Consider the following 57,671-nt stretch of genomic DNA (forward strand, 5'->3'; position numbering starts at 1 on the left):
AGACGGGGTCGCCCAGGCCTGTCAGGGTATCGCATTGTATCCTCTAAGAAATTTGGTTCATTCACTGGTCTGTTTGCTGAACAAAAAGCTTCTAATTTCGAAAATTGCGCAACCGATTGTGTGCCCTGCGCAATCGGTTGTGTTGAGCGAAAGTGGATTTTAACCACAAAATTCCCTGTTTTTTCACCCTGCGGCCTTCTAGCTTTGTTTGGGTTTTCCAAGTAACATCTATCGAAAATCGCATTATGGTTGCAGAAATTACTGCTTCAGCCCCCGGGCGAATCTGCCTTTTTGGGGAGCATCAAGACTACTTGGGGTTGCCGGTTATTGCGGCTGCTATTTCCCGGCGGGTCGAGGTATCCGGGCAATTACGCCCGGATCGCCAGGTAATTATCCATATGCCTGACATCAATCGTTGCGAACGATTTGAGCTGGAATCCGTGATACCGTACCAGCATTCCCGGGATTACTTCAAGAGCGCCCTGAACCTGCTGATGCGCAACGGTTGTACATTTACCAACGGCATGGAAGTGACGATCCACGGAACGATTCCCATCAACTCCGGCACATCGAGTTCGTCGGCCCTGCTGGTGGCCTGGATCAACTGGTTGCTGAATAGTAAAGGCCCTGATCATGAGGTGACCCAGTCGGAAATTGGTGAATTGGCGTACCGGGCCGAAGTGCTGGAGTTTGGCGAACCCGGCGGGATGATGGACCATTTTGCCACCGCTGTGGGCGAAGTGATGTACCTGGAATCGCAGCCAATGATCAAATTACAAACGTTTCAGCCGAGCCTTGGAACATTCGTGCTGGGCGATTCGCTGGAGCCCAAAGACACCATCGGTATTTTGAAACACGTCAAGTACGGGATGCTGGAAGCCATCCGAAAAATTCAGGTGCGCGATCCGGATTTTTCGCTGCACACCATACCGCAGGAGGCTGCCCGGATGTACGCAGGCTTATTGAACAAGGCGGAATACAGTCTGCTGCAAAGCAACCTGTCGGATCGGGATGTGTTGCGCGAAGCCCTGCAACTATTCCGGAAAACGGCCATTGATCACCGGCGTTTGGGGGCGCTTTTGACCATTCACCAGGCGAATCTACGCGATCATAAACGGGTTTCAACGCCCAAAATCAACCGAATGATTGACGAGGCCCTGAAAGCCGGAGCCTACGGGGCTAAAATCAACGGTTCCGGGGGCGGAGGTTGCATGTTTGCCTATGCACCAGAGCAGCCCGAAGCGGTGGCCGAAGCCATTGAACGAGCCGGTGGAAAACCGTACATCATCCAGGTCGATACCGGTACGCAAGCCACTGTAAAAATACAACCTATATCCGTTAACGTATGAAAAAGAGACTATTGATTCTGGCCGGTGGCATGTCGTCCCGCATGAAAAAAGACGCTGAGAACCTATCCATTGACGACAAACTGGTGGAACAGGCCAATACGCTGACCAAAGGCATGATTAGCGTAGGATACGCTGGCAAATCCCTGCTGGACTACCAGATTGTCAACGCGCAGGAAGCAGGCATTGAGGAAGTTATGCTGCTGTTGCACCCAACCGATGCCGTAACGCAGCCCTATTACGAAAACCGTCAGGCGCAGGGTGACTTAGGGGCTTTAACGGTTTTGTTCGCCCGTCAACACATTGCCCCCGACCGCACCCGACCGGCGGGCACGGCCGACGCGGTCTTGCAGTCGCTTCAGCAACATCCCGACTGGCAGCGGGGACGGTTTATGGTCTGCAACAGCGATAACCTATACTCCGTCCGGGCCTTGACCCAACTCTGGAACTGCGATGATACGCACGCCCTGATCAGCTACGACCGCGACGCGCTTGGCTTTCCGGAGGAGCGGATCAAAGCCTTTGCCCTGATGAAAACTGATCCGGCCGGGTATCTGCTGGAGATTGTTGAAAAACCGTCGGACGTGGAAACGGCGGCTATTCTGGCATCGCAGGGGCGGCTGGGCGTCAGTATGAATTGCTTTGTTTTTGAAGCAGAACCGTTGATTCCGTACCTGGAAAAAACACCGTTCCATCCTCTTCGGAACGAGAAAGAATTACCCACCACCGTCAGCCTGTTGGCGCAGCAACAACCCAGGAGTGTCGGAACCGTGCCGTTGGCAGAGGTGGTCCCTGATCTGACCAGTAAACACGACATTGTCATTGTACAGGCTTATTTAGCCAACAGTTTCCAGTTTTAATGAACCTTAACTAAATCTGTCAGTTCTGGGCGACCCCGTCTTACTGGCAAGTTTACTGCCTCTCATATGATTTCAGAATTGACCCAGCAGGCTGATCAACGGCCCGAAATCCTGTCGTTCGAGAAGGTTCCGACGGGCATTTATACCTCGGCAGACGCAGCCTCACGGGCGGTGGCCGACGAACTAGTGCAGCTGATTCGCCAGAAACAAAGCGAAGGGCGTCCGGCGGTTTTGGGACTGGCCACGGGCTCGTCACCTAAAAAAGTGTACGCCGAACTGATTCGGATGCACCGGCAGCAGGGCCTCAGTTTCCGGAACGTCATTACCTTTAACCTCGACGAATACCATTCCATCGGGCCGGATGCGTTGCAAAGTTATCACCGGTTTATGCACGAACAGTTGTTTGACCACATTGACATTGACCCGGTAAATTGCCACATTCCGGACGGTACGTTGGCGTTTCAGGAAGTTCATCACTTTTGCCAGCACTATGAGCAGCATATCAGCGATCTGGGCGGACTGGATTTTCAACTCCTGGGCATTGGGCGCAATGGTCATATCGGTTTTAACGAACCGGGTTCACACGTCAATTCCCGTACGCGGCTGATTACCCTGGACCAGGCGACCCGCGCCGATGCGGCCACGGAATTTGGTGGCCTGGCGAACGTTCCCCGCAAGGCGATTACGCTGGGAGTCAGGGTGATCATGCAGGCAAAACGCGTGGTGTTGTTGGCCTGGGGCGAACACAAAGCAACCATTGTGAAGCAGGCTGTAGAAGGTCCGGTCACCGAAACCGTTCCGGCTTCGTATTTGCAGGGCCATTCCAATGTGCGGTTTATCCTGGACGAAGCCTGTGCCGCCAGCCTGACCCGGCAGAAAACACCCTGGCTGGTGGACGCCGTTGACTGGACGCCCCAGTTGACCAAAAAAGCCGTTACTCACCTGGCTCTGACGCTCGGCAAGCCCGTGCTGAAACTGACCAATCAGGATTATAATGAGCACGGTTTGAGTGATTTACTGGCGCTCTATGGACAGGCGTACGACATTAATATCACGGTTTTCAACAGCTTGCAACAAACCATCACCGGCTGGCCGGGCGGCAAACCGGATGCCGATGATACGAACCGGCCCGAACGGGCCAATCCTGCCCGCAAACGCGTGCTCATTTTTAGCCCTCATCCCGACGATGATATCATTTCGATGGGTGGGACGTTTCAGCGGCTGGTCGATCAGGGGCATGAGGTGCACGTGGCTTACCAGACATCTGGCAATATCGCCGTGGCCGACGACGAAGCGTACCGGTTCATGGAATTCGTGGCTGATTTTAATCAGCAGTTTGGCATTGAATCCGAAGAAGCAAAAGATATCCTGCTGTATTCACACCATTTCCTGAAAAACAAAAAAGCGTCCGAGAAAGACTCGGATTTTGTCCGGCGCGTCAAAGGACTGATTCGGCAGGGTGAGGCTAAGGCCACCTGCCGGTTTGTGGGCATTCCGCCGGAACAGGTCCATTTTCTGAACATGCCGTTCTACGAAACGGGTCTGGTGCAGAAAAAGCCGCTGAGCGAAGCCGATTACCGGATTGTGGCCGAAATCATTGACAGCGTGCAGCCGCACCAGATTTATGCAGCGGGCGATCTGGCCGATCCGCACGGAACCCACAAAGTCTGTCTGGATGCGGTTTTTGAGGCTGTTCGCCGGTTGAAGGACGAGCCGTTCATGCAGCAGTGCTGGGTCTGGCTGTATAAAGGTGCCTGGGACGAGTGGGATATTGATCTGATCGAAATGGCCGTACCGATGTCGCCGGATCAGGTGATGCGCAAGCGGTTTGGCATCTTCAAGCACCAGTCGCAGAAAGACGGGGTGGTTTTTCAGGGCAGCGATTCCCGCGAGTTCTGGCAGCGGGCCGAAGACCGCAACCGCACCACGGCCGAACTTTACAACCAATTGGGGCTGGCCGAATACGCTGCCATGGAAGCGTTTGTGCGCTGGCACCCCTGATTTTAATGAGGTTAAATGAAGTGGTTATACAACCGGATTTGAACTCGAATCCGGTTGTGTTGTTACGGAACCGAATCGATGTTGCCCAGGTACGAATCAAGATTTTCGCGGGTGACGATGCTGAGTGGCAGGTATTGCAGCGCGGGAATTGGTTTTTGAAAAATCAGGTAGTCAGTCAGGTAGGAAATGCCCAGAAAACCCTGGCGATCTGAGTTTTGATTGATCAGAATGTTGATGGTTCCGTTCTGCAAATGGGTCAGGTTTTCGTCGATCAGGTCGTAACCAACCAGACAGATATCCGTTTTACCCAGTTCTCCGAGGGTGCGGGCAATTTCGTGGGCTTTGGAAGTGGTGACATAAATGCCCTGCGTTTGCGGATGCATGTCCAGTGCATGGGCCAGAGACGCTTTAAAATCTGGACTGGCCGGACTTTCCAGCTGGACGGTTTTGACGTCAAAGCGCCCGGCTTTTTTTTCCTGCATGAATTCCCGAAAGCCGACTTCTTTCGCGCCAATGTGCACCGAGTTCTGAACCTGTTCGCCAATGTGCGTCACCAGAATCGTGCCCGGTGAGGCAATCATGGCCATCAGTTCGGCGGCCAATCGACCGCTCTGGTGCAAATCCTGCCCAATAAAGGCCAGCGGAGCCAGCTCATTGATGTAGGTGTTGAAACACACGAGCGGAATTTGCCGGTGCTGACACACTTCCGCAAAATCCAGCGCTTCCTGCCGCAGCGTGGGCGCAAGCAGGATGCCGTCGGGTTCAGACGCCAGTATTTGATGGGCTTGCTCCCGAAAAGAATCCCCCGAATAAGGGTCAAAAAAATGGTACGAAAGGGTAAGGCCAAATTGGCTATGTTCGCTTTGAGCCTGCTGGATGCCCCGAATGGAACTGAGCCAGAAAGGGTCCAGCTCAGCGTCCGGCAGCAAAGCGGCCAGGCGGTATGTTTTGGAAGAACTCAGGGTGCGGGCAATCAGATTGGGTTTGTAATTAATCTGCTCCAGTACATCCATCACTTTTTTGAGTGCACTTTCCGATACTTTTCCCCGGTTATGAATCACGCGATCGACGGTGCCCATCGAAACGTTCGCCATCTCCGCAATGTCCTTTATGCGTATTATTTTACTCATTATGGTGATCTATAAGGGCGCAAATATACAATCCTAAACCCGTTTTAGGGGCGTTGACCCAGTAGGCAGTTTAATGAAATCTACCGGCGAATTAAAAATAAGCCAAATTTTTGAATGTTTACGTACACATTTGACGTGTGTACGTAAACATTTTTGTGTAAAAGCTTGCTTTCTATTTTTCTGACGCTTTATTTTGATAAAGAAATAGAATGGCGATAACCACCGGACTGCGTCAGAATGCCATTCGAACCATCCACAAACGGAGCAGAAATTGAAATGAACTCGGCCAAGGCGGAGAATGGGATATTTTTGCCTGTTGTATGAAAATCCCGGCAAGCCGCTGGCAACCTTTACCCTTGACCAATACCCTGATGAAGATGAAGAAACGGCTTACGCTTCTTTTGTTACTACCCACCTTTGGGTGCTTGGCCCAATCGATCGATCTGGTCAAATATCAGGAGCTGCCCGACCCAAAACCGGCGAATAAAGCGAGTTGGGTGGCCGTGAAGCCTGGTCCAAACGTCAGCTTTGCAACGGCTGATGTGCGGTATGCCAAGCAAACCGCGCCCGATGCAAAGACCTTGCAAACGAGCTGGAAAACGCAGGCGTGGAAAGGAGAGAAGGTTCATACACAGCTGGTTATTTTTAGCACCAAACCGCTTTCGAACGTTAAGCTCACCTGGACTGATCTGAAGGATTCAAAAGGGAACAAAATTCCTGCTGGCAGTGTGTCGGCCGGTTTTGTCCGGTATGTCATGACTGACGGGTTGAAACCGACCGGCGAAGGCTGTGACGAACGACCGCCCGGCAAATACGATTCGTCGCTGGTCGCCGACCCGATTGATCTCGTCAGAGAACTGGATGTTGCGCAACGAACCACCCAACCCGTCTGGCTCAGCGTTTCAGTTCCGCCTACTACGCCAGCGGGTGTATATACGGGTACCGTATCGGTGGGGAGTTCGGCCAATCAGCCTTCCATCTTATCGTATAGCATCGACGTACAAAACCGTACGTTACCGGCACCCAAAGACTGGAAATTTCACCTGGATATGTGGCAAAATCCGTATTCCGTGGCCCGCGTTCATGGCGTAAAAGTCTGGTCGAAAGAACATTGGGAACTGATGCGCCCTTATATGAAAATGCTGGCCGATGCGGGTCAGAAGTCGATTACGGCCACCATTATTAATGATCCCTGGCGGAGCCAGACCGAAGATGTGTACGGTTCGATGGTGCAGTGGACCAAAAAGAAAGATGGTAGCTGGTCGTATGATTACACCATTTTTGACCAGTGGGTGACTTATATGATGGAGCTGGGCATCGACCGGTTTATCAACTGCTACAGCATGATTCCCTGGAATCTGAAGTTCAGCTATTACGACGAAGCCGCCCGTAAAGACACCTTTATCATTGCCAAAACCGGTACGCCCGAATACGATGCCCACTGGCGACCCATGCTTACCGACTTCGCCAAACACCTGAAAGAAAAAGGTTGGTTTGAAAAAACGACCATCGCGATGGACGAGCGGCCGATGGCGGCCATGCAGCAGGCGCTTGCTCTGATCAAAAGCGTGGACAAGGAGTTCCGGTTGTCACTGGCGGGTCTGTACCATCCCGAGCTGGAGCAGGACCTGATCGACTATTGCGTGGCGACCAACCAGACGGTGGACGCCCCCACCATGCAGCGCCGACGGCAGGCTGGTTTCAACACAACCTATTACACCTGCTGCACCGAACGCTACCCGAACACGTTCACGTTTTCGCCCCCGGCCGAAGCCACCTGGATTAGCTGGCATGCTGCCAGCAAAGGCTACGACGGTTATCTGCGTTGGGCCTACAACTGCTGGGTGAAAGACCCGCTGCGCGATTCCCGGTTCCGAACCTGGCCCGCCGGTGATACGTACATCGTTTATCCGGGACCGCGCACGTCGGTACGGTTTGAGCGGTTGATCGAAGGCATTCAGGATTACGAAAAAATCCGCATCCTGAAAGACGAGTTTCGGGCAAAAGGGCAAACCGCTAAGGCACAGCAACTGGAAAAAGTATTAAACACATTTGAGGTTTCGGCATTGGCCAGCACCCCGGCAGCAACGCACCTGCAATCGGCCAAAGTATTGCTCAATTCCTTTTGATAGTGCACCACCCACCATTTTGATCCGCCTGATACGGCCCCAAAAGCCGTATTCTGGCTGCGCTTTTCCCGCGTATTTCTGATTCGAACATAAACAACTAAAGTAATTGTATGAGAATGTTTACAGACAATTGGCAGCGGATGCTCTACGTTCTGCTGTTGTTGGGATGTAGCGCTCCGGCAAGCTGGGCCGCTTCGTCGCCCTCGGTTCGTGGGGCGCATGTCAGGTTGCTGGACTGGCAGATTTCGGGCAAGGTAACTTCCGAAAAAGGCGAAACGCTGCCCGGTGTCACGGTAATCCTGAAAGGCAGTTCGCAGGGAACTTCGACGGATGCCAACGGGAACTACTTCCTAAAAGTGCCCGAAACCGCGGGGACGCTGGTATTTTCATCGGTCGGCACAACAACCAAGGAAGTGCCGTTTACCGGCCCCGGCGTAGTGAATGTGGCCCTGAACGACGACGCCAAAGCCCTGGAAGAGGTGGTCGTGGTGGGTTACGGAACTGTTAAGAAAAGTTCGGTGACGGCGGCTGTCTCCAAAATTGAAAACAAGATTCTGAACGAAATTCCGGCGGGCCGGGCCGAGACGGCGCTGGTGGGTCGGCTGGCGGGGGTGAACGTTTCACAGACGCGCAGTTCGCCGGGTTCGGCTCCGCTGATTCGGATTCGGGGGGCGGGTTCCATTGATGCCGGCAACGAACCACTGGTGGTGATCGACGGTTTTCCGGGCGGGAGCCTGGGTCAGATCAACATGAACGATGTGGAATCGATTGAAGTATTGAAAGATGCCTCTTCGGCGGCTATTTACGGATCAAGGGCTGCGGGCGGGGTCATCATCGTGACGACCAAGCGGGGCAAAACCGGTAAGCCGAAATTCACCTTCAATGCCTATTACGGTTTATCAAAAGCACGGTTACACAACGACTGGTTATCGACGGAAGATTATTACAACTACGCCGTGCGGTACCAGAACCGTGAATATGCCTGGATTGGGGGCGATCCGTCCATTCCGGCCTGGGGTGATCCGCGTCGTCCGGCCCAATATCAGGTGAGCGATACGGTTCGTCGGAGTGGAAACACCATCTGGCAGGAGGCCGTCACGCAGGTGGCACCCATCCAGAGCTACAATCTCTCGGTCGGTGGTGGAACCGATAATGTAAAGTACTACGTCTCGGGTGTGGTGCTGAACGAGCAGGGAACCGTTAAAAATACAGACTATAAGCAATACAGTCTGCGGGCTAACCTGGACGTGAAGATTAACCCGGTGGTGAGCATGGGTTTTCTGTTTAACCCTTCTTATGCCACCCGCCGGAGCGCCCCGACCGACATGGTCAGCCTGGTAAAATACCCCAACTTCGTTGCCATCCAGCGCCCCGACGGTACGTATCCGAAAGCCCGGGATTACTGGGGACAAAACGTGACATCACAAGCCAATCCGATGGCGATTCTGGAGGGTACAGTAATCAACGGTTATTCGCTGAACAACGTTGGGGAAGCGTTTGTTGCGCTTGATCTGCTGAAAGGGCTGCGGCTGCGCTCCTCGGTTGGAACCAACATTTCGTACAACACCAGCGAACGGTTTCAGGCTAGTTTTGCCACCAACAACGGCATCAGCAGCGGTTTGGCCAGCGACTCGCGCAGCATCAACCTGATCAATGAGAACACGCTGAATTATAGCAAGACCTTCGGGACGAACCACGATTTCAGCGCTTTGCTGGGTGCGTCGTACCAGCGCAATACCTCGCGCAACGCCTACATGGCCGCCGTACCTGGTTCATTTAATAACGACATTATCCAGACGCTGAACAACGCCATCATCGACCCGGCTTCCACCGGAAGCACCAAGTCGGAGTGGGGGTTGATTTCCTACTTCAGCCGGGTCAATTACGGGTATAAAGAAAAATACCTGCTGTCGGCGTCGGTCCGGGCTGACGGAAGTTCGCGCTTTGGGCCTGCCAACAAATGGGGTTATTTCCCCTCGGCTTCGGTAGCCTGGCGCGTGTCGCAGGAAGAGTTCATGAAGGGTATTCCGGTGATCGACGAACTGAAAGTGCGCGCCAGTTACGGAGCCACCGGAAACTTCAACATCGGCGATTTCGACTACCTGGGCCGCATCAGCAGCGTGTTGTACGCGCCGGGTGGGGCGCTGACGAAAGGACAGGCGCAAACCTCTTTCGGCAACAGCAACCTGAGCTGGGAAAAAACGAACGGCTACGATTTCGGTCTGGAACTGGGCATCCTGAAAAACCGCCTGAACATTACGGTGGATTACTACGCCAAACGGACCACCGACCTGCTGTATAATGTCTCGATTCCGGGCATCACCGGCTTCACCAGCTCGATTTCCAACGTTGGCGACATCAGCAACAAGGGAGTTGAGTTGGAAATTCAGTCGAAAAACCTGACCGGTGAGCTGAAGTGGCAAACCTCGTTCAACCTGGCCCGCAACCGCAACAAAGTAGTCGATTTGGGCGGGGTGCAGGAACGGATTACGACGGATGCCTTTGGGATGAGCTGGATTTTGCGCGTGGGCGAACCCATGTTCTCGTACTACGGTTACCGGGCCATCGGGGTGCTGAAAAACGCCGAGCAGGTGAAAAATACGCCAGTGCTGGTGGGTTCGAAACCAGGTAACCCGATCTATGAAGACATTAACAAAGACGGCAAAATCGACTCGCAGGACAAGGTAATTCTGGGCAACTTTCAGCCGAAACTGTTCCTTGGGATGGTTAACAACTTCGCATGGAAAGCCTTCGATCTGAGCATCGCCATGCAGGCATCGCTGGGAGCCAAGATTTACAACTTCGAAAACCAGTACTACCAGGGCAATGTACTCGGAGCCATGCGCCGGTCGCTGGTCGAAAACCAGTGGTGGTCGGAGCAGGAGCCGGGCGATGGCAAAACGCCCGCCAGCGCCCTGAGTCAGTTGAATTTCCAGGGGGCGTCGGATGTGTACATCGAAGACGGTTCATTCCTGGCCGTTCGGAACATCAACCTGGGCTACACCCTGCCGGGTGCCCTGGTGCAGAAGTTAAAGTTGGGAAGCTGCCGGGTATATGCGTCGGGTAACAACCTTATCTTCCTGACGAACAAAAGCTTCCACGGCTACAACCCCGAAGGCTATACCAGTGGCGAAATCGCCGGAGTGGGCAGCCGTCCGGGTTACAACTCGGGCTCGGAGCCGGTAAACCGGGTCGTGACGTTTGGTATCAATCTGAGTTTTTAATCGAATTGCTGACAAAGACATGAAAATCAATCAACTCTATACGGCGGGATTGTTGGCCCTGACGCTGGCATTGTCCGGCTGTCATGATAGCCTGCTGAATCCCACACCCGAATCGGTGCTGACGTCGGCCAATTATTACCAGACCGCCAAGGACATGGACTTGGCCGTGCTGGGCGTTTACAACCGGCTGCAAAGCCGCAAACCGAACGATTACCTGCTGCTGGAAGTGCCCGCCGATAACCTCTACATGGGGGCCAATACGTCGGTGGCTGGTGCGCCCGAGCTGGATTTGCTGGCCGTCAACGCCGATAATCCGATTGTGGCCGATTTCTGGGAAGTAACGTACAACGGTATTTTTCGCGCCAATTCGGTACTGGCCAATATCGACAAGCCGACGGATTACAGAGGCACGCAAAAAGATCAGTTTATCGGTGAAGCCAAGTTTATGCGGGCGCTGTTTTACTTCGATTTGGTACGGCTTTTCGGCGGTGTGCCAAGCGTCACGAGCCTGATTTCCATCGAGAATGCCAGCAAATTGCCGCGCGCTTCCGAGGAAGAAATCTACAACCTGATTGTGGAAGATCTGAAAGATGCCATTACCAAACTGCCGGTGCAAAGCGGCATCGCGCGGGGCCGGGCCAGCAAAGGAGCCGCAACGGCTTTGCTGGGCAAGGTATATGTCTATCGGAAAGAATGGACGAATGCCAAGACCTATTTGGATCAAACGGCCACGTTTAACTATAGTTTAGTGCCCAATTTTGCCTCGCTCTGGAAGCTCGAAAATGAAGACAATGCTGAGATTTTGTTTGCCATGAAATACATCGATGGCACGAACGGGCACGGGTTGTCAACGGCTTTCATTCCCAATGCCGGAGCGATCAATGTTGTCAACCGGGGTTCCGAAATTGCTTTGCCGTCGTGGAGCCTGATGAAAAACTACGTGGCTGGCGACACCCGCTATGCTGCTACAGTCACCGAGTTCTGGGTGCCGCCCACCAAACCAACCGATACGCCGATTTGGTTTCCGTACATCAGTAAATTTGCCGTGCCACATACCTTTGCTGCATCGGGGCTGGACTTGCCGGTTTTGCGGTACGCCGATGTCTTGTTGCTGAAAGCCGAAACGCTGTACGAACTCGGCCAACCCGAAGCCGCTTTGACGGAACTGAACAAAGTTCGCGCCCGGGCCTTCGGGAATGCCACGCAAAACTATAAGCTGACCGATGTTCCAAACCGAGAAGCCTTCGTGGATAAACTGCTGCTCGAACGCCAGCTGGAGTTTGCGTACGAAAACGAACGCTGGTTTGACCTGGTGCGCACGGGACGATTGACGACGGTTCTGACGAAAGAGGAGCGGTTGTTCAATTATGCGACCAAAACGCCGGTAACCGTTCAACTGAGTCCCAAAGCTTATATGAAAGCGTTTCCGGTGCCGCTGCGTCAGATCAATCAGTCCGGCCCCGGTGTGCTGACGCAGAACGATGGATATTAATTAATATACGTAAAAATGGGTCGCTTCAATTCCGTTGGAGCGGCCAATAATCATTCTGAAAGAGCCATTTTAACGAACGTTTCCGACCCTCATGCAATCAAAAGCTGCTCATTCGCAGGCTGACACACCGGCCAAACCTACCCGTACGTTTCGAGGCTGGTTGTCTTCACTTGGGCCCAGCATCATCACGGCCGCGCTGGTGTTTGGTCCCAGCAAAATGACGATTACCTCCAAGATGGGGGCCGAATACGGGTACTCCTTGCTGTGGATCATCGTCATGGCTATCTTTTTTATGACGGTTTTTACGGCGATGGCAACCCGCATCGGGCTGGCTACCAACCAGTCGCTGCTGGCCACTATCCGTCAGAAGTGGGGCAACGGGGCTGCGTTGGCGGTGGGCATCGGCGTGTTTCTGGTGGCTACTTCCTTTCAGGCCGGAAACTCCATTGGGGTCGGTATTTCCATTGCCGAAGCAACCCACACCCCGGTCAATCTGTGGATTGCTTTGTTTACCGCCCTGGGCATTGGATTGCTGTTTTTCAAGACGTTCTATAAAGTGCTCGAAAAGCTTATGATTTTCCTGATTGGCGTCATGCTGGTGGCTTTTCTGATTACGCTCTTTCTGTCTGGACCGGATTACTCCGAAGTTGTAACGGGCTTTGTGCCGACGGTTCCGGTGGGTTCGCTGGGCCTGGTCATTGCTTTTACGGCTTCCTGTTTTTCCATTGTCGGCGCGTTTTATCAATCGTATTTGGTGCAGGAGCGGGTGCGGGTTAATCCGAATGTTCGGAATCAACCGGTCGATACCGTCACGGGAATGACATTGATGGGCCTGATGAGCGCGACGGTTTTGATCTGCGCGGCCGCTGTGTTGCATCCCAAAGGATTGAAAGTGGCTTCAGCCTCCGACATGGGCAAAGCCCTCGAACCTATTTTTGGACTTTACGCGTCGGCGCTTTTTCTGATTGGTTTGTTTGGCGCTTCGTTTTCGTCGCTGGTGGGCAATGCATCCGTAGGCGGTACGTTGCTGGGAGAAGCTCTGGGCTACGGCAGTCAGTTGAGCTCGAAGGTGGTCAAATACCTGATTGCGCTGGTTATGGTAATCGGGGCTGCCATTGCCATTATTTTCGGAAAGCTGCCGCTGGAACTCATCATTTTTGCCCAGAGCATCACCATCCTGGTGGTGCCGTTTATCGGTGTGGCCATGTACGCCATTGGCAACGATTCGGCCATTATGGGACGTTACACCAACTCGACCTTCGTTAAAATCGTTGGGGCACTGGGCTTACTGGTTATTTTCGGGCTGGCATTGAGTAACGTCAATCAATTGTTTTTCAAATAATACAACCCTATGAGCGATCTACAAACATTAGAGCAGGAATTGATTAAGCCCTCCCCAGCGCTGGTTTCCGATTTGTACGAACTCGACGGCGACATTCTCATCCTGGGCATTGGTGGTAAAATGGGACCGAGCATGGCCCGGCTGGCGAAGCAGGCCATCGACCAGGCCGGAATCCAGAAACGGGTGATCGGCGTGTCCCGTTTTTCCGACAAACAGATGCAGGGCGAACTCGAAGCCGACGGCATCGAAACGATCTCCGCTGATTTACTCAACGAAAGTGATTTAGCTGCCCTGCCCGACGTGGCAAACGTCCTGTATTTGGCAGGGACCAAATTCGGCACTACTGGCAAGGAAGCCTTCACCTGGGCGATGAACGCGTACCTGCCAGGCCGGGTGGCCGAAAAATACCGCAACTCGCGGATTGTAGCGTTTTCCACGGGCAACGTTTATCCGTTTACATCAGTTACGTCCGGTGGCGCGACCGAATCCACCCCCCCCGAACCGGTGGGCGAATACGGCCAGTCGTGCCTGGGCCGCGAGCGGGTATTCCAGTACTTTGCCGAGAAAAACAACACGCCGACGCTGATCTATCGCCTGAACTACGCCATCGATCTGCGCTACGGGGTACTGCTGGAAGTGGCCAAGTCGGTGCTGGCTGAAAAACCGATTGACCTGACGATGGGCAACGCCAACGTAATTTGGCAGGGCGACGCCAACGAAATTGCCATCCGGGCGCTGCGGCACTGCGACGTTCCGGCCAAAATCCTGAACGTGACCGGACCCGAAACCGTGTCGATTCAGTGGGTGGCGCAGGAGTATGGAAAACTGTTGGGCAAGGAGCCGAAGTTTGTGGGCGAAGCGCAACCAACGGCTTTGCTGAGCAATGCCTCAGAATCGTTCCGATTGTTTGGCTACCCGCGCGTGACGCTCCGCCAAATGATGGAACTGACCGCTGCGTGGCTGCAAGGGGGCGGCACGCTCCTGAACAAACCCACCCATTTCCAAACCCGCAACGGCAAATTCTAATCCACGATGACCTTACGACCCGAAATCCACGAGTTACTACAAGCGGGCACCGTTATTCCCGCTCACCCGCTGGCTTTGAATGCCGACCGGCAGTTTGACGAAGCCCGCCAGCGCGGCCTGACCCGTTATTATATCGCCAGCGGAGCCGGTGGGGTGGCCGTGGGTGTGCACACGACCCAATTTGAAATTCGTGACCCGCAGATTAACCTGTACGAAACGGTGCTGAAAACAGCCGCCGACGAAATTGAACGGGCCCAACTGGACCGCCCGTTTATCAAAGTGGCTGGGATTGTCGGTCCGACCGAGCAGGCTGTTCGCGAAGCCAAACTCGCTCTCCAATATGGTTACGACCTGGGCCTGTTGAGCATGGGCGGTCTCAAAGACTGGACGGAGGAAGCGATTCTGGACCGGGTGCGGGCGGTGGCCGAGGTGATTCCCGTCTTCGGGTTTTACCTGCAACCGTCGGTGGGTGGTCGCATTTTCAGCTACGATTTCTGGAAGGCATTTGCCGAAATACCCAACATTCAGGCCATCAAGGTCGCCAGCTTCAACCGCTACCAGACGCTTGACGTGGTGCGGGCGGTGTGCCATTCGAGCCGCCGGGAGGAGATTGCGCTTTACACCGGCAACGACGACAACATTGTAGCCGATCTGCTAACGACCTATCGGTTTACCATTGATGGAGAAACCGTTGAAAAAGGCTTTGTCGGTGGTCTGCTGGGCCACTGGGCCGTGTGGACCCAAAAAGCCGTTGAGCTGCTGGCCGAGATCAAAACCTGCCTGAGCAACAAAAACGAAGGGCTGGCCGAACTACTGACCCGTAATGGGGAAGTAACCGACAGCAACGCAGCTTTTTTCGATCCGAGCCACAATTTCCACGGCTGCATTGCGGGGCTGCACGAAGTCCTGCGTCGGCAGGGACTGTTGGAAGGAACCTGGTGCCTGAACCCGGGGGAAGATTTGTCGCCCGGTCAACGGGAAGAAATCGACCGGGTGTACGCCATGTATCCGCACCTGAACGACGATGAATTTGTCAGGGAGCATCTGAGTAGCACAAACTTCACATTGTCTTTTTCCTAAAACCGCTTTTTACCGCTCGCCCGGTGACTCCCGGGTGGGTGACGTTGCTTATGGCTAGTAGCAAAACCATTCGGGTCACGAAGACCGATTCTACGTTTGAGCGGGAAAAATTGATTCGGCCGATTGGTTTTAAGGGCGGTTACCTGACCGAGCTGTGGCAAACCGTTTCTCGGCTTCAATCCGAAACCGGGGCCCATGCCATCGGTCTGGCGACCCAGAGCGTGTTGTATGGCGATGCCGACCTGTTTGCGGCCTACTCGGAAGCGGGCGGCAATGCGCTGATGTACGCGCTGACGGAGCGAACCCTGCAACTGGTGAAACAAATCCCGTTTGAAAACCCCGTCGCGTTACTGGATGCCCTGTTGCCGGAAGTGGTGCGGGAAGCCATCCGTATCACGGGGAAATCGGACCTGAACCCCAATTTTATTTACAACGCCCTCATTAGCATCGACAATGCCGCCTGGCTGCTGGTTGCCGCCGAAAATGGTTTGAAGAGTTTCGACGAACTGATTCCAGAACTGTATCGCCCGGCCTTATCGCACCGCAACAACAAAGTAGCCATCCTATACCAGGTGCCCTACGGAATGCCGGTGGAGGAATTGCGGCAGGCCGTGCAGCACGGGTATTTTGTGATGAAAATCAAAACCGGTTACCCCGGTTCGCAGGAAGAAATGGTACAGAAGGACATGGAGCGGCTGACCGAAATTCACCGTGCCATCGGCAGTACGCCCACTGACCAGATCGCTACCGGCAAGATCGTGTACACGCTCGATGCTAATGCCCGGTACGAGAAAAAAGAAACCTTACAGCGCTATCTGGATCATGCCAAACGCATTGGCGCGCTGGATCAAATTGTGCTGATTGAAGAACCGCTGCGGGAAGAAAACGACGAAGACGTATCGGATATCGGCATTCCGGTGGCCGGTGACGAGAGCATTCACGACGAAGCCAGCGCCCGGCGTCGGCTCCAGCAGGGGTACGGGGCATTGGTACTGAAGGGAATCGCTAAAACGCTGAGCCTGTCGCTGAAAGTAGCCAAACTGGCGCATGAGTGCGGAGTGCCGTGTCTCTGCGCGGATTTGACGGTCAATCCGATTCTGATTGACTGGCACAAAAACCTGGCCGCCCGGTTGGCTCCATTTCCGGGAATCGGCATGGGATTGCTGGAAACCAACGGCGACATGAATTATCGGGACTGGAACACGATGAAGCGGTATCACCCAGTGGCCGGTGCCCCCTGGACTACTCCCAAAAACGGTGTTTTTGAGCTGGATGATGATTTCTATCAACGGAGTGGGGGCATTCTGGCCCCTTCCAGTCACTACGAATCCCGGTTTCCGTATGCCTGCTAAAACCGTTCTTCTACCAGTCAGAACGCCAGGGTGGATACTGGTTTTTCTGCTGTTGATGGTTATTGCGGGTGGGCGAGGAATGGCTGCTGATTCAACGGCGACGGTTTCGCTGAAAGCCATTCCCGGATTGCAGTTTGACGTGGTTCGGTTTCAGGTGAAACCCGGCGCAGCAGTCCGGATTACACTGGAAAATACCGATGATATGGCGCACAATCTGGTGATTACCAGGCCTGGAAAGCGGGAAGAAATTGTTGACGCGGCTTTGAAATTGGGCGAAAAAGGACCTGCCGTTAATTACATTCCTAAATCGGCGGCCATTTTGTGGACAATCCCGGTGGTGGTGCCGGAAGAAACCGGGACTATTTCGTTTACCGCGCCCAAAGAAGTGGGTGTTTATCCGTACGTCTGCACCTTTCCGGGGCACGGTTTTGTCATGTATGGGGCCATGTACGTGACCAACGGCGCTTTGCCGCCTTTAAAAGAAGATAAAGCCGTTCCCGAAACCCAGCGAAGGGCGGAAACAACCCCGCAGGTCAATCACGCGCAGCACGCAGCCCAACGCTTTCATCCCTACCAGCCCGAGCCGCCGTTTCTCTACCGAATTTTCATGCCCGATGCTAGTCCGGCGGCCATTGCCGTCAGTCTTCCGAACGGCCTTTCCTATTGCTGGGACGCCGGAACCTGCCGTCTGCGCTACGCCTGGGAGGGTGGCTTTTTGGACCAAACCAGGCTCTGGCCGGGCAAAGGCGATACGGAAGCTAAACTAATCGGAACGGTTTTCTTCCGGGACAAAACGACTTATCCCATCCAACTGACCGGAGCGTTCCGAACTCCGGCAGTTGATTATAAAGGCTATCAGTTGATCAACCGGTATCCAGAGTTTCATTATACGGTAGATGGGGTAGACGTTTACGAGCAAATTCTGGCGAAGGAGGATGCATCCGGTTTGATCCGGACCTTTAAAATTCCTAAAGCTGAAAAAGCAATCTGGTTTATTACCGAGCCGAATGACGGGGTTAGTTATCAGTCGTCGGGTGGCCAGTGGGAGGCTGGTTGGCTGAAATTATCACCTGCCGAAGCCCACCAGTTTACCATCACCATGACGAAAAAAGCCGACTGATCATGGGAAAAACCGTGCTGATTCTTTTACTCATCGGGCTGTTTATTGCCGCTATTCCGAACGGTCCCAAACCGGTTCCGAAAGCGGCCTATCGGGTCGAAACGATTCCGATGCCTGACGGATTAAGTGCCGAAACCGGAGCCATTGAGTTTTTGCCCGATGGCCGACTGGTCGCTTCCTTTCACCGGGGTGAGGTGATGTTTTATGATCCAAAAACGAAAAAATGGAGCCTCTTTGCCGAAGGGTTGCACGAGCCGCTGGGGATTCTGGTCGTCAGCAATTCGGAGCTGATCATCATGCAACGCCCGGAGCTAACCCGCGTGAAAGACCGCGATGGTGACGGTAAAGCGGATCTGTACGAAAAAATAACCGACGCATTCGGGATTTCGGGCAATTACCATGAGTTCAATTATGGCCCCATCCAGGACAAAGACGGTAATCTGTTCATCGGCCTGAACACGGCTTCTCCGAACGGCGGGGTGCGAAGTGAGGTGCGGGGGCTGCGCGATACCGTAGCCACCGACCATCCGAAACAGATGTTTTCGCCGGTGCCATACCGGGGCTGGATCGTGAAGCTAACGGCGTCTAGTCATAAACTGGTGCCCTATGCCAGCGGTTTTCGTTCTCCAAATGGCCTGGCTTTCGACGCCAAGGGCCGTCTGCTCGCAACCGATAATCAGGGCGATTGGGTAGGAACCAGCCCGTTGTATGCTGTGCAGGAAGGCAAGTTTTACGGGCATCCGGCCAGCCTGGTCTGGCAGGCGAATTGGCGGGGCGGCAATCCGCTCACGATGCCGGTTTCAGACCTGGAAGCCATGCGTACGAAAGCCGCTGTTCTGTTTCCGCACGGTATTATGGCGAACTCCATTACGCAACCCATTTTGGATAATACCGGCGGAAAATTCGGGCCGTTTGCGGGGCAGCTTTTTATCGGCGAAATGAACCAGGAGCGGATTGTTCGCGTCATGCTGGAAGAGGTTGACGGGCAGTTGCAGGGAGCCTGCATTCCGTTTCTGGACGGACAGGGGCTTCGAAAAGGCAATAACCGGTTGGCGTTTGCACCAGACGGCAGCTTGTGGACGGGCCAGAATGATCACGGCTGGGCGGGTGCGCAGGGCATTCAACGGATTGTCTTTTCCGGAAAACCGCCGTTGGATGTTTACTCCATGAACCTGACACCAACCGGCTTTGAGTTGACGTTTACGCAGCCCATCGACCCCGCCACCGCCGGGCGACCCGAGCACTATCAATTTCGGCACTACCGCTACGAATACCACAAAAGTTACGGTTCTCCGCAGTTTGACGTGCAGGCTGTGCCGGTAAAAACCGTTACTGTTTCGAAGGACCGGAAGAAAGTTTTCCTGACGCTGGCGGAATTGAAACCGGGACTAATTTATGAACTGACGCTGGGTGCTATCAAAGCCACCAACGGCGAACCGCTGGCCAACCGACTGATTTGCTACACGCTCAATAAAGTAAAATCAAGCCCATAACCCGTTCAACGGTTCAGGATTTCCCGGGTTCGCTCCACATCCAGTTGCATCTGATCGACCAAAGCGGCCAAACCGTCAAATTTCAGTTCCGGGCGCAGGTATTCGATAAAATTGACGGTGAGGTGCTCGCCATAAATTTCCTGGCTGAAATCGAAAATGTAGACCTCAATGGTGCGGTGCGTACCCCCGACGGTGGGCCGGGTTCCGATGCTCATCGCTCCCCCTAGTTTTTCTCCTTTGTAGATTACCTCGGCGGCATAAATACCGTTGGCCGGAACCAGCTTGCTCGGGTCGTCAACCTGAATGTTGGCGGTCGGGTAGCCAATGGTGCGGCCCAGTTGCTGACCTTTCACGATGGTACCGCTCAGGCTGTAGGGGCGTCCCAGAAACTTGGTGGCGGTTTCCAGGTCACCTTCCAGCAGGGCTTTGCGAATTTTGGAAGAGCTAACACCCACATCTTCAACGTCCTGACGGGGGATTTCCTCAATCTCGAAACCGTATTCGTGGGCGTGTTGCTTCAGGTACTCAAAACTGCCTTCGCGGTTTCGGCCAAAGTGGTGATCGTAGCCGATGACCAGCTTCCTGGTGCCAATCGTATCAACCAGAATTTGTTGAATAAACTCCGCCGATGAGAGCTCGGAAAAGGAGCGTGTGAACGGAATCACGATCAGATGATCGACGCCCGCAGCTTCCAGTAATTCAGTTTTTTCCTCCAGGGTCGACAGCAGTTTCAGGCCCTGACTGTCGTTGGAAACCACCGTACGCGGGTGGGGCCAGAAGGTAATCACAACGGTTTCGCCTTGTTGCCCCGATGCGTCTCCGCGCTGGGCAATTTCAGTCAACCGGCTAATGATTTTTTGATGACCCAAATGCACGCCGTCGAAGGTACCGCTGGTGACGACGGCGTAGGGGATGGGTTGAAATGTATCGGTTCCGTGGTAAATTTTCATGCTGGTAATGACTCAGCGGGGCGGCATTTGCGAATAAAACCGTCGACGGAATCGGCGTCTTCAATTCGAAAATCCCCAATTCGCGTCCGGCGGAGCGCTTTCAAATAGGCGCCATTTTGCAAAAACAATCCCAAATCGCGCACTAAGCTACGGATGTAAGTCCCTTTTGAGCAAACAATCCGGAAATCAATTTCGGGAAAACGATCGATTGTGACGTCAAAGATAGAAACCGTAATGGTACGGGATTTAATTCCCCCTTCTACTTTATCGGCGGTTTCGCCCCGGCGGGCGCGTTCGTACAGCCGTTCGCCGTTGACCCGGACCGCCGAGTAAATAGGTGGAATCTGGTCGACGACACCGGTCAGTTGCCGAACGGCTTCCTGCACGGATTCCGGAGTGATTGCCGTGGTATCAAATTCAGCGTCAAACTCCGTTTCCAGATCAACGGAAGGGGTGGTTTTGCCCAGTACCAGCGTACCCGTGTATTCTTTTTCCTGGGCCTGGTAACTGTCAATCTGCTTGGTCATTTTGCCAGTGCAGAGAATCAGCAACCCGGTTGCCAGCGGATCGAGCGTTCCGGCATGGCCTATTTTTTTGAATTTGCAGGCAAACTTTAGCTTCTTGACCACGTCGAACGACGTCCAAGTCAGCGGTTTGTCGATGAGAATGAGTTGACCTTCGTCCATGTAAAAATAGGTGAACTGCCTTGTCTTGAACGAGCATTACGTGGCCCGGTTGACCCGCATAACGCTAATTCAAAGCAAGGCAGTTCAATCAAACAATATCCAGTTTTACCCCCGCGGCCATTAAGCCAAGCAACAACAGGCCCAGCACAATGCGGTAATAGCCAAATACTTTGAAGCCGTATTTGGTCAGGAAGCCAACAAAGCCACGGATAGCGAGCAGCCCCACAATAAAGGCAATCAGGTTGCCGACCAGCAACACCTGGATGTCGTCGGACTGGATGGTTTTGTAACTTTTCAGTAGTTTATAACCCGTCGCGGCTGCCATCGTTGGAACAGCCAGAAAGAACGAAAATTCGGCGGCCTGTTTGCGGGTGAGGCCTTGCGTCATTCCACCAATAATGGTTGCGGCTGACCGGGAAACGCCCGGAATCATGGCGATACACTGAAAAAAGCCGATTTTGAGCGCTTCCGGGAATGTAACGTCGTAATCGCGTGGGATTTGCTTGAAGATTTTATCGATGTAAATCAGCAAAATACCGCCCAGAAGCAACGTAATAGCCACAACAGTTACATTTTCGAGCAGCGAATCAATGAAGTCGTTGAGTAAGAAACCGATGACCGCTGCGGGCAGAAAAGCTACGAAAAGCTTGAGGTAAAAATCGGTCGTTTGTAAAAACCGGCGCCGGTAGAGGACAAGAACGGAAATGATACAACCAAACTGAATATTAACCGTATACAATTTGGTGAACTCTTCCTGGCTGATGCCAACCAGGGAGGAGTAAATAATCATGTGACCCGTTGACGATACGGGCAAAAATTCGGTCAGTCCTTCGATAATGGCGAGAATAATCGCGTGAAAAAAACTCATTGATTCGTGGGTCGGCGCAAAATGGCAAAAAATTCAAGAATAAAGCCACCCATGACAATCAGGGGGCCAATGGTAAGCCCTAGCGTACCAAAGCCAAATTCTTCGGTATCGAGACTCATCACGATAAAACCGAACAGAATAACGACCACGCCGATGATCATCAGGGTATAATTGGCGCGTCCAAAAGGAAGTTTGCTCATGTTTGAACTGGGGTTACGCAGATTATAAACAGCCTGCTGTGGCAGATTTATTGAAAAGTTGTAATCAGTATAATTCGTCCAGTGACAGGCGAAGATACCGGTGAACGGCCTGAAATGTGCTGATCAGTCCGATAATTATTCCGAGGACGATGACCGCTCCCAGCAGAAGACCGGTTTTCTCCCATTCCTGCAAGGTCGCTAAGCCGTCGATGTTGCGGAGGGCAATTTGCAGCAACGCAAACAGGAGGGCGGCTGCCACAACCCCGCTGATTAGCCCCTGAAACATGCCGCGCCGGAGAAAAGGTAGCTGAATAAAACCATTGGTAGCACCGACAAGCTGCATGCTCCGGATAAGAAGCCGCTGGGAATACAGCGCCAGCCGAATGGTGTTGTTCATTAAGACAATGATAATCACCAGCATGATGACCGCAAAAACGGACATGATGATGTAGATTTTGGTAATGTTTTTGTTGATTTCGTCGACGATGTTCTCCTGATAAATCACTTCAAAAACGCCGTTGACATCTTCCAGGTCGTCTTTAACTTCCTGCAGCCGGACTTCTTCAAAATAGTCTTCCTGCAACTTAATGCGGTAGCTGTCGCGGAGCGGATTTTCGTTTAGAAAATTGCTGAAATTCTCCTGCGTATCTGCCATGAACTCCTTAGCCGCCACGTCTTTACTGACGAATGTGATCTGGGGAGAGGTCCCATTATAAAGGACGTACGGTTTTTTAGCAATCTCAGCCTGTAATTTCTCAAGTTTGTCGGTGCTCAGATCCTTGTCCAGAAAAACACGTACTTCGTTGTTCTCACGGATATAGCGCACCAGTTTTTTGGATTGAAGCACCAATAATCCGCAAAAACCAATTAAAAACAAGGCCGAAGTCAGGCTGAAAAGTATCATCCCGCTTGGATACGCACCCACTTTCTTTTTTGCAGCCATAGAAAATCCCGGCCTGGCAAAAGTTTACAGCCAGCTTCCGATGGGTACAAAAATATGGATTTTGCCGGAATGGTCGGTGTCGAAAACCGGGAAGAGGGGAGATTTAGGAAAAATTAAGAGTTCGGTGGCTGAATCAGGAGCTGTTGCGCGGGTGGTGGAGCTGGGTTTCTGGCGCAAAAAATCGAAAAACCGTTCCCGACGGTTTCGACTGGCCGTGCCTCGTACGGGGCGGCTCGGATCGGCATGACCGGGAACGGTTCGTGTCAATAAACACCACGAATAGTCGTCGGGTTTGGGCTGTAATGGGCGGATTAAATTTCTGCGGGCCCAACGTGAACGGGCGGTAACCGCTCCAGTTCTTCCATTTCAAAGAGCCGGGAGCGGATATAGAAGCGAATGCCCAGCGGAATCTCCAGCGAAAAACTAGCTCCCCGGCCCGGTGTTACATCAACGGTTAGGTGCGTGTGTTTCCAATATTCAAACTGGTCTTCCGACATGTAGAAATCGCAGCCGTGAATCTGCCCGAGCCAGACATCGGAGGAGCCGATCAGGAAATCGCCTTTGGCAAAACACATGGGCGACGAACCGTCGCAGCATCCTCCACTCTGGTGGAACATCAGGTCGCCATGTTCCCGGCGTAGTTTGTCGATGATGATATTGGCTGCTTCCGTTGAATCAACGCGGGATAAGGTCATGATTTTAATGATAGAACAACTGAATGATAGAATGAGTGAATGGATTTACGGTTAGTCTTCAGTTGGTGAAGCTATTCAATCAGTCTATCATTCAGTCATTCACGATTGATTAGAAGAATCCCAGTTTGTTTTTGCTGTAGGAAATCAGCAGGTTTTTCGACTGACGGTAGTGGTTGAGCATCGACAGGTGATTTTCCCGCCCGAAACCCGATTTTTTGTAACCGCCAAACGATGCGTGTGCCGGATAATGGTGGTAGCAGTTGACCCACACCCGACCGGCCTGAATGGCCCGGGGTACTTGATACAGTTCGTGGGCGTCGCGCGTCCAGACCCCGGCACCCAAACCATAGAGCGTATCGTTGGCGTATTCAATGGCCTCATCGACGGTTTTGTACGTGGTAACGGAAACCACCGGTCCGAAGATTTCTTCCTGGAAAATCCGCATTTTATTGTGCCCCCGGAAGATGGTCGGTTCGATGTAATACCCGTTTTCCAAACCATTATTCAGCCGGGCCGGGCCACCGCCGGTGAGCACTTCGGCACCTTCCTGCTTGCCGATGTCGATGTACGACAGAATCTTCTCAAACTGGTCGTTAGAAGCTTGCGCACCCATCATCGTTTCGGTATCGAGCGGATGGCCCAGCTTGATGGCTTTGGTACGTTCCACGACGCGCTCCATAAAACCGTCGTAGATGCTCTCGTGCACCAGCAAACGCGACGGACAGGTACAGATTTCGCCCTGATTCAGCGCAAACATCACGGCTCCTTCAATGCATTTGTCGAAAAACGCATCGTCGGCGTCCATGATGGAAGGAAGGAAGATGTTCGGTGATTTTCCGCCCAGTTCCATCGTTACCGGAATCAGGTTTTCCGAAGCATACTGCATGATCAGCCGGCCCGTGGTGGTTTCGCCCGTAAAGGCCACCTTCGCCACGCGCTTCGATTGCGCCAGCGGTTTGCCTGCTTCCGGTCCAAAACCGTTGACAATGTTGATCACACCCGCCGGAATGACATTTTCCAGCAATTCCATCAGCACCAGAATCGAGGTTGGCGTTTGCTCCGCCGGTTTCAGCACCACACAACAGCCCGCAGCCAGGGCGGGGGCCAGCTTCCAGGTGGCCATCAGCAGCGGAAAATTCCAGGGAATGATTTGACCAACAACGCCAATGGGTTCTTTGATGATCATCGAAACCGTGTCGGCATCCAGTTCGGCCACCGACCCTTCTTCGGCCCGGATGACCCCGGCAAAATAACGAAAATGATCGACCACCAGCGGCAGGTCGGCGGCCATCGTTTCGCGGACGGCCTTTCCGTTTTCGACGGTTTCGACGCGGGCCAGAAACTCCAGGTTCTGCTCAATGATATCGGCAATTTTGATCAGCATATTGCTTCGCTCGGTGGCCGACGTGCGCGACCAGCTCGGAAATGCTTTGTGAGCGGCATCCAGCGCCAGTTCAATGTCGGCTGCTTTGGAGCGGGGCACACGGGCTATCAAACTATCGTCAACTGGGGAGTTATTTTCAAAGTATTCGCCACCGATGGGCGCTACCCATTTGCCGCCGATAAAGTTCTCATACTGATTCTTGAATGTAGGTCGTTCCAATTGAGTAGCCGAGCGGGTGGCTACGGGTGCTTCTAAGGTTTCCATGAATTTAAGAATACGTTAAATTGATTAGCTGGGTTTGAATTGTGACAAATTTTGCCGAAATAGTGCAGGATTTTTTTCGCAATCCTCTCAAAAACTTGCGGTATCGTCTCTTTCTAAATTGGGAAGAATGTATCGTATTGTAGGTTTGGGTTGGCCATTGTGATAAGCAGGTTTTTAAATAGAATCGGTGATCGTATGAAAGTGGGAAGAAAGTCTGTCCGTGAAGAAGAGATGGTGCCATCCTGGGGTGGCCGGTTGAATACGCTGGTCGAAAACAAGCTGACCCTCAGTCATGATGTGGCTGAACTAAACCTGTTTGAGACGTTTCAGCGGGCGCAACTGGTGGAGCTGGAATTTGACTCGCCCGTGCTGACGAGTATGCTGACGGGCAAGAAAGTGATGCATATTGACGCATTAAAACCGTTCGACTACCTGCCGGGTGAGTCGCTGGTGTTGCCGGCCAACAAACCAATGAAGATCGATTTTCCGGAAGCCACCCGCGAAAATCCGACCCGATGCATTGCGTTGACCATTTCGGGGGAGTTTATCCAGCAAACCGTCAATCACCTCAACGAAGAATACCCGCGCAGCGAACCCAGCGAGTTGTGGGAAGTCGATACGAACAACTATCATTTTCAGAACGGTTTTGAAATCAGTTCCCTCATCGACAAGATCATCCGGTTGTACCGCGAGAATAATGTCATGAAACCGTTCTTTATCTACAATTCGCTGGAAGAGCTGATTGTCCGACTCCTGCAAACGCAGGCCCGGCGCGTGCTGGTTGATCAGGCGAAGCAACACATGAACACGCACCGGCTGGCCTACGTGGTGGAATACATTCGTCGTAATCTGACGAAGACCCTGGCGATTGATGATCTGTCAAACCGTGCCTGTTTATCCAAATCGCATTTCTTCCGTCTGTTTAAAAATGAACTGGGGATGTCGCCCATCCAATTTATCCTTCAGGAACGCATCCGGCTGGCGAAGCAGATTCTGGGCAATCCGGCCAAATCCATTACGGATGCGTGTTACGAATCGGGCTTCAACAGCCTGACGCATTTCAGCAGCGCTTTCCGGACTGTCGAGCAGATCAGTCCGCGTCAGTACAAGCAGCAGGTTTCGTAAGCAGTTTTAGTGATCGTGCCGACGCATGTACTCGTCAACCGACAACTTTCCGGAGCCAACCACCAGAAACAGGAGCATTAGAGTCAGAACAACCACCGACAGCCAGAGCTCAGAATTGAGAGCGGAAAAACCGCGGCTGACGTTGACGAAAAACACGGCACCGACCAGGATCGGCAACTGGAGCAGAATCGATAAACGGGTCAGGCAGCCCATCGCAATCAGCAAGCCGCCCACCAGATGGGCAAAAGCCACGTAGTGAACCAGAAAAACCGGTGTCAGACCAAATTGTTTACCGCCCACCAGGGAGTAGAGGTGGTCGGTATCGCCAATGAAACTAATTCCTTTCAGGAACAGGATAATTCCCAGCATAATGCGTAGTGCGTCAATCCAGGCGGGGTGATGCGCATCACCCCAGTGTTCAACTCGTTGTAACACATTCATGACGTTGCATTTTTGGTGAAACTCACCTAAGTTACCTGCCTATTTAGATAAAAGCAAGAATTTGTTGTACGAATTTAGAGGGTAGACCGGGAAGAGGGTACGGTTTAAAAAAGCGCCCTATATAATCTTTGGACATTTCGTACTGCCCGCCATTCGGGTACGTCGGGGTTTTGGCATTCGTTTGCTGGTAACCCGGACCGGGGCGGGGACGCGCAGGCTGGCTGGCGTTTTGACTACTTCCATCGTGAGTAGATCGTCCAGGGCGCGGTAGTCGGGCGGAATCGGTTGGTTTTTCTGGATCGGGAAGAAGTGTTCGCCCGGAAATTCATAATGCTCGAAATCATAGTCGTAGAGGTAGATATTGATGTAACCGTCTTTGCTGTATTTCGAACTAATGGAGTTGGTCGGCATCAGATTCTGGGCCAGAAGGATATCCGGTCGTTTGGCCAGTGAATCCTTGAAGTACTCTTTGTATACTTTGTAGCGGTTAAACTGGTAGACGAGGCTGGCCGAATCAATGGTAATGGCAATGTTGAGAAAATGCCGACCGTATTCGCCATTGGCATTTCGGGCGTACAAAACACCCATGTTGTTGATGGCACTGCGGTCGAGGTGGCCCTGGTAGCTTTTTAACGCCTTGTCGTATTCGTCGGTGTTTTTATAGACGTTTCCTAAATTATTGTAGTAGGTTTTATGCGTCGAATCGAGGTCCCGGGAGCGCTCGTAGTCGCGAATGGAGCGGTAGTAATACTGCCGGGCCTTGTTCATGTCTCTCTGTTTCTCGGCTTTGAGGGCCAGGTAAGAACGAACAATGCCCCGGTTGTTGAAAAGAAACGCCTTATGATGGCCCCGATTGATCAAGCTATCGAGCACATCCTCGGCCTGTTCAATTCGATCTTTTTCCAACAAGGCGATTGACAAACCGTTCAGCGCGTTGATACTCTGTGGATTATGACGAAGGGCCCAGTAAAAATTATCGTGTGCTTCATCCATATCGCCCGATTTGAGGTACATATTCCCCTTGTTGGTCAGCATCTTATCATTTTGCGGAGACAGGCGAATGGCTTTTTCCAGATAAGCGAGTGTATACCGAAAACTGTCTTTTTTGCGGTACACTTCGCTCGCGCCCGCATAAGCTGACGGATGGTCTTTATTCAACCGCATGGCAACGTTCAGGTGAACCAGTGCGGAGTCTAGCTGGTTCATTTCCGATAGGGTAAGGCCCAGGCTCAAAAAGCAGTCGGCCAGGTCTTTGTCTTTGTTGTCGAACAGGTCTGGCGCCTGCGAAAAATGTTCAAGAGCCTGCTCGTGTAATCCCTGTCGATGACTGATCACCCCCAGACCCAGGTGCACGTTTGGGTTTTCCGGAGCCAGCGCCAGTGCTGCTTCGTACTCGATCCGGGCCGAACGGTAATCACGATTGCTGCACAAGGCATTACCGAGTCCTGTGCGGGCTTCTACCCACTGCGGCCGAAATTGTACGGCCCTTCGGTATTCGGCCACGGCTTTGGTGTATTCCTTTTGACCGTAAAACGCATTGGCCAATCCAAATCGGGCGTCGGCCTGGTGTGTGCGGTCACCAGAAAGCAGGTAATCGGTAAACGTTTCAGCGGCATCCTCGTATTCTTTCAAACCCAGCAGGGCGTTCCCGATCCGGACCGGCAGCATTTTGCTGACATCCGGATTTTTATCCAGCGACTGGTACAGGTTGAGCGCTTCCCGAAATTTGCCCAGGCCCAGCAGGGCATCGGCCCTAACGAGTTTATACACGGGTTCATTCGCCCGTAGCCGAAGGGCCTCGGAAGCTGCCTGTCCGGCTTCATCAAACTGGTTGGCGTGCAGGTGGGCCACCGCCCGATTAAAAGCCACTTTGTCTGCACCTTTGCCACCTGGCGTATTTTCCAGCAGCGTCAGCCCCATTTTGGTATCCCCGCTCATGCAGTAAAAGATGCCCTGGTTGGCTTGGGCGTGGGCAAACGTCGGAATCCGTTGGAGGAGTTGGCTGGCTTCTTCGTATCGCTTCAAATGGCTCAGGACAATGGCCTGATTATACAATAGCGTATCGGAAACACGGCCGGAAGCGGCTCTTTGCAATAATTGCAGAGCGCCGGAGTAATTTTTGTTCCGGGCCAAACGGAGTGCGGTATTATTCAAACGTGGAACGGAATCATTATCGGTCCGCCGGTCGGGGAAAAATCCAGAAGAATGGCCTGCTATCGATTGAAACACGACACAGTACAACAGCACAATTAGCTTGCATAGCAATCTTGGCATCAGCAGCAATAGTTAGGACGGGCAGGATGAAGGTACGGTTTTTACCTGGATGTGCCAAATAAAGTGCGGTATCAGTCGGTACTAAGTGAGTCACCGGCAAATAAAAGGAAAAAATAACGGTTGGTTGAAATTTTGACAACCGCTCTATTCCGTGGTGTTTACAAAACCGGTTCTTTCTATAATACAATTTTATTTCATATGAATTTACCTGTATTAAATTGTGTTTATAAAATATTTACCTTGGTGTAGTATTTCACACACACGGCTTGCTTCCCTCACGTTAATCACTTACCAGTATGAAAACAGACTGTACAAAAGTTGTGCGTACGTTCGCCGTTTTTCTGACACTTACCGGTTTATTCGGTCGTTGCAGTGTTCAGGATCACCAGCCAAATACTTGTGCTGCGGTGCAGGCTCTTTTGGCCGACTGCCCGGTAGGCTACCGTTTATTGGTAAGAGTTAACAAAACTAACTTTAACCGATTTATGCCCAGTGATGATATACCGTTTGAACCGGGTAAGATAACAATCCAGGGAGATGCCTGCTTTTATGATGGTCATCCGATCATCGAAAACACGCCCAACAATATTAAGGTTGACGATGGGACGTATTGGAATCAATATGTTTGCCGGAATATGTAACGTACTGGAAAATAGGCAGAACGCCGGAGCATGCTCCGGCGTTCTGCGTTTATAAAACCTTCGCGTGAGCGGGTTCTTTCTGGAGTCGATGCTGGTACAAGAACTCAATGAGATCGGCTACAAGACCTGTCCAGCCGGTTTGGTGGTTGGCGCCCAGCCCACTGCCATTATCGCCGTGGAAATACTCGAAGAACAGGTGCAGGTCCTTGAAATGCGGATCATCCTGGAACTTCTGAAAACCGTTGTAAGCCGGTATTTTACCCGTTGCATCGCGCCGGAAAATGTTCACCAGCCGTTCGGCCACCAATACCGTAGCTTCTTTGATACTCATGATCTCGCCGGAATTGGTCGGGTATTCGATCTCGAAATCATCGCCGTAGTAGTTATAGAACTTTAACAGGGAGTCGATCAACAGGTAATTCACCGGGAACCAGATGGGGCCACGCCAGTTTGAGTTTCCTCCAAAAAGGCTTGTTTCGGATTCGTTAGGAACGTATTTGACCGAGAAGATTTCGCCGTTCAGATTGAATTCGTACGGATGATCGCCGTGGTATTTCGACAGAGCGCGAATGCCATAGTCGGATAAAAATTCCGTTTCGTCGAACATCCGCTTCAACAACATTTTCATCCGGTGCCCACGCAGGAGCGAGAGCAGGTGTGTGGCGCCTTTACCCGGTTCGTGCCAGCGCGAAATCATCGATGCCAGGTCGGGTCGATTGGTTAGCACCCATTCCACCCGGCGCTTGAAATCCGGCAGTCTTTCCAGCAGATCATCGTCCAGAATTTCCACGGCAAACAGCGGAATCAGGCCAACCATCGAACGAATTTTAAGCAGCATACTGGCGTTGTCGGGTGTATGCAGGGCGTCGTAATAAAACTGATCGTCTTCGTCCCACAAGCTGATGCCCTGCCCCCCCAGATTTTTCATCGCTGCGGCAATGTGCAGGAAGTGTTCGAAAAATTTGGAGGCCATGTCCTGGTAGGTCGGTCTGACCAGAGCAATTTCGCAGGCAATCCGCAGCATATTTAATGTATACATGGCCATCCAGCCCGTGCCATCGGCCTGTTCAATATGCCCTCCCATAGGCAACGGCTGGCTGCGGTCAAACACCCCAATATTATCAAGGCCCAGGAAGCCCCCGCCAAAGATGTTGTTACCGCTAACGTCCTTCCGGTTGACCCACCACGTAAAATTCAGCAGCAGTTTATGGAAGACGCGCTCCAGGAAGTTGACATCGCCTTTGCCGTTCATATCCCGGTCAATTTCGTAGACTTTCCACGTTGCCCAGGCATGAACCGGCGGATTTACATCGCTAAAATTCCATTCGTAGGCCGGAATTTGCCCATTCGGGTGCATGTAATACTCGCGCAAAATAACCGCCAGCTGCCGTTTGGCGAAATTCGGATCAAGGCGTGCCAGTGTCAGGGTATGGAAAGCCAGATCCCAGGCAGCAAACCAGGGGTATTCCCACTTATCCGGCATCGATAGAATGTTGGCCGTGTACATGTGCCGCCAGCTGGAGTTTCGCTGATAAGCCCGGCCGTGAAACGGGGTGGGCATTTTAGGATCGCCTTTCAGCCACTCGTTGACGTTGTAATAATAAAACTGCTTGTTCCAGAGCATTCCGGCGTAAGCCTGCCGTTGAATGTTCCGCAGTTCTGCATCGGCTACATTGCTCTGCAACTGATCGTAGAAGGCGTCAGCTTCCTTGACACGCTGGTTGAAAATGGTATCAAAATCCGCAAACGGTTGACCATTGTGTGTTTCCTGACTAAACCGCAGGCGCATGGTCACGGAGCTTCCGGCCGGAACCGTGCGGGTGTACCGGGCCGCGGCTTTGGAGCCAATCTGATTGGGGTTGACAAACTTTTTGTCACCGCTTGTGATGTAGTTGTTTACACCGTCCTTGCAATACAGCGATTCGTTCGGAACGCCATAAAGCCGCTCCGAATTGGTTTCGTTTTCACAGAATAACAATTCATCAGCATCCTCGCAGTAGAGCCGGTATTTGCCCAGAATCTTATGATCGACGGCTATCTGGGTAGTAGAAATACCACTTAAAATGGGTTTATAGGCATATTGCTCATAGCCCCAAGACCAGGTGTTGCGAAACCACAGCGTCGGCAAAACCGTCAGCGGAGCGGCTTCGGTATGCCGGTTATGGGCCGTTACCTTGATCAGAATATCATTTTCGTTGTTTTTGGCGTATTCAATGAAAATATCGAAGTACTGATTGGTATCAAAAATGCCCGTGTCCACCAATTCGAATTCCGGTTGCAAGCGGTTTCGACGGCGCCCTTCCTCTACCAACTGCGTATACGGAAACGGTTGCTGCGGATATTTGTAGAGCATCTTCATGTAAGAGTGAGTGGGCGTACTATCCAGGTAATAGTAAACCTCTTTCACGTCCTCACCGTGATTACCTTCCGGCCCGGTCAGCCCAAAGAGTCGTTCTTTGATGATGCTATCGTTGTGATTCCAGAAGGCCAGCGCAAAACAGACGTGCCCTTTGTTGTCGGAAAGGCCTCCGATGCCGTCTTCGCCCCAGCGATAGGCCCGTGAGCGCGCCATGTCGTGGGTAATAAAGCCCCAGGCGTTGCCATGGACACTATAATCTTCGCGGACGGTTCCCCAGGAACGTTCCGATAAATAAGGCCCCCATTTCTTCCAGCCTTTGTTGTCGGCACGGCTATAAATTCGTTCGCGTTCGACGCTGTTTTCCATCTTTAGCTTGTATTCCATGTAAGTTCCTGGTACGGTGAAAGGTAAAAATCAAGTTACAAAGGTGGTTGACCAAACGACCCAAAAACCGTTTGTCGCCTTAAATTAAGAGTCTATTCTAAAAGTGGCTTTATATACAGGTTAGTTTTTTGTCAATTCTTTTTCTAAAAACCGTAAAAAATACGCTTTTCGGTCGGGTTAGGCAGGAGCAGAGAATGGAAATTTTTGGGCAGGGTATAAGTAATAATACGAGTACTAAGCTGAACAAGATCAAATTGTCCGCGCTATTTTCAGTCAGTCCGTGAAAATTTTCTAGTGGTATTCATTCAGAATATCAATGATGATGCCAACTTTTTGTAAGTCAGGAAACTGCGGAGGTTGGAAAAGGGATGGATAAGTAATGGTTAGCATCTGATCGGGCGTTTTATTTGAACGAAAACAGTGAGCTTAGTTTGGTAGACTAATTAATAGCAATTGGTTATTAATTAGCATGTTGCTAGTCTGGGACTGTTGGAGTGAAGTCCAGATTGAATCGGCCTGAATGGTAAAAACCATGCCGCTGCGCTTTTTGTTTAAAAAACCGTTCTGGGCAAGCGGGCAGGGGACTTTTCTACGGACTTATAGTGAAAGCCAGCCAAGGCTGAAACTGGCCGGAAAAATCGTTCATTCGCCGGGAGAATGCCTGCTCCTGAAGGTGACGGCCCAACGCATTTTCAAAAGTCAATTTATACGGCTGGAAAGCCTATCTCCCCGTTCAGCCGTTATGATGGTTGATTGAAGCCATGCTATTGATGGCCGAAGACTGCGGGTTAACGGTCTTTGCTTTTGTAGGCCCGGATGTAGTCTCTGGGCGACATGCCGGTGGTTTTTCGGAACACGCGGTTAAAATTGGTTGCACTGTTAAAACCAGTTGAATAGGCAATGGTGGATATGCCGTCGTAATTACTGTTGATGATTCGCTTACAGGCTTCGTTGATGCGAATCTCATTCAGAAAGGTATTGTAGGTTTTGCGCGTATGCTTCTTGAAGTATTTGCAAAACGCATGCGGAGTAATGTTGGCCACGTCGGCAATCCGGTTCAGCGTGATGTTTTCGGCATAGTGATCGAGTGTGAACTGAAAAATATCATTCATTCGAATGCCTTCCGATTCTGAAATCGGATAACTCGCGAAACCCGTATGCAGCGATTTCCATTCCTTCACCTCTTTTGAGAAGAACTGGAAGAGCTTCAGGAGAGACAATAGCCGCTCCAAACTGGATTTATTTTTTAACTTCCGAATCACACCGGTTACTGGATGGGTGTGTTTGTCTGGAAGCTGCAAACCGTACTGAATCGTGGTGAGAAACCGGCTGATCAGATCCAGTTCCGGCAAATCAAGAAATGCTTTGGGAATTCGCTCCAGATCGAAGAATACGTGAATCGCGTGTGCGTTGCCCGCTTGCGGTTCTGTAAAATGCTGCGGATCGGATTTGAAAATATGGGGCTGATTGGCACCAATGATGTAGATGTCGTTGGGCTTGAACGACTGGCTGTAGTTCCCGACCATAAGCGTCCCGCTTCCCCTGATGATCAGGGTAATCTGTAGCTGTTTGTGCCGGTGGAAGTAATTGTAGAAATGCGGTAAAAGATCTTCTTCGACAAGTACACAATCTTCTTGCGGAACAGGAGGAGTAAACTCTACTACTTTCATGGTAACACGATAAATAGATAGCCTAACTATTTTATCTTAAAATAATACCAAAACGCTAAGGCATTTTGGATTCATGGAAAATAGGAACAGGGCTAAATTTGATTACCGTGTGTTTTGTTCTGCGTAATGGGGACGTATATCAATATTAATCCTATTTTGTTAATTGACCAACGCGCAGGATAATATTTGTCGATTATTGATTAATACTTATGAAATGTTTGACAAATGAAATTGATTTAAAAGTAAGATATGGTATTCTCCGAATTTGATTTTGGATTCCTGGAATAAACCAACTTCGATAAGAACATGGAAGAGCAATTGCCGGAGCTTAGTTAATAAGCGGGTGCGGGACTAAATGTTGCGTCGGCTCATTTCTTTTCGGATAAGAAACCATTCACGACTGGTTTGGCCCGCAACGGAACTGTTTTCCTGAGCGCGTCGCATCAGGTACGGAATCACATCGTGGATCGGGCCGTACGGAAGGTATTTGCTGACGTGGCAACCCGCTTTGGCCAGATTGAACGTAATGTTATCACTCATGCCGTACAGCTGGGAAAAATGAACGTGGGGATGATCCAAAGGCAAGCCGTCAGCCTGGAGTAGATTGACTGTATACTGGACGCTGAATTCGTTGTGACTGGCCACAATCAGCGAAACCGTATCGAGATGCTCGATACAAAAAGCAACCGCCTTGTTGAAATCGGTATCGCTGGCAACTTTATCGGGCTGAATCAATACGGTTTTCTGTTTTTCCTGGGCGCGCTTACGCTCTTTTTCCATATAGGCTCCCCGGACAATCTTGGCCCCCAGAATAATCCCGTTTTTGCGGGCCAGGGCATGGCTTACTTTCAGAAAATCCAGCCGATCGTGGCGGTATAGCTGAATGGTATTGAAAACCACCGCTTTTTCCTTGTTATAAGCCAGCATGACATCCATTGTGAGTGCATCAATCGTGTTCTGAATCCAGGATTCTTCCGCGTCGATTAGCACGCCGATACCGTGCTGGGCTGCGGTTTCGCATAGTTCGAACGTTCGTTTTACCACCCGATTCCATTCTTCTTTTTCTTCCGGCGTTAACGGGCTTGTATCCACCACGGTATTCAGTTTTGAAACCAGCGCCAGGTCGTTTAATTTTTCGAGTAAGGCAAAACGAGCCAGTGAAGTGATTTTGATGGCAATCAGCGGAACGCTTGACTGGCTGGCGGCAAAGGCAATAACCCGCACAAACTCTGCCTTGATCTTGTCAAAATCGGCCTCGGTTTCTTTGCCTTCGGCACCGTAGTCCAGAATCACTTTCACCTGAAACTGCTCCAGCTTCCTGATCAGGCCGGAGGTTTCGTCCAGCGTTTCTCCGCCAACAAACTGCTCAAATATGGTTGAGCGAATGAGCCCGTTGACCGGGAGTTTCCAGTCGACCGCCAGGGACGTTAGCCGGGCCCCCAGTTTAACGAGCCAGTTCTGGTTCATCAGGTAAAACAACGCATGGGCTTTTTTCAGTTGATGATTGGATTTATACGCAAATGCATCAGCAGTGTTATCAAGCGGAATGATGGACTTAACCTGCATGGTTTTAGTACGGTTTTTCTACAAAGCTAACGATGGAATCGCGGTGCCCAGTGTTTCGACAAAATTGAATGATACATGGACAATTTCTGAAACCAAAGTAGCAAAGAGCCGTTTTTTCTGCATGGGCCACATTCTCAACCTGTCAAGCCGGGTGCCAACGGGATTCTTACAGAGTTGGAAAGCAGTAAATGCGTCCGTTTTTTTGAATGTTCCGGCACCGCCGGAGGAGCATGGATATCCGTACCAGGAGGGTGGCCATTTTGGTAACAATAAGCAGATGCTCAGGCTTTGGCCGCTACTTTCTTTTTCTGGCGAGCTACCAGCAGAACAAAAACCGTCAGGATTCCGGTTAGCGTCGCCAGGTACCAGTAGCCTTTGGTTACATCCGGGGTGGCGGCAACGGTAGTAGCATCCATCCGTTGATAATCGGGGATAATCCATTGGAAGGCATACGCCTGGGCCAGCACAATTACGCAGATAACCGCCAGCATGATGAAGCTGTGTTTCACCGTAAAGCGAAACAGCGCGGACTCGTGCCCGACGAGGTTACCGGCGGCTGCGGCCACTGCGATGGATTGCGGGGAAATCATTTTTCCGACAACGCCCCCCGAAACGTTGGCACCCACGGTAACGACAGGGCTTACACCGATGGACTCGGCGGTAGCGTATTGCAGTTTGCTGAACAAAGCGTTGGCCGACGTGTCGGAGCCCGTAATAAAAACGCCCAGCCAGCCCAGCACGGGGGCAAAGAACGGAAATAGGACGCCGGTATTGGCCAGCACATCGGCCAGTGTAATGGTGATGCCGGAATCGTTGGCGATGTACGCAAATCCGAGAACGCTGGTGATGCTCAGGATCGGAAATTTCAACTGATTCAACGTGCTGGCAAAGATGCTTAGCCCATCGCGGTAGGGGATGTTGACGAGCGGCATGGTGATGAGAGCAGCCATCAGGATGGCGGTTCCAGCGGCCGATAGGTAATTGAATTTAAAGAGTTTGGGAATGAATGAGCCATCGCTGCCCTGAATGGCGTTGTGCAGGCCCGGAATCTCGAATTGGAGCGACCCCGTTGCATTCAGAACGTCCTTGATCGGCTGTAATCCCCAGGCAATGATCATGACCGTCAGGATAAAAAACGGCGACCAGGCTTTCAACAGCGCTCCGCCCGAATAGCGCACCGTTGTGCTTGCCACCGCAGGAGATTCGTCAGCAAACCGCCAGATGGTTTTGGGTTTCCAGAACTTCAGAAAGATCATCAGACAGATAATAGAGCCAAGTCCCGCAATGATATCGGGCAGAAATGGCCCCAGGTAATTCGACGAAAACCACTGAAAAAAGGCGAACGAAAAACCGGATACGAACAGGGCGGGGGTCACTTCCCGGGCTTTTTTGAAACCGGATATGATAGTGACCAGATAAAACGGTAACAAGGCCGACAGCAGTGGGAGGGTCCGGCCCACCATTTGGGAGATCGGCAATTCCGGGATGCCGGATACCTGAGAGGCTACGGTGATGGGAATCCCGATGGAGCCAAAGGCAACCGGTGCGGTATTGGCAATCAGGCAGATGCCCGACGCATAAAGCGGATTGAACCCCAGACCAACCAGCATCGCGGCCGTAATGGCCACCGGGGCGCCGAAGCCGGCGGTTCCTTCCAGAAACGATCCGAACGAAAACGCAATCAGCAACGCCTGAAGTCGCCGGTCGGAAGTAATCGATCCCATGAAATGCTTGATGATCTCAAACTGGCCGCTTCGAACGGTGATGTTAAACAGAAAAACCGCCATGATCACCAGCCAGCAAATTGGAAACAACCCGTACAAGGCACCGTGTCCAATGGATAAAAGGGCTAGCTTAACCGGCATTCCGTAGACGAACAGCGCCAGCAGCCCCGTAATAACCGTAGCGAGTAAGCTGGCCTGATAGCCTTTCATTTTCCGAATGATCAACGCCCAAAAAATGAACAGAATGGGAAGGGCCGCCACCAGCACGGACAGAATAATGTTGTTAAACGGATCGGTTGGTTGTTTCCAGACCATGAGCAATTTGGTAGAATGGGGTTCAGGATAAGGAGTTTCCCGCGTTTAGGAAAGGGCGCGCGGAATTGGTAAGTTACATATTTCTGCGGTATTGCCCACCTACCTCGTACAAGGCCCGCGACAGTTGCCCGAGCGAGCACACTTTGGTGGCTTCCATCAGTGCTTCAAAAATATTGCCATTGGCCAGCGCCGTTTGCTTCAGCCCTTGCAGGGCATGCTGGGCGGCCTCGCCATTTCGCTCCTGAAAGGCCCGGCGAGATTCAATGGCGTACCGTTTTTCGGCATCGGTCGAGCGGATGACTTCCTGCGGCAAAACCGTTGGCGAACCGTTCGGGTCCAGAAACGTATTAACACCCACGATGGGTAGTTTGCCGCTGTGTTTCTGCATTTCGTACAGCATTGACTCATCCTGAATTTTGCTGCGCTGGTACATGCGTTCCATCGCCCCCAGAACGCCCCCGCGCTCGTTCAAACTACGGAATTCATTCAAAACGGCCTGTTCAACCAAATCCGTTAATTCCTCGATAATGAAAGCGCCCTGCAACGGGTTTTCGTTTTTTAGTAATCCAAATTCTTTGTTGATAATCAGCTGGATAGCCATTGCCCGTCGAACGCTTTCCTCAGTTGGTGTGGTGATGGCCTCATCGTAGGCATTCGTATGCAGTGAGTTGCAATTGTCCGACAAAGCCGTTAGGGCCTGAAGCGTGGTTCGGATGTCGTTGAATGCAATTTCCTGGGCATGAAGGCTCCGGCCCGACGTCTGAATGTGGTATTTTAGTTTTTGCGAACGCTCGTTGGCTTTGTATTTATACTTCATGGCTTTGGCCCAGATGCGCCGGGCAACACGCCCCAAAACCGAGTATTCGGGGTCCATCCCGTTGGAGAAAAAGAACGATAGATTGGGGGCAAAGTCATCGATCTGCATACCCCGCGCGAGGTAATATTCGACAAACGTAAACCCGTTGGAGAGGGTAAATGCCAGTTGAGAAATCGGGTTGGCACCTGCTTCGGCAATGTGATACCCCGAGATGGAAACCGAGTAAAAGTTACGAACCTGATTTTCGGTGAAATACTGCTGGATATCGCCCATCATGCGCAGGGCAAATTCCGTCGAAAAGATGCAGGTATTCTGCGCCTGATCCTCTTTCAGAATATCAGCCTGAACCGTTCCGCGAACCTGCCGAAGGGTATGTGCTTTTATCTTCTCGTAAACGTCTCTGGGCAAGACCTGGTCGCCCGTCGTTCCCAGCAACATGAGCCCTAAACCGTCGTTGCCATCGGGCAGGTTACCCTGATAACTCACCCCGCCCTCCTGGGCTTTCCACTCGTCACCTTTTTCTTTTAAATACAATTCACATTGCTGGTCGATGGCGGCATTCAGGAAAAAACCGAGGAGCATAGGAGCAGGACCATTGATGGTCATCGAAACCGATGTAGCCGGGTTACAGAGGTCAAATCCACTGTACAATTTCTTGGCATCATCGAGGGTACAGATATTGACGCCTGAGTTGCCGATTTTTCCGTAAATATCGGGGCGGTAATCCGGGTCTTCACCGTAGAGCGTGACCGAATCAAAAGCCGTGGAAAGCCGTTTGGCCGGTAAGCCTTTGGATACATAGTGAAACCGTCGGTTGGTGCGTTCGGGGCCGCCTTCTCCCGCAAACATCCGGGCCGGATCTTCGCCCTCGCGTTTCAGCGGAAAAACGCCCGCCGTGTAAGGGAATTCGCCCGGCACATTTTCGGTCAGCAGCCAGCGCAGCGTATCGCCCCAGTCTTCGTGGCGCGGCAGACTGATTTTGGGAATGCGTAAACCGGACAAGGAGGTTGAGAACAGACTTTGGTGAATCGTTTTATCGCGAACCTGGTACTGGTATGTGTCGGCCCGGTACAGTTGCTGGGTGCCGGGCCAGTCGTTCAGGAGCCGGTGGCAATCCGGATGTAGTCGGTTTTCAATCTCCGTGTACATAGCTTTTAGCGCATCGATAACGGCGGTTGCTTCGGCTGGCAATGTTTCGAGCGCACCGTTTATCTGATAAAGCTTGCGGGCAATGGCAACTTGCTCGTTCACAAACGAATCGTACTGTTCGCTGCTCTCCACAATTTCGGCCAGATACCGGACCCGATCCGGTGGAATAACCGGATTTGGTGTTAGGTATGCATTGGTTATGGCGTGTTCCAGCAGGTGGATTCCGGTTTTTTGCTGAACGAGCTGCATTAGTTTGGTAAACAAGGCATTCAGGCCCGCATCATTGAATTGAGACGCAATGGTTCCCCAAATGGGCAATTCATCATCGGCCATTTCCCAGATCGCCGGATGGATAGTGCAGTGATTTCGGCGGTATTGTTTCCGGACATCGCGCAACGCATCCAGCGAGCCCCGTTTGTCAAACTTATTGATGGCAATACCGTCGGCGAAGTCGAGCATGTCAATCTTCTCCAGCTGGCTGGCTGCTCCGTAGTCGGCAGTCATGACGTACAGATTCACATCCGAATGGTCAATGATTTCCGTATCCGACTGCCCAATTCCGGATGTTTCAATGATGATCAGATCGAACTGTGCCATTTTGCAAATGGCAATGGCATCGCGTACGTGTTTGCTCAGGGCCAGATTGGCCTGGCGGGTGGCCAGGGAACGCATGTAAACCCGGCCTGCGGCCAAGTCCGGATGGAGGGCATTCATCCGGATGCGGTCGCCCAGCAAAGCCCCGCCGGTTTTGCGCTTCGAGGGATCGACGGACAGAATAGCGACGGTTTTGTTGGGAATGTTAATCAAAAAACGGCGCACCAGTTCGTCCACCAGCGATGATTTACCGGCTCCGCCCGTTCCGGTAATGCCGAGAACGGGAACGGTTTTTGAAGCCTTTCGGGTTTCAAAAACCGAACGGATTTGATCATGAAGCTTTTCGCTGTTGGAACTCTGCTCCGGCTCATTTTCGGCCATCGAAATAAGTTGACCGATCAGTTTAAAATCCTTCTCCTCAGGCATTGCTGAACCGTTTAGGTGCGTTGGTTGAGAGACTTGTTCGCACTGTTCCAGTAAGTCCGTGATCATGCCTTGCAATCCCATCGTCCGGCCGTCGTCCGGGGAGTAAATGCGGGTGACTCCGTAAGTGTGCAGTTCTTCGATTTCGGTCGGCAGGATGGTGCCACCACCGCCCCCAAAGACTTTGATATGAGAAGATTGCCGTTCCTGAAGTAAATCAATCATATACTTGAAGAATTCCAGGTGTCCACCCTGGTACGAGGTGATTGCAATGCCCTGCACATCCTCCTGAATGGCACAATCAACAATTTCGGCCACCGAGCGGTTGTGCCCCAGATGAATAACCTCAGCACCGGATGCCTGCATAAGCCGGCGCATGATGTTGATGGCGGCATCATGGCCGTCGAATAAAGAACCTGCCGTGACGATGCGAATGGGATGTAGGAGCTGATGCGGTTTCTGGGTTTGTTGCGATACCATGATCAAATTGGAAAATGTCGTGTAAAAGTAGGCAGAATGGTGGAAAAGCCGTATTATTGATTGTAATTACCAAGTAGAAAACGGCATGTTGCCAACGCAAAAGTTGTATCGTTCGATTGGTGTTCGCCAGCACGAAATCCGAACAGTCTGGTTATTTTTCTTACATAACTTCTTTCTCGGTATTGGGACCATCCTGGTCTACGTTTCGGCCAATGTCATCCTTCTTGAAAACCACCCCGAAACCAGTTTGCCCATCGCGTACGTAGTGTCGGCGATTGCGATGATGGGGGTGGGAAAGTTATACGCGCATTATGAACATCATTGGGCTTTGCGAACATTGGCGGTTCGGGTGATCTGGGCGGTCATTATTCTGACATTTATCATTGATGTGCTGGTGCTGGCGGGCCATTCAGTCTGGGCGGCTATTGCCATTATGGTGGGTTTCCGGATGATTTACCTGCTGACTAATCTGGAGTTCTGGGGCGTATCGGCGGTGGTGTTCGATGTGCGGCAGAGCAAGCGGTTGTTTAGTGTCATCAGTTCCGGCGACATGCCCGCAAAAGCGCTGGGGGCCATTTTGGCGGCTTTGGTGCACGCGCATACCGATATGTTTTTTCTGCTGCTGGTTGCGTTCGGTTCTTTTCTGGCGGCTATCTACATTCTTCGGCTAACGTATCGGTCCCACGATATTCACACCTCGCACGGCGCGGCACGGGTTCGGCAGCCGGAGCAATCCCGCATTGTCAGGCAACTGTTTGGCAATAGCCGACTGATTACCTGGATGTGCCTGAGTCTGGTGGCGGTAGCCATGATTGCCGCGAGTGTCGAATACGCTTTCTTTATCAACGTCAAATATAAAATACACGCGAGTACGTCCCTGTTGCAGTATGTCAGTACGGTGCTGGCGCTGACGTATCTGGTGGCTATGGTTGTCAAGGTGCTGGTTTCGCGCCCGGCGCTGGACCGGCTCGGAATTCGCCGTTCGTTGCAGCTGCTTCCGTCCACTTCCTTGGTTGCCGTTGTGATTTTCGCGGTGGTCTTTCTTTCGGATGTGGGTGAAGAAACGTGGCTGCTGTATTACTGTGCTCTTTATCTGGGGTTTGAAGTGGTGCGCCGTTCCTTGTTCGATCCGGTTTTTCTGGTCCTTTTTCAGCCATTGACTACGACTCAGCGGTTGCAGGGCCATACGCTCGTCAAAGGTTTTTATGAACCGCTTGGCATGGCACTGGCCGGAATTCTGATTTATGTTTTTCACGCATTCCCCGCCATCAATGAATGGATGCCGTTTGTTTGGATCGGTCTCGGAACGTTGGTGGCTTTTGGGTTGCTAAGCCGGACCTATCGCAATTACCTCCATGAGCTTAAAACGGCCCTCAGCCGACGGTTTCTGGCGACTAACGAGATGGCCGCTCCGGATGAAGTGCTGAAGCTGATTCAGAAAAATCTGCAAAGTGACCGGGTTGAGGAAGTGGTCAATGCCATTAGCTGGCTGAAAACCCATCGCCCGGCAAAACTGGCTGAGGCTGCGAACGGCTTGCTGAAACATGCCGACGTTCAGGTGCGTCGGTTTACCCTGGAATCCCTTCAAGTGCTAAAGATTCCGGTAGAGGCCCGCAGTTTATACGCCCTAGTGATGCAGGAGCCAGACCCGGCCATACGGGAATTAGCCAGCCGATTGTACAGTCATTTGCCGCAGACCGACGTGGCGGTGGTGACCAAACTGCTTCAGCATTCAGATTTGGCCATTCGCAAAGGGGCAATTGGGGGGAGCTGGGATAAACCGGCACTGCACCAATTGGCTGTTTCAAGTTTTGAGGACCTGAGCCGGTCAGGCGACCAGGCCGATCAGTTGGCGGTGCTGGAGAGCATTCGCGAACTGTCTTTGACGCAGTACGGCCCCACCGTGGCGGCTTCGTTGCAAAGCACCGACCCGGTCATTGTCGATGCGGGCATTCAAACGGCGGGTGTTGTGCGCGAAAAGGAGTTAACGCACCAATTGGTTAAACTCCTGGCGGATCGGGTGTACTGGCGGAGGGCGGCCCAAAGCTTAGGCGGGATGCAGGAAACAGCTCTTCCTTTGTTGCAGCAAATGGTGCCTGTAGTAAAAGAACGGTCTCTAATGCGACGAATAGCCGCCGTTTGTGCTAAAATTGATACGGCCGCAAGTCATGCATTGCTCACTTCGCTCGTCAACCAACCTGATTTAACGGTGCGGATGGCGGCTTTGCGGGCTTTGAGTCATTTGAGCGTTCAACCTGCTGACCCCTCAGTTTACCACGCGATCCTGGAAGAGGAGTTGCAATTGGCGCAACGGTTGTTGCATGGTAGTCTGCACAAAAACGACCGCGAACTGCTGGCCTGCCTGGATTACGAAATGGGCTTGTTATTGCAGCGGATTTTCTTCCTGCTCATGCAACTTTACGACCGCGATGTGATTACCAGCGTTCAGAACAGCATCAATCATGCATCGCGGGAGCGCCGGGCCAATGCGCTGGAGATGCTCGATAACATGATACCGCGAGTTGTTTATCAGTGTCTGCAAACGTTGATTGATGATATTTCGGTGCCGGAAAAAGTGCGTCTGATGGATGGACAGGTGGGTACCTTTCACGCGGAAGAACCGTTACTGACCTTTATTCTCCAACAGGGAGAAACCCTGTTTTCGGCCTGGACGCTGAGCGTGGCCCTACGCCGGTGGACGCCCCGTTCGCTGGCCAATACGCGTTTATTAGGTCAGTATGTACACCATTCGATTCAGCTGCTGAGTGAAAGTGCCGACGGTGTTCTGCAACTTGTTCAATCGCAACATCCCGATTGGTACCAGCACCTGCTGTCCGATTATCCTACTATTTCTGGTCAACTTATGAAAGCTGAAGAAGGTCATATTTCCGATTTCGAGCGGGTTATTGTTTTGAAAAGTACCCGTCTGTTTGCCGATACCCCGGAAAATATTCTGAGTACGATTGCACCCATCATGAAAGAAGTGACCTTCCAGGAAGGGCAGACAATCTTCGAAAAGGGCGAAATCGGAACGTGTATGTTCGTCATTTATTCTGGCTCAGTGGATATTTACGACCGAAAAGAACGGCTGGCGCAGTTTGAACGAGGAGATGTATTCGGAGAGTTGGCGCTGCTCGACGCCGAGCCACGGTCTGCTTCGGCCCTGGCGGCATCCGATGTGTTGCTGTTCCGCATCGATCACGAAGATTTTTATGACCTGATGGAAGAACGGGAAGAAGTGTTGCGCAATATCATGCGGATTTTATGCCAGCGCATTCGGCTCCAAAACGAAAAGCTCCAAACCGTAGCTACGGTCAGGCCGGGTAATGGCTGACAATGTCCCTCAGTTTGTTCAGGTGCTGCTGCTTACTGGTTTGTCGTAAGGTTTGGGCGGTGGTCGTCCAGTAATGATGGCTTTCCAGAAAACGTACCTGAATCCGGTTCCAGGCAGCTTCTTCGTTCACCATTTCGCGGGCTTTCAATTCCTGGAAAAGCGTGTGAGCAATGGGTTCAAAATCGGACCGGCCCAGGTAATCCAGGTCCGCATCGCAGAGGATTTGTTCGAGTAAATTGTGCGGATTTTGCGGTATTTTGGTAGCCATGATCATGCCACAAATCCGTTCAATCTGTTCGGTGGTGTAATCAAATTTGGGGAGTGTTTCGTGCGCTACGCGGCACCCTTCCGCTTCATGGCCCTGATACGTGGTGACGAAACCACAATCGTGGTAGAGGGCTGCCGTTCGGAGTAAAATAAGTGCATCCGAATTCGTAACGTTTTCGGCCTGCGCCAGTTGAAAGGCTACGTCAACAACGTCCAGCGTATGATGAATACCGTGGTAAAAAAGGGTAGGAGCGAGGTCACGTTTCAGTTTGGTAAGGATATACTCCTCGGCTTTCCGGAGGTTCATCAGCTGGACTACAACAGGTACATCAATTGTTGTCTGCCAAACGTACTACAAATAGTTTCGGTTGTCAACTGGTGATCTGATCCAGAGAATATTTTTTCATCATTTGTTGGCATTCTCCCATTTTCTTGCTGCTTGAATCGGCAATATACAACCGTATGTGGTTGATTAGCAGTTAGAACAGCCAACGAAGCGGCTCGCCAGGCTGTCAACAACATCATCAAGGGATCGGGTTCCAATGCTTCCTAAGTGTACGCTTTGGGATTTACACGAACCCGTCATCCTACTTTCTTTTCGCTGGTTTGACCAAATGCGTTATCGGAAAGGGCTGAAGTGGCAATCGGCGGCTGGCCTATGGCATCTACTCGCTGATGCTCCTGTTTGCGTGGCTGGATGCGGATAGCTTCCTGCGAAAACTGTTGGTGTTGGGTCTGATTGCGGGCATCGGCGAATTGCTGGCCGATTGGTGGCTGGTGGATACTACCGGGACTCTCGTTTATCCCAATAAGGAGTCAATGCTCATTCGGTCGCCGTTTTACATGCCCTTTGCCTGGGCGGTTGGGAAGATTGAAGCGAAGAACAAAGGTCGGACCGATATGTATTTTGTAGAGGAAAGCTGATCCGGAAAACACAAAGCCCGGGCCATGGGCCGGGCTTGTGGTCATCGTGTAGTATAGCAAAGACTTGTTAATTCGATCGGAGCTGATCCATCAGCATTTTGTTGAACATTCGTTCGGTATTGTGTAACTCCTGAAGCTGTTGGGCCGAAATTACTTTTAAGAACCGCGAGTTATATTCTTTTTCCAGATCAACCAGCTTCTGTTTGAGCTCAACCGATTCATTCAGTTCGTTCATGGGTGTATTACCTCCGGGTTTGTTGGACCGGCGGAGTTGGCGCGAAATATCCCGACGCTTGTCGCTGTATTCGTTATAAACAGGCCAAAATTGGGGAGCCTGTTCGGGAGTCAGATTCAAGCGATTCGTAATCAGGCCAATCTTTGCACTTTCTATTTTTTGGCGATCCTGACTCTGAGCAGCGGCCGGCAGCGTTAGCAGCAGGCCAAAGAACAAAACCAGTATGCGGGTGAACGATTTCATATGAATAAATAAGAATAAATAGTCGGTCATAGTTAAGTAGATTTAGCTTAGCGGTTTAATGGCTAAACCCATAAACTACTCAGATGGTTAGGTCCCGGCGGCTTCTTCTTCAACCATTTGCTGAATGGCCTCTGGCGAAACGTGTAATTCGCGAATTAATCGGGAATCGCTGGGCTTGTCACGCGCATCGAACAGATCAGAATAGTCTTCCAGGTAAATGTCCTGATCCTGAAGGTAATCGATCATGGAAGCGGTACTCACATTACTCAGCAGTTCCGGTTCGAGCGAGTCCTGTTTTTGAGGGTACGTAAACCAGACCAAAGCGGCCACCAAACCCGCCCCGGCCAGCGTCGCTACGGACCGTTGCCACGACCAGCTGATCGTGAAACGGGTGGAACGGCGGGCCGTTTCGGCTTGAATCCGCGACGGTAGGGTGTCAAAATAGCCTTCTGGAGTTGTGAAGGGGACACTTTTCAGCGGATGGTGCCGGTCTAGTTCGTCAAGTCGTATTGGTTTTTTCGTTTCCATTGTCTTATGAGCACAACGGTTTGACAAGCAAGTTGGTACCAGGTTTAATTACTATTCAGATATTCTTCAATTTTTTTAACCGCCAGGTGATACGACGCCTTCAGTGCGCCAACCGACGTGCCCGTAATTTCGGAAATTTCTTCATATTTCATGTCATCGAAATACTTCATGTTGAAGACAAGGCGCTGCTTTTCAGGTAATTTAAGCAACGCTTTCTGCAACTTCAACTGAATTTCCTCGCCTGATGGCTCCGCTCCCGACGTTACAAAATCGGAATTACTTTCAAGCTTTTCCAGTAATTCGCCTTCTACATCACCGATGGGTAGAAAAAACCGTCGGCGTTTTTTATTCAAAAAGTTTAAGCACTCGTTTGTCGCAATCCGGTAAATCCAGGTATACAATTGCGAATCGCCCCGGAAATTCTCCAATGAGTTCCATACTTTGATAAAGGTTTCCTGCGTCAGATCGTCGGCGTCATCGTGGTCGATGACCATTTTCCGGATATGCCAATAAATTTTCTGCTGGTATTGGCGGACCAGCAGATTAAAGGCATAGTTCCGGCTTTGCGGATCACGGTATTTTTGCAGGAGTTCCTCGTCAGTCATTGGGTTGGTTTATGGTTTACGATTTACGGGTTATAGGTTACAGGAAGTGAAATGCGTCAGCCACCGTAAACCGTAACCTATAAACCGTAAACTTTAAACGACACGCGCTTTGGCCCGCAAGGCAGCCTCAACAATTTTTTCTGCGGTTAAACCGTACTTTTTCATCAATTGGTCGGGTGTTCCGCTTTCACCGAAGCTATCGTTAACGCCAACCATTTCGAGCGGAGCCGGGTAGTTGCGGGCCAGTGCCTGTGCCACGCTATCGCCCAAACCGCCATTTAGTTGGTGTTCTTCAGCCGACACGGCGCAACGGGTTTTGCGAACCGACGCCAGAACGGCTTCTTCATCCAACGGTTTGATCGTGTGAATGTTGATAATATCTGCTTCGATACCCTGCTCTGCCAGCATTTCACCGGCTTTGATGGCTTCCCAGACCAGGTGGCCCGTCGCGAAAATGGAAACATCCGGTCCTTCATTCAGAACCAGTGCTTTTCCGATCTCAAACTTTTGATCAGCGGGCGTGAAAATAGGCACCACCGGACGGCCAAACCGCAGGTAAACCGGACCTTCGTACTCCGCGATGGCAATGGTTGCGGCTTTGGTCTGGTTGAAATCACAGGGGTTAATCACGGTCATGTTCGGCAGCATTTTCATCATACCGAGGTCTTCCAGAATCTGGTGCGTGGCCCCATCCTCGCCCAGCGTCAAGCCCGCGTGCGAAGCGCAGATTTTGACATTTTTGTTCGAATAACAAACCGACTGCCGGATTTGGTCGTAGACCCGCCCCGTGGCAAAGTTAGCAAACGATGTGGCAAACGGAATTTTGCCCCCAATGGTCAAGCCGGCCGACACGCCAATCATGTTGGCTTCCGAAATACCGCACTGGATGTAACGCTCCGGAAATTCCTTTATAAAGCCTTCCAGTTTGAGGGAGCCAGCCAGGTCGGCAGTCAGGGCTACCACGTTCGGGTTGGTGCGACCCAGCTCAAGGATTCCCGCGCCAAAACCGGAGCGGGTGTCTTTCTTTTCGGTGTATGTATATTTTTTCATGGTACGTTCAAGGATCAGTAATCAGACATTCCCGCCGTAATGGGCAATTGATTCAGGGCAACGGCGAGTTGTTCGTCGTTCGGTGCAACGCCGTGCCATTTGTGACTTCCCATCATGTAATCAACGCCGAAGCCCATTTCAGTTTTCATCAGGATGAGCGTTGGTACTTCTGCATCGGTTTTCGACTCGTGCAAGGTTTTGATGATGTCGCTCATGTCATTACCATGCATTTCGGTGACGTTCCAGCCGAAGGCGCGGTATTTCGCGCCCAGATCGCGGTTGTTCATCACCAGATTGGTCGGGCCATCGATCTGCTGCCCGTTGAAGTCGATGATAGCCGTCAGGTTGCCGAGTTTGTGGTGGGGCGCAAAGGAGGCCGCTTCCCAAATCTGGCCTTCCTGCTGTTCGCCGTCGCCCATCAGCACATATACATGTTTGTCGTCGCCGTTCAGTCGCTTGGCAAACGCAGCTCCGCAGGCAACGGATAAGCCCTGACCCAGCGAACCCGAAGCGACACGAATGCCGGGAAGGTGTTCGGCTGTGGCCGGGTGTCCCTGCAGGCGGCTATCGATTTTCCGGAAGGTAGCCAGCTCCGAAACCGGGAAGTAACCCGTCCGGGCCAGAACACTGTAAAAAACGGGTGAGATGTGGCCGTTCGACAGAAAGAAAACATCTTCATCGCGGGCATCCATATCGAAAATAACCTGCCCTTCTTCATCACGCTTTAGCCGCATAACGTCGAAATAGAGGGCAACCAAAAGGTCCGTACAGCCTAGTGAACCGCCGGGGTGGCCGGAATTGACGGCGTGAACCATCCGGACAATATCACGCCGGACCTGCGTAGCAATGTGTTGTAATTCTTGGATTTCCATGTCAAGACAAAGGAGTTGAGACAAGAGAAATGGGATAATTCTGTACGCTCTTGTCTATGATCTTACTTCTATTTCAAAATCTGTTCCGCGTGGTTTTCGGTATTTACTTTCGTAATCATTTCGGTAATGGTACCGGTTTCATCCAGCACGAAAGTAGTCCGAACAATGCCCATGAATTTGCGGCCATACATGGATTTCTCCTGCCAGACGCCGTAAGCTTCCACAATGGTATGATCCGTATCAGCCAGCAACGCAAAGGGCAGGTTGTATTTTTTGATAAACTTCTGGTGCGATTTCTCGTCATCGACACTTACGCCGAGCACTTCATAGCCTGCTTTTTGCAGGTGTTCATAATTATCGCGCAGGCTACAGGCTTCGGCGGTACAACCGGGCGTGTCATCTTTGGGGTAAAAATACAGAACGACTTTTTTGCCCCGAAAATCCGATAGCCGGACCGGATTACCGTTCTGGTCGCGGGTTTCGAAGTCTGGAGCTACGTCGCCAACTTGAAGAGCCATACTAATTGAGGTTTAACGCTTTCGGTGGGCAAATAACGGTAAAAAAAGCGGATTGCCCACGAAACCTTAGTTTTCGTTGTCCGGATCGGTTTCCAAATCGGTAACCATTGGCCGGGGAGCGGGTGGAAGGGTAGCCCTGACGGTCGCCCAGTTACCGGCCCGATCTTTTACTTCCAACACCACCGACCCCTCAAACGGTTTCAGAGGATCGAGTTTATCCGACCAGATCAATGCCCGTTTATAATCATACTGCATCAGAATCCATTCGCCGTTGACCATCGCCCGAACCGTGTCGAGGCCCGATAAATCATCTTTAACCGTTGCGACCAGCGCCTGGTGATCTTTCCGCACAAATTTAACCGTTGGCGGGTTTACATCTGTGAGTAGTTGGAACGTGCCGAGTTGGCGGGTGCGGAACTGGAAATGGTTGTCTTTCCAGAAGCCCCCCACGTAATAGCGTCGTGCCCCATTGATCAGGTACATCTGGGTTCTGGCGGGGTTGGCAACGGGAGCTGCGGGTACGAAATCGATTTCGATATTATCTTTTAACGGAATGGTGCCCTGGTTGATGGATACACGGTTGCCTATCGTTGAAACTGCTAGATGCAAGGTGTCGTACAGACTTTCGGGAGCGAACGAAACCGTAACGGAAGCGTCTTTGTAGGCATCAGATTTGCCGGGCAGGATTCGGGTTTTGAAATGCAAGGGAAGAACAGTTGAACCAATTTGCACCGAGTCGGGCAGCTGTTCCTGTAGATCAACAATGTAATACGCTTCATTGGCCCGCACATAACTGGCTGCCAAATCTTCAGTTTCATCGTCGAAAAACAGGCGAGCGGTTGGCGCTGTGGCGGAGGGAAAGTTGCGGGCCCGGATGATGAGCGTGTTTTCTTCAACGGAGCTGAAAATAGCCGTTGGTAATTTGCTGGGTACGAGCTTACCCGCTACCGGCGTATCGGACTCGGGCAGGATCGTAAACCGTAAGTGGGTTGTGTGCTGGAAACAGTCGTACAGCGTGATGGTTACTTCGTGCGGTTTTCCGTCGAAAAGCGGCAGTTTACCCCGTTTATTGTCGTATCGGTACAGATTTAAGGTATTGCCATCGGCCAGGTAACACCGGTGAAACCGTTGGCCTGTCAACTGCTCAATGCCGTAATTCATGTGCAGGTTGATCAGCCGGGTTTCTTCGTTCGGGAAGTTGTTCATGTTGTACGCAAACACTTCCTGATCGTCCAGCTGGATTTCAATGCAGGTCAAACCGTTTTTGAACGGTGATCCGCTGGTTCGGTCGTGGGCGAGGATTTCCAGGCCGATGAGGCCATTGGCAGTAATGGGTTGTGTCAGGACGTAATCGCCGTTGGGGCGCCGGACCGGTGCAAGCGCCAGCCGACCGGCCTGTCCGTTCACACGGGATGCGGGCGTGAGCGGTTGCAGAGCAATGCGCTCAAAAATTGGGGCGAGATTGTCTTCAATTTCCTGAAAACCAAACAGTAAAGGGTTGAGTAAGTTGTTTTTGTCGTCGCGAACTTCAAAGTGAAGGTGCGGGCCACCCGATCCTCCGGTATTGCCCGACAACGCGACAATTTGTCCCTTCTTTACCGGAAACTGGTTCGGTGCCGGGCGGAGATCAATTTCAAATGTTTGCTTTTTGTATTGCTCAGCCCGCAGGTAATTGCCCAGCGTATCGTTCAGGGTTTTCAGGTGCCCATACACCGTGGTGAGCCCGTTAGGATGCTTGATAAAGATAACATTTCCGTAGCCTCCGGTAAAAACCGCAATGCGCGACACATACCCATCAGCGGCAGCGTACACATCCAATCCTTCGCGTTGCGCGGTTCGGATGTCAATGCCAGCGTGGAAATGGTTGGGGCGCAAATCGCCCAGGCCACCCGAAAGTGAATTAGCTTCGCCGGGCATAATTGGAAACAAAAGATAGCCGGGCTGAACAGCTTTCAAAATTGTATTGTCCGGTTTTTGCGCCCAGACGGCTACATGAACAAGCCAAAGCAAGCTCATTCCAAAGGCACGAAGTCGTTTATTTCTCACCATTCTTACCATAATCCCACTCCCTGAACCGTTGCTTATTTTACGTCAAACTCCAGCATTTTCCGGTCTTCGATGTATGCCGTCAGGCGATCTCCGACCTGCACAGGACCGACGCCCTTAGGGGTTCCGGTAAACAGAATGTCGCCCTGAAGAAGCAGAAAATAGTTTGAAACAAACGAAATCAGGTAATCGATCTGGAACAACATCATGGACGTATTTCCGGCCTGCCGGGTTTCTCCGTTAACGTCGAGCCGGAAATTGAGATTGCGTAAATCCGGAAAATCCGATTTGGGAATAAAGGGAGACATGGGCGCCGAACCGTTGAAACCTTTGGCTAAGTCCCAGGGTAAACCTTTGGCTTTGAGCTTCGATTGCAGGTCCCGGGCCGTGAAATCAACGCCCACGCCGATCTCGTCGTAATACCGATGGGCGAACTTTTGGTCAATGTTTTTACCGGTTCGGCTGATGCGCACGATGAGTTCGACCTCATGGTGAACGTCGGTGGAAAAATCGGGGTAGAAAAACGGATCGCCGGGTCGCAGAATGGCCGTTTCAGGTTTCGTGAAAATAACCGGGTCGTCGGGTTGTTCGTTGTTCAGTTCCTTAATATGCTCGGCGTAGTTGCGCCCGACGGCAATGATTTTCATGCGACTTAAACTTTTTCTTTCGTCGCAAATCTAAACAGGAAAGACGGCTCAACCACAAGCTTGTTAAAAAATTTGAACAAACGGGGGCTTTCAACAGTCTCTTGTAGGTAGTTTTAGCGTCTGAAACTTAAAACACAACTATATCATACTATGAAAAGAGCGATGATGGCCATGATGATGATTGGCCTTGTTATTGCCTGTCAGAAAGTGCCGATCAGCGGCCGCAACCAACTGGTATTAATTCCAAGTTCACAAATGCTGCCCTTGAGTTTTACGAATTATAAAGAAGTACTGGATACCAGCAGGGTGGTTCGATCTGGGGCACAGGAAGATATGATCAAGCGGGTAGGGTCCCGTATTCAAAAAGCGGTCGAATCGTATATGGCCGCCAACAACCTCAGCTCCCGTCTGAACGGTTTTCAGTGGGAATTCAACCTGATCGAGAGTCCGCAGGTGAATGCCTGGTGTATGCCGGGGGGGAAGGTGGCCTTTTATACGGGTATTCTGCCGTACACCCAAAACGAAGCGGGCGTTGCAACGGTCATGGGGCATGAGGTATCGCACGCCATTGCTGAGCACGGCAACGAACGGATGAGCGAAGGCTTGCTGGCCAATGGATTGATGCAGGGCGGGCAACTCGTTTTGGGCTCACTGTCGCAAAACCAGCGGAGCCAGACCAATGCGTTGCTGTTGCAGGCCGTTGGAGCCGGGCTGCCGGTTGCCTATCAGGTGGGCCGGGCGTTACCGCACAGCCGCTCGCAGGAGTCAGAGGCCGATAAACTGGGCTTAATTTTTATGGCGATGGCGGGTTACAATCCGCAGGAAGCGGTTAACTTCTGGGGCCGGATGGCTAAAGCCGGATCCGGGCAGAAACCACCAGAGTTCTTGTCAACGCACCCATCCGATGAGCGCCGGATTCGGGATTTGCAGAAACAGATGCCGGATGCGATGAAATACTATCAACGGAGATAACGGAAGGGAAGTTATTACAACGCGAAGAGGCCGAAAGAATATTTCCTTCGGCCTCTTCGCGTTGTAAGTCTACGTTTCTTATTGTACTCCTTCCAGTACCTGTTTCACGCGTTCAGCAGCATCTTTCAACTGAACGGCTGAGTAAACTTTCAGGCCGGATTCGTCGATAATACGCGCACCTTCTTCGGCGTTGGTACCCTGGAGACGGACAATAATCGGAATTTTGATGTCGCCAATTGCTTTGTAAGCTTCCACAACCCCGGTAGCCACACGGTCTCCACGAACGATTCCCCCGAAGATGTTGATCAGAATCGCTTTCACGTTCGGGTCTTTCAGAATAATCCGGAAACCGGCTTCAACGGTTTTCGCGTTGGCACCACCCCCCACGTCCAGGAAGTTGGCAGGCTCACCACCCGACAGTTTGATGATATCCATCGTGGCCATGGCCAGACCTGCCCCGTTCACCATACAACCGACGTTGCCGTCCAGTTTGACGTAGTTCAGGTCATTGGCGGTAGCTTCTACTTCGAGCGGATCTTCTTCTGTGATGTCGCGGAGGTTTTTCAGGTCCGGATGGCGATACAGGGCATTGTCGTCCAGATTGACTTTGGCATCCACGGCCAGAATCTTATTGTCGGATGTTTTTAAAACCGGGTTGATTTCAAACATGGATGAATCCGTTTCGACGTACGCTTTGTACAGCGCCCCGATGAATTTCACCATTTCTTTGAAAGCCTCACCTTCCAAGCCCAGCGCAAAAGCAATGTTGCGGACCTGAAAAGCCTGTAAACCAATGGTCGGGTCAACCCATTCTTTTACGATCTTTTCCGGTGTGTGCTCAGCAACCTCCTCAATGTCCATACCACCTTCGGTGCTGGCCATGATAACATTGCAGGATTTGGCGCGGTCGAGCAGAATTCCGATGTAATATTCTTTGGGTTCGGAAGCGCCGGGGTAGTAAACATCCTGGGCCACCAGTACTTTGTTCACTTTCTTCCCTTCGGGGCCGGTCTGGTGGGTTACCAGCACATTGCCAATGATATTCTTGGAAATTTCCCGTACATCATCAACTGACTTGGCTAATTGAACCCCGCGTTGTTCCGAGCCCTGGATTTTTCCTTTTCCACGACCTCCGGCGTGAATCTGCGACTTGATCACGACAAACTTGGAATTGGTTTGCGCCATGATCTGCTTGGCGGCTTCAACGGCTTTTTCGGGTGATTCGGCTACGATGCCTTCCTGAACCCGGACACCGTAGTTTTTTAATATCTCTTTGCCCTGGTACTCGTGAATGTTCATATTGAGCGAAACAAGGAATGGTGAAAAAAAGACTATTTTCGCGGTAAAGATAGGTTAACGAAATGTAGTGTAACAACTTCTTTCGCTTTTAATCTTCAGCAACGGGGTCGATTGGTAGTCAAACCGTCGTTGTACCTTGTCCTGGCCGGTTACTTCAAAGCGCTGAAATCCGGCTTATTTATTCATTCGTTGATTCTGGTGTGCTGGCGGCCACAGGGCTGAGCACGGACCAGAATCACCAAGCTCAACCCGATTCGTAATTGTATGGAACCCCTGCTGAAAGCCGTTGATTTGACCCGTTCGCATGGCGAATTGCCTGTTTTAAAAGGAATTAATTTAAGTATTCAAGCGGGCGAGATCGTTTCCATTGTGGGCGCATCCGGAGCCGGAAAGAGTACCTTGTTGCACATTTTAGGAACGCTTGACCGGCCTGATTCCGGTCAGGTTACGTTGGCCGGGCAGAATATATTTGGCCTGAATGAGAAGGAGTTGGCCCGGTTTCGGAATGAAAAAATAGGATTCGTTTTTCAGTTTCACAATTTGCTGGCGGAATTTACGGCGCTTGAAAATGTCTGTTTGCCAGGCTTTATCGCGGGGAATGAAGAAAAAAAGGTGCGCGCCAGGGCAACCGAATTATTAAATATTTTAGGAATAGGTGACCGCAAGGATCATTTGCCATCTCAATTATCAGGAGGGGAGCAACAGCGAACCGCGGTGGCGAGGGCATTGATCAATTCTCCCGCTATCATTTTTGCGGATGAACCAAGTGGAAATCTGGATTCACACAATGCTGAGGAACTCCATCAGCTCTTTTTTCGGTTACGTAATGAGTTGGGGCAAACATTTGTCATTGTAACCCATAATGATTTACTGGCTACTATGGCCGACCGGAGACTTACAATTCGGGATGGTCAGATAATGCATGATAGTAACTAAGTAGTTGTACTTACTAAGTTGTCTAATTTTTGGTTTATTTTTTGTTGCCTAATAGATTGATAGATAGTTGTTTATTTAGTATTTATTCGATTCAACAAAAAATTTTTCCTCATTTAGGTTTTACGTAATTATTTATATGATATATTTGCATTGAAAAGAAAAGTTTTTCATAACGTTGAGTAAATCAGAAAGCCATGAGGGAAATCCCGCATGGCTTTTTTGTTTTTGGTAAGTAATACCACTTATGAGTTGGTCGAGGAAGAAATCGGGTTGCGCATTATCTTTTATACGCTTTCAGGTGTTGCAGAATGGCAAAAGTGAGCTCATATTCGCTGGCCTGCAGGATGGACATATCATCAAACTGGCAAAACTCTCTAAATTTACTCAGTTCTTCGCCCTTTAGATCCGTAGCTCTACCGGCAACTAGCTCAAAACGATAAGAAGCTAGTTTACGTCGACGATCTTCCTGCATCAGAACCAGGGCTTTTCGGTCGGATTTAGCCCGTCGGCTAAAGGCTTCATATAATAAGGTGATCACCGATCCGGAAGCGGCCCGGTCCAACACCTGCTCGGCACTGACTCCCCGTTTGGCTTCTGGTTCGCTCAAGAGTGCTTCCAGCTCCCGTTTTAGTTCGGCTTCCTGTTTTCCGCGAACGGTCACCTCTTCCAGATTAATCACATTATCAGCCAGTTCTCGCTTCATCCGCATGACCGGCTGTTGGGTTGAACCGTCCCAAAGAAACGCTTTCCGTCCGTGCGTTGGGCTGGTGACAACAATGGAGTCGCCGGGTTTGACTTGCAAATAGTAATTTCCAATCTGATTGGTGCGGCCAACTGCCAACGAGCGCTTATTAATCACGCTGGCATTACCAACGCCCTGATTGGTCTCCTGATCCAGCACTTTGCCGATGATGTATTTCGGCGTTTGCGACCAGGCGGTGAAAGATAGAAAGAAGAGGATGAACAAAAATCTCATAATCAGCCGCAAGTTCGCTATAAACGCATAGGTTGACAATGTAAGGACCTGATTTAAGAAAAATTAACACCGCCTTTGTTGGATCGACAGGTCAGTCAATAACAATACTGTAATATACTTGTGTTATATATGGCAAATATATATTATTGCGCTATAATTGTTATGATATAACGGTATGAAACACGACTATCTGCGAGGACGCGGAGCTCAGTTCAACGCCCATAACCGGTTTCAGGCTTTGCAAATAGAACCGGACGCTGAACAAAATGTTCCTGATGAGGATTTCCCGGAGCTCACCATTCGCACCCGGTTTTATCAGGATGACTCAAAACAGATTGTCAGTCGGCCGAATAGCCCGGATATCGGCTTCATTGCTTCTGTAAACCCGTACATGGGCTGTGAGCACGGCTGCATTTACTGCTACGCGCGCAATTCTCATGAATACTGGGGGTATTCGGCTGGGCTGGATTTCGAACGCAAAATTATGGTCAAGAAAAAAGCCCCGGAGTTGCTGGAAAAGGAATTTCTTTCAAAAAACTATCAGCCGGAAGTGATTCACCTGTCTGGAAATACGGATTGCTATCAACCGGCCGAACGGCATTTTGGATTGACCCGCCGAATTCTGGAATTGTGCCTTCTGTATCGTAATCCGGTCAGTATTATTACCAAAAA

47 protein-coding genes (1 of these 47 running past the window's edge) are annotated in these 57,671 nt (G+C 51.4%); 20 read left to right on the forward strand and 27 right to left on the reverse strand.

Going from position 1 to position 57,671, the window contains the following annotated elements:
* Nucleotides 1–245: 245 nt before the first annotated feature.
* The 3 genes from ACYVH9_RS09740 to nagB all read left to right on the forward strand — a co-directional run bounded on the left by ACYVH9_RS09740 (nt 246) and on the right by nagB (nt 4,207).
* Nucleotides 246–1,349 (forward strand): mevalonate kinase family protein, encoded by a 1,104-nt coding sequence (locus ACYVH9_RS09740; RefSeq protein WP_460636117.1) that lies wholly within the window; start codon nt 246–248, stop codon nt 1,347–1,349.
* Nucleotides 1,346–2,206 (forward strand): sugar phosphate nucleotidyltransferase, encoded by an 861-nt coding sequence (locus tag ACYVH9_RS09745; RefSeq protein ID WP_460636118.1) that lies wholly within the window; start codon nt 1,346–1,348, stop codon nt 2,204–2,206. The genes ACYVH9_RS09740 and ACYVH9_RS09745 overlap by 4 nt, the downstream gene beginning before the upstream one ends.
* Before the next feature lie 66 nt (nt 2,207–2,272).
* Nucleotides 2,273–4,207, forward strand: coding sequence for a glucosamine-6-phosphate deaminase (gene nagB / locus ACYVH9_RS09750; protein WP_460636119.1), 1,935 nt, complete (start codon nt 2,273–2,275; stop codon nt 4,205–4,207).
* A 62-nt stretch (nt 4,208–4,269) separates the two neighbouring features.
* On the opposite strand, the gene ACYVH9_RS09755 is transcribed toward nagB, so the two are convergent.
* Nucleotides 4,270–5,337, reverse strand: a complete 1,068-nt coding sequence (locus tag ACYVH9_RS09755) for a LacI family DNA-binding transcriptional regulator (protein WP_460636120.1) — start codon at nt 5,335–5,337, stop codon at nt 4,270–4,272.
* A gap of 377 nt (nt 5,338–5,714) precedes the next feature.
* Between ACYVH9_RS09755 and ACYVH9_RS09760 the strand changes: the two genes are divergently transcribed.
* The 9 genes from ACYVH9_RS09760 to ACYVH9_RS09800 all read left to right on the forward strand — a co-directional run bounded on the left by ACYVH9_RS09760 (nt 5,715) and on the right by ACYVH9_RS09800 (nt 19,595).
* On the forward strand, nt 5,715–7,466 hold the full coding sequence (locus ACYVH9_RS09760; RefSeq protein WP_460636121.1) for a DUF4091 domain-containing protein: 1,752 nt from the start codon (nt 5,715–5,717) through the stop codon (nt 7,464–7,466).
* A gap of 110 nt (nt 7,467–7,576) precedes the next feature.
* Nucleotides 7,577–10,690 (forward strand): SusC/RagA family TonB-linked outer membrane protein, encoded by a 3,114-nt coding sequence (locus ACYVH9_RS09765; protein ID WP_460636122.1) that lies wholly within the window; start codon nt 7,577–7,579, stop codon nt 10,688–10,690.
* 19 nt (nt 10,691–10,709) lie between these two features.
* Nucleotides 10,710–12,182 (forward strand): RagB/SusD family nutrient uptake outer membrane protein, encoded by a 1,473-nt coding sequence (locus ACYVH9_RS09770; RefSeq protein ID WP_460636123.1) that lies wholly within the window; start codon nt 10,710–10,712, stop codon nt 12,180–12,182.
* 91 nt (nt 12,183–12,273) lie between these two features.
* Complete coding sequence (locus tag ACYVH9_RS09775; RefSeq protein ID WP_460636124.1) at nt 12,274–13,524, forward strand: Nramp family divalent metal transporter; 1,251 nt, start codon at nt 12,274–12,276, stop codon at nt 13,522–13,524.
* A 9-nt stretch (nt 13,525–13,533) separates the two neighbouring features.
* Complete coding sequence (locus ACYVH9_RS09780) at nt 13,534–14,550, forward strand: NAD-dependent epimerase/dehydratase family protein (RefSeq protein WP_460636125.1); 1,017 nt, start codon at nt 13,534–13,536, stop codon at nt 14,548–14,550.
* A 6-nt stretch (nt 14,551–14,556) separates the two neighbouring features.
* The gene (locus ACYVH9_RS09785) at nt 14,557–15,630 is read left to right on the forward strand and encodes a dihydrodipicolinate synthase family protein (protein ID WP_460636126.1); all 1,074 of its coding nucleotides are present in this window, start codon (nt 14,557–14,559) and stop codon (nt 15,628–15,630) included.
* A gap of 50 nt (nt 15,631–15,680) precedes the next feature.
* The gene (locus ACYVH9_RS09790) at nt 15,681–16,982 is read left to right on the forward strand and encodes an enolase C-terminal domain-like protein (RefSeq protein WP_460636127.1); all 1,302 of its coding nucleotides are present in this window, start codon (nt 15,681–15,683) and stop codon (nt 16,980–16,982) included.
* The gene (locus ACYVH9_RS09795) at nt 16,972–18,102 is read left to right on the forward strand and encodes a plastocyanin/azurin family copper-binding protein (RefSeq protein ID WP_460636128.1); all 1,131 of its coding nucleotides are present in this window, start codon (nt 16,972–16,974) and stop codon (nt 18,100–18,102) included. The genes ACYVH9_RS09790 and ACYVH9_RS09795 overlap by 11 nt, the downstream gene beginning before the upstream one ends.
* Nucleotides 18,103–18,104: 2 nt before the next feature.
* Entirely contained in the window at nt 18,105–19,595 is a 1,491-nt protein-coding gene (locus ACYVH9_RS09800) for a PQQ-dependent sugar dehydrogenase (RefSeq protein WP_460636129.1), read from the forward strand.
* 5 nt (nt 19,596–19,600) lie between these two features.
* Here the strand turns inward: ACYVH9_RS09800 and ACYVH9_RS09805 are convergent, their stop codons facing one another.
* The 8 genes from ACYVH9_RS09805 to ACYVH9_RS09840 form a co-directional block, all read right to left on the reverse strand.
* On the reverse strand, nt 19,601–20,545 hold the full coding sequence (locus tag ACYVH9_RS09805; RefSeq protein ID WP_460636130.1) for a bifunctional riboflavin kinase/FAD synthetase: 945 nt from the start codon (nt 20,543–20,545) through the stop codon (nt 19,601–19,603).
* Nucleotides 20,542–21,231, reverse strand: coding sequence for a tRNA pseudouridine(55) synthase TruB (gene truB / locus ACYVH9_RS09810; RefSeq protein WP_460636131.1), 690 nt, complete (start codon nt 21,229–21,231; stop codon nt 20,542–20,544). The genes ACYVH9_RS09805 and truB overlap by 4 nt, the downstream gene beginning before the upstream one ends.
* Nucleotides 21,232–21,319: 88 nt before the next feature.
* On the reverse strand, nt 21,320–22,099 hold the full coding sequence (locus tag ACYVH9_RS09815) for an undecaprenyl-diphosphate phosphatase (protein ID WP_460636132.1): 780 nt from the start codon (nt 22,097–22,099) through the stop codon (nt 21,320–21,322).
* On the reverse strand, nt 22,096–22,299 hold the full coding sequence (locus ACYVH9_RS09820; protein ID WP_460636133.1) for a DUF3098 domain-containing protein: 204 nt from the start codon (nt 22,297–22,299) through the stop codon (nt 22,096–22,098). The genes ACYVH9_RS09815 and ACYVH9_RS09820 overlap by 4 nt, the downstream gene beginning before the upstream one ends.
* 64 nt (nt 22,300–22,363) lie before the next feature.
* Complete coding sequence (locus tag ACYVH9_RS09825) at nt 22,364–23,242, reverse strand: cell division protein FtsX (protein WP_460636134.1); 879 nt, start codon at nt 23,240–23,242, stop codon at nt 22,364–22,366.
* Nucleotides 23,243–23,266: 24 nt separating this feature from the next.
* Nucleotides 23,267–23,509, reverse strand: coding sequence for a hypothetical protein (locus ACYVH9_RS09830; RefSeq protein WP_460636135.1), 243 nt, complete (start codon nt 23,507–23,509; stop codon nt 23,267–23,269).
* 44 nt (nt 23,510–23,553) lie between these two features.
* Nucleotides 23,554–23,937, reverse strand: a complete 384-nt coding sequence (locus tag ACYVH9_RS09835) for a DUF779 domain-containing protein (RefSeq protein ID WP_460636136.1) — start codon at nt 23,935–23,937, stop codon at nt 23,554–23,556.
* 109 nt (nt 23,938–24,046) lie between these two features.
* Nucleotides 24,047–25,585 carry an aldehyde dehydrogenase family protein gene (locus ACYVH9_RS09840; RefSeq protein ID WP_460636137.1) on the reverse strand — a complete coding sequence of 513 codons (1,539 nt, stop codon included), beginning with the start codon at nt 25,583–25,585 and terminating at the stop codon, nt 24,047–24,049.
* A 195-nt stretch (nt 25,586–25,780) separates the two neighbouring features.
* Here ACYVH9_RS09840 and ACYVH9_RS09845 point away from each other — a divergent pair, with 195 nt between their 5' ends.
* Nucleotides 25,781–26,710: an AraC family transcriptional regulator gene (locus ACYVH9_RS09845; RefSeq protein ID WP_460636138.1), complete on the forward strand. Its 930-nt coding sequence runs from the start codon at nt 25,781–25,783 to the stop codon at nt 26,708–26,710.
* A gap of 6 nt (nt 26,711–26,716) precedes the next feature.
* Here ACYVH9_RS09845 and ACYVH9_RS09850 read toward each other — a convergent pair whose 3' ends face one another.
* Together ACYVH9_RS09850 and ACYVH9_RS09855 are read right to left on the reverse strand one after the other, a co-directional pair.
* A complete protein-coding gene (locus tag ACYVH9_RS09850; RefSeq protein WP_460636139.1) occupies nt 26,717–27,151 on the reverse strand; it encodes a DoxX family protein in 435 nt (144 codons plus the stop codon).
* A 117-nt stretch (nt 27,152–27,268) separates the two neighbouring features.
* A complete protein-coding gene (locus ACYVH9_RS09855; protein ID WP_460636140.1) occupies nt 27,269–29,425 on the reverse strand; it encodes a tetratricopeptide repeat protein in 2,157 nt (718 codons plus the stop codon).
* 296 nt (nt 29,426–29,721) lie between these two features.
* Between ACYVH9_RS09855 and ACYVH9_RS09860 the strand changes: the two genes are divergently transcribed.
* Nucleotides 29,722–30,066, forward strand: a complete 345-nt coding sequence (locus tag ACYVH9_RS09860) for a hypothetical protein (protein ID WP_460636141.1) — start codon at nt 29,722–29,724, stop codon at nt 30,064–30,066.
* Nucleotides 30,067–30,115: 49 nt separating this feature from the next.
* On the opposite strand, the gene ACYVH9_RS09865 is transcribed toward ACYVH9_RS09860, so the two are convergent.
* The gene (locus ACYVH9_RS09865) at nt 30,116–32,809 is read right to left on the reverse strand and encodes an MGH1-like glycoside hydrolase domain-containing protein (RefSeq protein WP_460636142.1); all 2,694 of its coding nucleotides are present in this window, start codon (nt 32,807–32,809) and stop codon (nt 30,116–30,118) included.
* A 532-nt stretch (nt 32,810–33,341) separates the two neighbouring features.
* On the opposite strand from ACYVH9_RS09865, the gene ACYVH9_RS09870 reads away from it, so the two are divergent.
* Complete coding sequence (locus tag ACYVH9_RS09870; protein ID WP_460636143.1) at nt 33,342–33,566, forward strand: hypothetical protein; 225 nt, start codon at nt 33,342–33,344, stop codon at nt 33,564–33,566.
* 31 nt (nt 33,567–33,597) lie between these two features.
* Here ACYVH9_RS09870 and ACYVH9_RS09875 read toward each other — a convergent pair whose 3' ends face one another.
* From ACYVH9_RS09875 to ACYVH9_RS09890, 4 genes are all read right to left on the reverse strand, one after another.
* Nucleotides 33,598–34,479 carry an AraC family transcriptional regulator gene (locus ACYVH9_RS09875; protein ID WP_460636144.1) on the reverse strand — a complete coding sequence of 294 codons (882 nt, stop codon included), beginning with the start codon at nt 34,477–34,479 and terminating at the stop codon, nt 33,598–33,600.
* 351 nt (nt 34,480–34,830) lie between these two features.
* Complete coding sequence (locus ACYVH9_RS09880; protein ID WP_460636145.1) at nt 34,831–36,045, reverse strand: proline dehydrogenase family protein; 1,215 nt, start codon at nt 36,043–36,045, stop codon at nt 34,831–34,833.
* A 281-nt stretch (nt 36,046–36,326) separates the two neighbouring features.
* The gene (locus ACYVH9_RS09885; RefSeq protein WP_460636146.1) at nt 36,327–38,084 is read right to left on the reverse strand and encodes an L-lactate permease; all 1,758 of its coding nucleotides are present in this window, start codon (nt 38,082–38,084) and stop codon (nt 36,327–36,329) included.
* A 73-nt stretch (nt 38,085–38,157) separates the two neighbouring features.
* Nucleotides 38,158–41,547 (reverse strand): methylmalonyl-CoA mutase family protein, encoded by a 3,390-nt coding sequence (locus ACYVH9_RS09890; RefSeq protein WP_460636147.1) that lies wholly within the window; start codon nt 41,545–41,547, stop codon nt 38,158–38,160.
* A gap of 85 nt (nt 41,548–41,632) precedes the next feature.
* Here ACYVH9_RS09890 and ACYVH9_RS09895 point away from each other — a divergent pair, with 85 nt between their 5' ends.
* Complete coding sequence (locus ACYVH9_RS09895; protein ID WP_460636148.1) at nt 41,633–44,881, forward strand: cyclic nucleotide-binding domain-containing protein; 3,249 nt, start codon at nt 41,633–41,635, stop codon at nt 44,879–44,881.
* On the opposite strand, the gene ACYVH9_RS09900 is transcribed toward ACYVH9_RS09895, so the two are convergent.
* Nucleotides 44,862–45,455 carry an HD domain-containing protein gene (locus ACYVH9_RS09900; protein WP_460636149.1) on the reverse strand — a complete coding sequence of 198 codons (594 nt, stop codon included), beginning with the start codon at nt 45,453–45,455 and terminating at the stop codon, nt 44,862–44,864. The two genes, ACYVH9_RS09895 and ACYVH9_RS09900, sit on opposite strands and share 20 nt — an antisense overlap.
* A 368-nt stretch (nt 45,456–45,823) precedes the next feature.
* Here ACYVH9_RS09900 and ACYVH9_RS09905 point away from each other — a divergent pair, with 368 nt between their 5' ends.
* Nucleotides 45,824–46,072 (forward strand): DUF6989 domain-containing protein, encoded by a 249-nt coding sequence (locus ACYVH9_RS09905; RefSeq protein WP_460636150.1) that lies wholly within the window; start codon nt 45,824–45,826, stop codon nt 46,070–46,072.
* 67 nt (nt 46,073–46,139) lie between these two features.
* Here the strand turns inward: ACYVH9_RS09905 and ACYVH9_RS09910 are convergent, their stop codons facing one another.
* The 8 genes from ACYVH9_RS09910 to ACYVH9_RS09945 form a co-directional block, all read right to left on the reverse strand.
* Nucleotides 46,140–46,550, reverse strand: coding sequence for a hypothetical protein (locus ACYVH9_RS09910; RefSeq protein ID WP_460636151.1), 411 nt, complete (start codon nt 46,548–46,550; stop codon nt 46,140–46,142).
* Nucleotides 46,551–46,637: 87 nt separating this feature from the next.
* A complete protein-coding gene (locus ACYVH9_RS09915) occupies nt 46,638–47,078 on the reverse strand; it encodes a hypothetical protein (protein ID WP_460636152.1) in 441 nt (146 codons plus the stop codon).
* Nucleotides 47,079–47,122: 44 nt separating this feature from the next.
* Entirely contained in the window at nt 47,123–47,683 is a 561-nt protein-coding gene (locus tag ACYVH9_RS09920) for an RNA polymerase sigma factor (RefSeq protein ID WP_460636153.1), read from the reverse strand.
* A gap of 93 nt (nt 47,684–47,776) precedes the next feature.
* Complete coding sequence (locus ACYVH9_RS09925; RefSeq protein ID WP_460636154.1) at nt 47,777–48,733, reverse strand: transketolase family protein; 957 nt, start codon at nt 48,731–48,733, stop codon at nt 47,777–47,779.
* A gap of 14 nt (nt 48,734–48,747) precedes the next feature.
* On the reverse strand, nt 48,748–49,605 hold the full coding sequence (locus ACYVH9_RS09930) for a transketolase (RefSeq protein WP_460636155.1): 858 nt from the start codon (nt 49,603–49,605) through the stop codon (nt 48,748–48,750).
* 68 nt (nt 49,606–49,673) lie between these two features.
* Complete coding sequence (gene bcp, locus ACYVH9_RS09935; protein ID WP_460636156.1) at nt 49,674–50,123, reverse strand: thioredoxin-dependent thiol peroxidase; 450 nt, start codon at nt 50,121–50,123, stop codon at nt 49,674–49,676.
* A 66-nt stretch (nt 50,124–50,189) separates the two neighbouring features.
* The gene (locus ACYVH9_RS09940) at nt 50,190–52,139 is read right to left on the reverse strand and encodes a M23 family metallopeptidase (RefSeq protein WP_460636157.1); all 1,950 of its coding nucleotides are present in this window, start codon (nt 52,137–52,139) and stop codon (nt 50,190–50,192) included.
* Nucleotides 52,140–52,204: 65 nt separating this feature from the next.
* Complete coding sequence (locus ACYVH9_RS09945; protein ID WP_460636158.1) at nt 52,205–52,816, reverse strand: fumarylacetoacetate hydrolase family protein; 612 nt, start codon at nt 52,814–52,816, stop codon at nt 52,205–52,207.
* Between the two features lie 150 nt (nt 52,817–52,966).
* Here ACYVH9_RS09945 and ACYVH9_RS09950 point away from each other — a divergent pair, with 150 nt between their 5' ends.
* Nucleotides 52,967–53,788 (forward strand): M48 family metallopeptidase, encoded by an 822-nt coding sequence (locus ACYVH9_RS09950; RefSeq protein ID WP_460636159.1) that lies wholly within the window; start codon nt 52,967–52,969, stop codon nt 53,786–53,788.
* A gap of 78 nt (nt 53,789–53,866) precedes the next feature.
* Here the strand turns inward: ACYVH9_RS09950 and sucC are convergent, their stop codons facing one another.
* A complete protein-coding gene (gene sucC / locus ACYVH9_RS09955; protein ID WP_460636160.1) occupies nt 53,867–55,087 on the reverse strand; it encodes an ADP-forming succinate--CoA ligase subunit beta in 1,221 nt (406 codons plus the stop codon).
* A gap of 264 nt (nt 55,088–55,351) precedes the next feature.
* Between sucC and ACYVH9_RS09960 the strand changes: the two genes are divergently transcribed.
* The gene (locus tag ACYVH9_RS09960) at nt 55,352–56,023 is read left to right on the forward strand and encodes an ABC transporter ATP-binding protein (RefSeq protein WP_460636161.1); all 672 of its coding nucleotides are present in this window, start codon (nt 55,352–55,354) and stop codon (nt 56,021–56,023) included.
* A gap of 277 nt (nt 56,024–56,300) precedes the next feature.
* Here ACYVH9_RS09960 and ACYVH9_RS09965 read toward each other — a convergent pair whose 3' ends face one another.
* Nucleotides 56,301–56,999 carry a peptidase associated/transthyretin-like domain-containing protein gene (locus ACYVH9_RS09965; RefSeq protein ID WP_460636162.1) on the reverse strand — a complete coding sequence of 233 codons (699 nt, stop codon included), beginning with the start codon at nt 56,997–56,999 and terminating at the stop codon, nt 56,301–56,303.
* A 175-nt stretch (nt 57,000–57,174) separates the two neighbouring features.
* Between ACYVH9_RS09965 and ACYVH9_RS09970 the strand changes: the two genes are divergently transcribed.
* Nucleotides 57,175–57,671: the 5' end (the start) of a PA0069 family radical SAM protein gene (locus ACYVH9_RS09970; protein WP_460636163.1), read on the forward strand. Its footprint extends 571 nt past the window's final position; 497 of the gene's 1,068 nt are visible here — the first part of the coding sequence; the start codon lies at nt 57,175–57,177; the stop codon falls past the right edge of the window.

The sequence above is a fragment of the Larkinella harenae genome, assembly GCF_054780515.1.

What these genes read in the sequence shown, in the direction of transcription:
- ACYVH9_RS09770 (WP_460636123.1), top strand. Translation starts at nt 10,710, where the DNA reads ATGAAAATCAATCAACTCTATACGGCGGGATTGTTGGCCCTGACGCTG.
- ACYVH9_RS09925 (WP_460636154.1), bottom strand. Translation starts at nt 48,733, where the DNA reads ATGAAAAAATATACATACACCGAAAAGAAAGACACCCGCTCCGGTTTT.
- bcp (WP_460636156.1), bottom strand. Translation starts at nt 50,123, where the DNA reads ATGGCTCTTCAAGTTGGCGACGTAGCTCCAGACTTCGAAACCCGCGAC.
- ACYVH9_RS09950 (WP_460636159.1), top strand. Translation starts at nt 52,967, where the DNA reads ATGAAAAGAGCGATGATGGCCATGATGATGATTGGCCTTGTTATTGCC.
- ACYVH9_RS09825 (WP_460636134.1), bottom strand. Translation starts at nt 23,242, where the DNA reads ATGGCTGCAAAAAAGAAAGTGGGTGCGTATCCAAGCGGGATGATACTT.
- ACYVH9_RS09910 (WP_460636151.1), bottom strand. Translation starts at nt 46,550, where the DNA reads ATGAAATCGTTCACCCGCATACTGGTTTTGTTCTTTGGCCTGCTGCTA.
- ACYVH9_RS09795 (WP_460636128.1), top strand. Translation starts at nt 16,972, where the DNA reads ATGCCTGCTAAAACCGTTCTTCTACCAGTCAGAACGCCAGGGTGGATA.
- ACYVH9_RS09855 (WP_460636140.1), bottom strand. Translation starts at nt 29,425, where the DNA reads ATGCCAAGATTGCTATGCAAGCTAATTGTGCTGTTGTACTGTGTCGTG.
- ACYVH9_RS09890 (WP_460636147.1), bottom strand. Translation starts at nt 41,547, where the DNA reads ATGGTATCGCAACAAACCCAGAAACCGCATCAGCTCCTACATCCCATT.
- ACYVH9_RS09895 (WP_460636148.1), top strand. Translation starts at nt 41,633, where the DNA reads ATGTTGCCAACGCAAAAGTTGTATCGTTCGATTGGTGTTCGCCAGCAC.
- ACYVH9_RS09900 (WP_460636149.1), bottom strand. Translation starts at nt 45,455, where the DNA reads ATGAACCTCCGGAAAGCCGAGGAGTATATCCTTACCAAACTGAAACGT.
- ACYVH9_RS09840 (WP_460636137.1), bottom strand. Translation starts at nt 25,585, where the DNA reads ATGGAAACCTTAGAAGCACCCGTAGCCACCCGCTCGGCTACTCAATTG.
- ACYVH9_RS09960 (WP_460636161.1), top strand. Translation starts at nt 55,352, where the DNA reads ATGGAACCCCTGCTGAAAGCCGTTGATTTGACCCGTTCGCATGGCGAA.
- ACYVH9_RS09865 (WP_460636142.1), bottom strand. Translation starts at nt 32,809, where the DNA reads ATGGAATACAAGCTAAAGATGGAAAACAGCGTCGAACGCGAACGAATT.
- ACYVH9_RS09835 (WP_460636136.1), bottom strand. Translation starts at nt 23,937, where the DNA reads ATGACCTTATCCCGCGTTGATTCAACGGAAGCAGCCAATATCATCATC.
- ACYVH9_RS09850 (WP_460636139.1), bottom strand. Translation starts at nt 27,151, where the DNA reads ATGAATGTGTTACAACGAGTTGAACACTGGGGTGATGCGCATCACCCC.
- sucC (WP_460636160.1), bottom strand. Translation starts at nt 55,087, where the DNA reads ATGAACATTCACGAGTACCAGGGCAAAGAGATATTAAAAAACTACGGT.
- ACYVH9_RS09875 (WP_460636144.1), bottom strand. Translation starts at nt 34,479, where the DNA reads ATGAAAGTAGTAGAGTTTACTCCTCCTGTTCCGCAAGAAGATTGTGTA.
- ACYVH9_RS09775 (WP_460636124.1), top strand. Translation starts at nt 12,274, where the DNA reads ATGCAATCAAAAGCTGCTCATTCGCAGGCTGACACACCGGCCAAACCT.
- ACYVH9_RS09905 (WP_460636150.1), top strand. Translation starts at nt 45,824, where the DNA reads ATGCTCCTGTTTGCGTGGCTGGATGCGGATAGCTTCCTGCGAAAACTG.
- ACYVH9_RS09940 (WP_460636157.1), bottom strand. Translation starts at nt 52,139, where the DNA reads ATGAGCTTGCTTTGGCTTGTTCATGTAGCCGTCTGGGCGCAAAAACCG.
- nagB (WP_460636119.1), top strand. Translation starts at nt 2,273, where the DNA reads ATGATTTCAGAATTGACCCAGCAGGCTGATCAACGGCCCGAAATCCTG.
- ACYVH9_RS09745 (WP_460636118.1), top strand. Translation starts at nt 1,346, where the DNA reads ATGAAAAAGAGACTATTGATTCTGGCCGGTGGCATGTCGTCCCGCATG.
- ACYVH9_RS09760 (WP_460636121.1), top strand. Translation starts at nt 5,715, where the DNA reads ATGAAGAAACGGCTTACGCTTCTTTTGTTACTACCCACCTTTGGGTGC.
- ACYVH9_RS09755 (WP_460636120.1), bottom strand. Translation starts at nt 5,337, where the DNA reads ATGAGTAAAATAATACGCATAAAGGACATTGCGGAGATGGCGAACGTT.
- truB (WP_460636131.1), bottom strand. Translation starts at nt 21,231, where the DNA reads ATGGACGAAGGTCAACTCATTCTCATCGACAAACCGCTGACTTGGACG.
- ACYVH9_RS09845 (WP_460636138.1), top strand. Translation starts at nt 25,781, where the DNA reads ATGAAAGTGGGAAGAAAGTCTGTCCGTGAAGAAGAGATGGTGCCATCC.
- ACYVH9_RS09880 (WP_460636145.1), bottom strand. Translation starts at nt 36,045, where the DNA reads ATGCAGGTTAAGTCCATCATTCCGCTTGATAACACTGCTGATGCATTT.
- ACYVH9_RS09920 (WP_460636153.1), bottom strand. Translation starts at nt 47,683, where the DNA reads ATGACTGACGAGGAACTCCTGCAAAAATACCGTGATCCGCAAAGCCGG.
- ACYVH9_RS09930 (WP_460636155.1), bottom strand. Translation starts at nt 49,605, where the DNA reads ATGGAAATCCAAGAATTACAACACATTGCTACGCAGGTCCGGCGTGAT.
- ACYVH9_RS09800 (WP_460636129.1), top strand. Translation starts at nt 18,105, where the DNA reads ATGGGAAAAACCGTGCTGATTCTTTTACTCATCGGGCTGTTTATTGCC.
- ACYVH9_RS09805 (WP_460636130.1), bottom strand. Translation starts at nt 20,545, where the DNA reads ATGAAAATTTACCACGGAACCGATACATTTCAACCCATCCCCTACGCC.
- ACYVH9_RS09965 (WP_460636162.1), bottom strand. Translation starts at nt 56,999, where the DNA reads ATGAGATTTTTGTTCATCCTCTTCTTTCTATCTTTCACCGCCTGGTCG.
- ACYVH9_RS09790 (WP_460636127.1), top strand. Translation starts at nt 15,681, where the DNA reads ATGGCTAGTAGCAAAACCATTCGGGTCACGAAGACCGATTCTACGTTT.
- ACYVH9_RS09765 (WP_460636122.1), top strand. Translation starts at nt 7,577, where the DNA reads ATGAGAATGTTTACAGACAATTGGCAGCGGATGCTCTACGTTCTGCTG.
- ACYVH9_RS09860 (WP_460636141.1), top strand. Translation starts at nt 29,722, where the DNA reads ATGAAAACAGACTGTACAAAAGTTGTGCGTACGTTCGCCGTTTTTCTG.
- ACYVH9_RS09870 (WP_460636143.1), top strand. Translation starts at nt 33,342, where the DNA reads ATGCCGCTGCGCTTTTTGTTTAAAAAACCGTTCTGGGCAAGCGGGCAG.
- ACYVH9_RS09915 (WP_460636152.1), bottom strand. Translation starts at nt 47,078, where the DNA reads ATGGAAACGAAAAAACCAATACGACTTGACGAACTAGACCGGCACCAT.
- ACYVH9_RS09785 (WP_460636126.1), top strand. Translation starts at nt 14,557, where the DNA reads ATGACCTTACGACCCGAAATCCACGAGTTACTACAAGCGGGCACCGTT.
- ACYVH9_RS09740 (WP_460636117.1), top strand. Translation starts at nt 246, where the DNA reads ATGGTTGCAGAAATTACTGCTTCAGCCCCCGGGCGAATCTGCCTTTTT.
- ACYVH9_RS09780 (WP_460636125.1), top strand. Translation starts at nt 13,534, where the DNA reads ATGAGCGATCTACAAACATTAGAGCAGGAATTGATTAAGCCCTCCCCA.
- ACYVH9_RS09945 (WP_460636158.1), bottom strand. Translation starts at nt 52,816, where the DNA reads ATGAAAATCATTGCCGTCGGGCGCAACTACGCCGAGCATATTAAGGAA.
- ACYVH9_RS09820 (WP_460636133.1), bottom strand. Translation starts at nt 22,299, where the DNA reads ATGAGCAAACTTCCTTTTGGACGCGCCAATTATACCCTGATGATCATC.
- ACYVH9_RS09815 (WP_460636132.1), bottom strand. Translation starts at nt 22,099, where the DNA reads ATGAGTTTTTTTCACGCGATTATTCTCGCCATTATCGAAGGACTGACC.
- ACYVH9_RS09885 (WP_460636146.1), bottom strand. Translation starts at nt 38,084, where the DNA reads ATGGTCTGGAAACAACCAACCGATCCGTTTAACAACATTATTCTGTCC.